50 protein-coding genes and 1 riboswitch (2 of these 51 only partly in view) are annotated in these 57,671 nt (G+C 59.1%); of the genes, 18 read left to right on the plus strand and 32 right to left on the minus strand.

Annotated features, from left to right (window positions below):
- Together AC2FF8_RS14250 and AC2FF8_RS14255 are read left to right on the plus strand one after the other, a co-directional pair.
- Positions 1-459, plus strand: partial view of a tyrosine recombinase XerC gene (locus tag AC2FF8_RS14250; protein ID WP_496879986.1) — the end only. The gene continues 462 nt to the left of window position 1, outside the view; 459 of the gene's 921 nt are visible here — the last part of the coding sequence; its start codon lies beyond the left edge, outside the window; it ends in the stop codon at positions 457-459.
- Between the two features lie 68 nt (positions 460-527).
- A complete protein-coding gene (locus AC2FF8_RS14255) occupies positions 528-1,223 on the plus strand; it encodes a CDP-alcohol phosphatidyltransferase family protein (protein ID WP_496879987.1) in 696 nt (231 codons plus the stop codon).
- Positions 1,224-1,244: 21 nt separating this feature from the next.
- Here the strand turns inward: AC2FF8_RS14255 and AC2FF8_RS14260 are convergent, their stop codons facing one another.
- Positions 1,245-1,712 (minus strand): hypothetical protein, encoded by a 468-nt coding sequence (locus AC2FF8_RS14260; protein WP_496879988.1) that lies wholly within the window; start codon positions 1,710-1,712, stop codon positions 1,245-1,247.
- Between the two features lie 76 nt (positions 1,713-1,788).
- Complete coding sequence (locus tag AC2FF8_RS14265; RefSeq protein WP_496879989.1) at positions 1,789-2,244, minus strand: methylated-DNA--[protein]-cysteine S-methyltransferase; 456 nt, start codon at positions 2,242-2,244, stop codon at positions 1,789-1,791.
- A 134-nt stretch (positions 2,245-2,378) separates the two neighbouring features.
- On the opposite strand from AC2FF8_RS14265, the gene AC2FF8_RS14270 reads away from it, so the two are divergent.
- Complete coding sequence (locus tag AC2FF8_RS14270; RefSeq protein WP_170344956.1) at positions 2,379-4,337, plus strand: lipase family protein; 1,959 nt, start codon at positions 2,379-2,381, stop codon at positions 4,335-4,337.
- A gap of 42 nt (positions 4,338-4,379) precedes the next feature.
- Here the strand turns inward: AC2FF8_RS14270 and ileS are convergent, their stop codons facing one another.
- The 6 genes from ileS to AC2FF8_RS14300 all read right to left on the minus strand — a co-directional run bounded on the left by ileS (position 4,380) and on the right by AC2FF8_RS14300 (position 13,965).
- Positions 4,380-7,292 carry an isoleucine--tRNA ligase gene (gene ileS / locus AC2FF8_RS14275; RefSeq protein ID WP_496879990.1) on the minus strand — a complete coding sequence of 971 codons (2,913 nt, stop codon included), beginning with the start codon at positions 7,290-7,292 and terminating at the stop codon, positions 4,380-4,382.
- A 165-nt stretch (positions 7,293-7,457) separates the two neighbouring features.
- Entirely contained in the window at positions 7,458-10,166 is a 2,709-nt protein-coding gene (locus AC2FF8_RS14280) for a DUF2339 domain-containing protein (protein WP_496879991.1), read from the minus strand.
- A 178-nt stretch (positions 10,167-10,344) separates the two neighbouring features.
- Positions 10,345-11,055: a VIT1/CCC1 transporter family protein gene (locus AC2FF8_RS14285; RefSeq protein WP_170344953.1), complete on the minus strand. Its 711-nt coding sequence runs from the start codon at positions 11,053-11,055 to the stop codon at positions 10,345-10,347.
- 60 nt (positions 11,056-11,115) lie between these two features.
- The gene (locus AC2FF8_RS14290; RefSeq protein WP_425079804.1) at positions 11,116-12,105 is read right to left on the minus strand and encodes a YcjF family protein; all 990 of its coding nucleotides are present in this window, start codon (positions 12,103-12,105) and stop codon (positions 11,116-11,118) included.
- A complete protein-coding gene (locus AC2FF8_RS14295; protein WP_496879992.1) occupies positions 12,098-12,553 on the minus strand; it encodes a GNAT family N-acetyltransferase in 456 nt (151 codons plus the stop codon). Before AC2FF8_RS14295 ends, AC2FF8_RS14290 begins: the two co-directional genes overlap by 8 nt.
- On the minus strand, positions 12,550-13,965 hold the full coding sequence (locus AC2FF8_RS14300) for a YcjX family GTP-binding protein (protein ID WP_496879993.1): 1,416 nt from the start codon (positions 13,963-13,965) through the stop codon (positions 12,550-12,552). The genes AC2FF8_RS14295 and AC2FF8_RS14300 overlap by 4 nt, the downstream gene beginning before the upstream one ends.
- 107 nt (positions 13,966-14,072) lie before the next feature.
- Between AC2FF8_RS14300 and truA the strand changes: the two genes are divergently transcribed.
- The gene (gene truA / locus AC2FF8_RS14305) at positions 14,073-14,840 is read left to right on the plus strand and encodes a tRNA pseudouridine(38-40) synthase TruA (RefSeq protein ID WP_496879994.1); all 768 of its coding nucleotides are present in this window, start codon (positions 14,073-14,075) and stop codon (positions 14,838-14,840) included.
- A 1-nt stretch (position 14,841) separates the two neighbouring features.
- Here the strand turns inward: truA and AC2FF8_RS14310 are convergent, their stop codons facing one another.
- The 4 genes from AC2FF8_RS14310 to AC2FF8_RS14325 form a co-directional block, all read right to left on the minus strand.
- Complete coding sequence (locus AC2FF8_RS14310; protein WP_496879995.1) at positions 14,842-15,777, minus strand: nickel/cobalt transporter; 936 nt, start codon at positions 15,775-15,777, stop codon at positions 14,842-14,844.
- On the minus strand, positions 15,762-16,409 hold the full coding sequence (locus AC2FF8_RS14315; protein WP_496879996.1) for a DUF1007 family protein: 648 nt from the start codon (positions 16,407-16,409) through the stop codon (positions 15,762-15,764). Before AC2FF8_RS14315 ends, AC2FF8_RS14310 begins: the two co-directional genes overlap by 16 nt.
- A gap of 72 nt (positions 16,410-16,481) precedes the next feature.
- Positions 16,482-17,288 carry a thioesterase family protein gene (locus AC2FF8_RS14320; RefSeq protein WP_496879997.1) on the minus strand — a complete coding sequence of 269 codons (807 nt, stop codon included), beginning with the start codon at positions 17,286-17,288 and terminating at the stop codon, positions 16,482-16,484.
- 56 nt (positions 17,289-17,344) lie between these two features.
- Positions 17,345-17,524 (minus strand): hypothetical protein, encoded by a 180-nt coding sequence (locus AC2FF8_RS14325; RefSeq protein WP_496879998.1) that lies wholly within the window; start codon positions 17,522-17,524, stop codon positions 17,345-17,347.
- Positions 17,525-17,654: 130 nt separating this feature from the next.
- Between AC2FF8_RS14325 and AC2FF8_RS14330 the strand changes: the two genes are divergently transcribed.
- The gene (locus tag AC2FF8_RS14330; protein WP_496879999.1) at positions 17,655-18,590 is read left to right on the plus strand and encodes a 2-hydroxyacid dehydrogenase; all 936 of its coding nucleotides are present in this window, start codon (positions 17,655-17,657) and stop codon (positions 18,588-18,590) included.
- A gap of 15 nt (positions 18,591-18,605) precedes the next feature.
- Here the strand turns inward: AC2FF8_RS14330 and AC2FF8_RS14335 are convergent, their stop codons facing one another.
- On the minus strand, positions 18,606-18,962 hold the full coding sequence (locus tag AC2FF8_RS14335) for a hypothetical protein (RefSeq protein ID WP_257600193.1): 357 nt from the start codon (positions 18,960-18,962) through the stop codon (positions 18,606-18,608).
- A 325-nt stretch (positions 18,963-19,287) separates the two neighbouring features.
- On the opposite strand from AC2FF8_RS14335, the gene AC2FF8_RS14340 reads away from it, so the two are divergent.
- The 4 genes from AC2FF8_RS14340 (at position 19,288) to AC2FF8_RS14355 (ending at position 26,694) form a co-directional block, all read left to right on the plus strand.
- Positions 19,288-19,611 (plus strand): hypothetical protein, encoded by a 324-nt coding sequence (locus tag AC2FF8_RS14340; protein WP_170344942.1) that lies wholly within the window; start codon positions 19,288-19,290, stop codon positions 19,609-19,611.
- 54 nt (positions 19,612-19,665) lie between these two features.
- Positions 19,666-20,652: a type I glyceraldehyde-3-phosphate dehydrogenase gene (locus AC2FF8_RS14345; RefSeq protein WP_496880000.1), complete on the plus strand. Its 987-nt coding sequence runs from the start codon at positions 19,666-19,668 to the stop codon at positions 20,650-20,652.
- A gap of 193 nt (positions 20,653-20,845) precedes the next feature.
- Positions 20,846-22,609, plus strand: coding sequence for an autotransporter assembly complex protein TamA (locus tag AC2FF8_RS14350; protein WP_496880056.1), 1,764 nt, complete (start codon positions 20,846-20,848; stop codon positions 22,607-22,609).
- Entirely contained in the window at positions 22,606-26,694 is a 4,089-nt protein-coding gene (locus AC2FF8_RS14355) for a translocation/assembly module TamB domain-containing protein (RefSeq protein ID WP_496880001.1), read from the plus strand. Before AC2FF8_RS14350 ends, AC2FF8_RS14355 begins: the two co-directional genes overlap by 4 nt.
- 269 nt (positions 26,695-26,963) lie before the next feature.
- Here the strand turns inward: AC2FF8_RS14355 and fdhF are convergent, their stop codons facing one another.
- The 3 genes from fdhF to AC2FF8_RS14370 all read right to left on the minus strand — a co-directional run bounded on the left by fdhF (position 26,964) and on the right by AC2FF8_RS14370 (position 32,431).
- Complete coding sequence (fdhF, locus tag AC2FF8_RS14360) at positions 26,964-29,747, minus strand: formate dehydrogenase subunit alpha (RefSeq protein WP_496880002.1); 2,784 nt, start codon at positions 29,745-29,747, stop codon at positions 26,964-26,966.
- A gap of 13 nt (positions 29,748-29,760) precedes the next feature.
- A complete protein-coding gene (locus AC2FF8_RS14365) occupies positions 29,761-31,464 on the minus strand; it encodes an NAD(P)H-dependent oxidoreductase subunit E (RefSeq protein ID WP_496880003.1) in 1,704 nt (567 codons plus the stop codon).
- A gap of 85 nt (positions 31,465-31,549) precedes the next feature.
- Positions 31,550-32,431: a LysR family transcriptional regulator gene (locus AC2FF8_RS14370; protein ID WP_170344938.1), complete on the minus strand. Its 882-nt coding sequence runs from the start codon at positions 32,429-32,431 to the stop codon at positions 31,550-31,552.
- 214 nt (positions 32,432-32,645) lie between these two features.
- Here AC2FF8_RS14370 and AC2FF8_RS14375 point away from each other — a divergent pair, with 214 nt between their 5' ends.
- A complete protein-coding gene (locus AC2FF8_RS14375) occupies positions 32,646-33,038 on the plus strand; it encodes a GFA family protein (protein ID WP_496880004.1) in 393 nt (130 codons plus the stop codon).
- 78 nt (positions 33,039-33,116) lie between these two features.
- Here the strand turns inward: AC2FF8_RS14375 and ychF are convergent, their stop codons facing one another.
- Positions 33,117-34,214 carry a redox-regulated ATPase YchF gene (gene ychF, locus AC2FF8_RS14380; RefSeq protein WP_170344936.1) on the minus strand — a complete coding sequence of 366 codons (1,098 nt, stop codon included), beginning with the start codon at positions 34,212-34,214 and terminating at the stop codon, positions 33,117-33,119.
- A gap of 202 nt (positions 34,215-34,416) precedes the next feature.
- Between ychF and AC2FF8_RS14385 the strand changes: the two genes are divergently transcribed.
- From AC2FF8_RS14385 to AC2FF8_RS14415, 7 genes are all read left to right on the plus strand, one after another.
- Entirely contained in the window at positions 34,417-34,905 is a 489-nt protein-coding gene (locus AC2FF8_RS14385) for an acyloxyacyl hydrolase (protein WP_496880005.1), read from the plus strand.
- A gap of 78 nt (positions 34,906-34,983) precedes the next feature.
- Positions 34,984-35,775: a tryptophan synthase subunit alpha gene (gene trpA, locus AC2FF8_RS14390; RefSeq protein WP_170344934.1), complete on the plus strand. Its 792-nt coding sequence runs from the start codon at positions 34,984-34,986 to the stop codon at positions 35,773-35,775.
- A gap of 147 nt (positions 35,776-35,922) precedes the next feature.
- A complete protein-coding gene (locus tag AC2FF8_RS14395) occupies positions 35,923-37,089 on the plus strand; it encodes an alpha-hydroxy acid oxidase (RefSeq protein ID WP_496880006.1) in 1,167 nt (388 codons plus the stop codon).
- 249 nt (positions 37,090-37,338) lie between these two features.
- The gene (locus tag AC2FF8_RS14400; RefSeq protein WP_170344932.1) at positions 37,339-37,992 is read left to right on the plus strand and encodes a 50S ribosomal protein L25/general stress protein Ctc; all 654 of its coding nucleotides are present in this window, start codon (positions 37,339-37,341) and stop codon (positions 37,990-37,992) included.
- Positions 37,993-38,133: 141 nt separating this feature from the next.
- A complete protein-coding gene (gene pth, locus AC2FF8_RS14405; protein ID WP_496880007.1) occupies positions 38,134-38,814 on the plus strand; it encodes an aminoacyl-tRNA hydrolase in 681 nt (226 codons plus the stop codon).
- An 83-nt stretch (positions 38,815-38,897) separates the two neighbouring features.
- A complete protein-coding gene (locus tag AC2FF8_RS14410) occupies positions 38,898-40,061 on the plus strand; it encodes a serine hydrolase domain-containing protein (protein WP_496880008.1) in 1,164 nt (387 codons plus the stop codon).
- 9 nt (positions 40,062-40,070) lie between these two features.
- The gene (locus tag AC2FF8_RS14415) at positions 40,071-40,445 is read left to right on the plus strand and encodes a DUF2237 family protein (RefSeq protein WP_496880009.1); all 375 of its coding nucleotides are present in this window, start codon (positions 40,071-40,073) and stop codon (positions 40,443-40,445) included.
- Between the two features lie 52 nt (positions 40,446-40,497).
- Here the strand turns inward: AC2FF8_RS14415 and AC2FF8_RS14420 are convergent, their stop codons facing one another.
- The 9 genes from AC2FF8_RS14420 to AC2FF8_RS14460 all read right to left on the minus strand — a co-directional run bounded on the left by AC2FF8_RS14420 (position 40,498) and on the right by AC2FF8_RS14460 (position 50,660).
- Positions 40,498-42,150 (minus strand): Ig-like domain-containing protein, encoded by a 1,653-nt coding sequence (locus tag AC2FF8_RS14420; protein WP_496880010.1) that lies wholly within the window; start codon positions 42,148-42,150, stop codon positions 40,498-40,500.
- A gap of 675 nt (positions 42,151-42,825) precedes the next feature.
- Positions 42,826-44,073: a tryptophan synthase subunit beta gene (trpB, locus tag AC2FF8_RS14425; RefSeq protein ID WP_170344927.1), complete on the minus strand. Its 1,248-nt coding sequence runs from the start codon at positions 44,071-44,073 to the stop codon at positions 42,826-42,828.
- A 235-nt stretch (positions 44,074-44,308) separates the two neighbouring features.
- Positions 44,309-44,950: a phosphoribosylanthranilate isomerase gene (locus AC2FF8_RS14430; protein WP_257600184.1), complete on the minus strand. Its 642-nt coding sequence runs from the start codon at positions 44,948-44,950 to the stop codon at positions 44,309-44,311.
- Between the two features lie 11 nt (positions 44,951-44,961).
- On the minus strand, positions 44,962-45,312 hold the full coding sequence (locus AC2FF8_RS14435; protein ID WP_170344925.1) for a lipopolysaccharide assembly protein LapA domain-containing protein: 351 nt from the start codon (positions 45,310-45,312) through the stop codon (positions 44,962-44,964).
- A gap of 7 nt (positions 45,313-45,319) precedes the next feature.
- The gene (ihfB, locus tag AC2FF8_RS14440; RefSeq protein WP_050603110.1) at positions 45,320-45,604 is read right to left on the minus strand and encodes an integration host factor subunit beta; all 285 of its coding nucleotides are present in this window, start codon (positions 45,602-45,604) and stop codon (positions 45,320-45,322) included.
- Between the two features lie 270 nt (positions 45,605-45,874).
- On the minus strand, positions 45,875-47,551 hold the full coding sequence (gene rpsA / locus AC2FF8_RS14445; protein WP_170344924.1) for a 30S ribosomal protein S1: 1,677 nt from the start codon (positions 47,549-47,551) through the stop codon (positions 45,875-45,877).
- Positions 47,552-47,783: 232 nt separating this feature from the next.
- Positions 47,784-48,101, minus strand: coding sequence for a DUF6525 family protein (locus AC2FF8_RS14450; RefSeq protein ID WP_496880011.1), 318 nt, complete (start codon positions 48,099-48,101; stop codon positions 47,784-47,786).
- Between the two features lie 128 nt (positions 48,102-48,229).
- Positions 48,230-49,915: a tryptophan halogenase family protein gene (locus tag AC2FF8_RS14455; RefSeq protein WP_170344922.1), complete on the minus strand. Its 1,686-nt coding sequence runs from the start codon at positions 49,913-49,915 to the stop codon at positions 48,230-48,232.
- A gap of 208 nt (positions 49,916-50,123) precedes the next feature.
- Positions 50,124-50,660 carry a hypothetical protein gene (locus AC2FF8_RS14460; protein WP_170344921.1) on the minus strand — a complete coding sequence of 179 codons (537 nt, stop codon included), beginning with the start codon at positions 50,658-50,660 and terminating at the stop codon, positions 50,124-50,126.
- Positions 50,661-50,877: 217 nt separating this feature from the next.
- Between AC2FF8_RS14460 and AC2FF8_RS14465 the strand changes: the two genes are divergently transcribed.
- Positions 50,878-51,354 carry a YHS domain-containing (seleno)protein gene (locus AC2FF8_RS14465; protein WP_171726659.1) on the plus strand — a complete coding sequence of 159 codons (477 nt, stop codon included), beginning with the start codon at positions 50,878-50,880 and terminating at the stop codon, positions 51,352-51,354.
- A gap of 23 nt (positions 51,355-51,377) precedes the next feature.
- On the opposite strand, the gene cmk is transcribed toward AC2FF8_RS14465, so the two are convergent.
- The 6 genes from cmk to AC2FF8_RS14495 all read right to left on the minus strand — a co-directional run.
- Positions 51,378-51,995 carry a (d)CMP kinase gene (cmk, locus tag AC2FF8_RS14470; protein WP_496880012.1) on the minus strand — a complete coding sequence of 206 codons (618 nt, stop codon included), beginning with the start codon at positions 51,993-51,995 and terminating at the stop codon, positions 51,378-51,380.
- The gene (gene aroA, locus AC2FF8_RS14475) at positions 51,992-53,338 is read right to left on the minus strand and encodes a 3-phosphoshikimate 1-carboxyvinyltransferase (RefSeq protein WP_496880013.1); all 1,347 of its coding nucleotides are present in this window, start codon (positions 53,336-53,338) and stop codon (positions 51,992-51,994) included. The genes cmk and aroA overlap by 4 nt, the downstream gene beginning before the upstream one ends.
- A gap of 68 nt (positions 53,339-53,406) precedes the next feature.
- Complete coding sequence (gene trmB / locus AC2FF8_RS14480; RefSeq protein ID WP_496880014.1) at positions 53,407-54,117, minus strand: tRNA (guanosine(46)-N7)-methyltransferase TrmB; 711 nt, start codon at positions 54,115-54,117, stop codon at positions 53,407-53,409.
- A gap of 97 nt (positions 54,118-54,214) precedes the next feature.
- Positions 54,215-55,396 (minus strand): methionine adenosyltransferase, encoded by a 1,182-nt coding sequence (gene metK, locus AC2FF8_RS14485; RefSeq protein WP_496880015.1) that lies wholly within the window; start codon positions 55,394-55,396, stop codon positions 54,215-54,217.
- A gap of 5 nt (positions 55,397-55,401) precedes the next feature.
- Positions 55,402-55,451: riboswitch (SAM-SAH riboswitch) on the minus strand.
- A 41-nt stretch (positions 55,452-55,492) separates the two neighbouring features.
- Entirely contained in the window at positions 55,493-56,998 is a 1,506-nt protein-coding gene (lnt, locus tag AC2FF8_RS14490) for an apolipoprotein N-acyltransferase (RefSeq protein WP_496880016.1), read from the minus strand.
- On the minus strand, positions 56,995-57,671 hold the 3' portion of the coding sequence (locus AC2FF8_RS14495) for a hemolysin family protein (protein ID WP_257600179.1). Its footprint extends 211 nt past the window's final position; only the last 677 of its 888 coding nucleotides appear in the window; its start codon lies off the right edge, out of view; the stop codon is at positions 56,995-56,997. The genes lnt and AC2FF8_RS14495 overlap by 4 nt, the downstream gene beginning before the upstream one ends.

Genomic DNA, 57,671 nt, shown 5'->3' on the forward strand with positions numbered 1-57,671 from the left:
CTTTATGGATGCGGACTGCGCATATCCGAGGCACTGTCCCTGACCGGTTCGGACGCACCTTTGCCCGCCACGCTGCGCATCGTCGGCAAAGGCGACAAAGAGCGGGTCGTACCGGTTCTTCCCGCGGCTCGGGAAGCGGTCGACAGATACCTGAAGCTATGTCCCCATCCACAAGCACAGGACAAAGCCCTGTTTCGCGGCGTCCGAGGAGGGGCACTGAACCCGCGCGCGATCCAAGGGGTCATGGCCAAGGCACGTATGCAATTGGGCCTGCCCTCTACTGCAACGCCCCACGCCATGCGGCACAGCTTTGCCACCCACCTGCTTACAGCCGGAGGCGACCTGCGTGCCATTCAGGAACTTCTGGGTCACGCCTCCTTGTCGACGACGCAGACCTATACGGCAGTGGACACAGCGCGGTTGATGGAGGTCTACAACCGCGCGCATCCCAAAGCCTGACTTACCCATCATTCGAAAACCCGGGCTTTTGGTTTGCATCTCGGACGCGCATCGGTCATGACGCTTGCATGACACTCAGATTTAAAGCTCTTTCCGTTCATCTCTTCACTGCAACAGGCGCTGTTTTTGCCATGCTGGCCATGCTGGCTGCCGTCGAAGAGAAATGGAGCCTTATGTATCTTTGGCTGGTCGTGTCTTTCATCGTGGACGGTATCGATGGCCCGCTGGCGCGACATTATCACGTCAAGCACAACGCGCCCGAGTTCGACGGCGTTCTGCTGGATCTGATCATCGATTACCTGACCTATGTGTTCATCCCGGCCTTTGCCCTGTTCAAGTCGGGGCTGATGGACGGCTGGACCGGATGGTTCGCGATCATCGTCATCATCTTTGCCAGTGCGATGTATTTCGCGGATACACGCATGAAGACCAAGGACAATTCCTTTTCCGGCTTTCCCGGGTGCTGGAACATGTTCGTCATCGTGATCTTCGCGCTGGAGCCGAATTTCTGGATCATCCTGCTGCTGGTCACGCTGCTGTCGCTGGCCATGTTTCTGCCACTGAAATTCGTTCATCCCGTCCGCACCGAGCGCTGGCGCAGCCTGACCTTGCCGATGGCGCTGGCATGGACGTTCTTCGCGGGTTGGGCCGCCTGGGTCGATTTTCACCCCGAAAGCTGGGCCCATTGGGGGCTGGTCATCACCAGCCTGTACCTGACCTTCGCAGGCATCGCCCAACAGGTTGTTCCGCAGCGCCACGCCTGACGCAGCGCTGCCCGTCCCGTTTTACAGAACGTCCTGCACCTCGAATTCGGTGCCGTTATGGGTAAAGACGTCGCCCTTTTGCAGACCTGCCATCGCCAGATAAATCGGGCTTTGGGTTGAAATGCCCATATAGGTCTTGCCGTCCACCTCGAACCGCGTCGTCGAGACACACACGACAAATCTGCGGTTGTTGAACTTGATCACGGCACCCGGATTGACCGTGTCGGTCAGACTGAAATCGGTATTTTCGATGACGTCAATCTTGGCATGATGCGCATGGACCGGGGCGTCAAAGGCAGCCGCCAGATCGGCGTTCTCACGCGATGCGGCAATGTCATCCTTGTCGTGACCTTCCCGGTCGTCCAATTGAGCATCTTTCAAAAACGCGTCGTAATGCGCCTGCGCTGTTGCAAGCTCTTGCGCTTCAAGCGACATCAACCGGTCGATAATGGCCTTCTTGCGGGCTGCACGGTCTTGTTCAGTGGTCATGCAATGCGGTCCTTCAAATTCAGCAACGGTTACAAGTTGTGTCTGCAAAAAGCGGATTGCAACCGAATTTCGACGCTCAGATCAAAAGACCTGCCGCCCGCTCATGCCGCAACAGGGCAACTTTCGTCTCAACACCACCGTCGCCCGAGAAACCACCCAGGCCATTTGCGGCCAGAACCCGGTGGCAGGGAATGATCACGGGAATGGGGTTTGCGCCGCAGGCCTGGCCAACCGGCTGGGCGGGCCGCCCCAGTTCTTTGGCGATATCGCCATAGGTGCGCGTTTCTCCTAGAGGGATGGCATACATCAGGTCACAGACCTGCTTTTGAAACTCTGATCCGTCAATGCGATACGGCAGATCGAAACGGTCAAGCCGCCCTTCATCATAGGCCGTCAACTGGGCGGCGGCTTCGCGCAGCAGCGCGGTCGGCTCTCCTTCGTCCCTGCCGTTCGAGACAAGCCGCGTAAGGGCCCCGTCTGTTTCTTCAACACCAAGTCGCCCGAACCGGGTTTCAACGGAAATCATCGCCATGGACCGACGGTTTCAGATCAAAGCGCCCAGCGCAAGCGCGGGAGCGTGCAAGGCTACGCAAAACGTCATTTTTGGTCATTGGTGCCATTCATGATATGCTTCTGTCGTTACTTAAAGAGATTTTGGAGAACGCAATGGGTCGGCATTTGATCCTCACGGTACATGGAATCGGTGAACAAAAACCCGGCGAAACCGTCGACCAGGTGGTCGGCGCGGCCACAACTTGGCTGGATGGAAACCCCAGACCACCGATCGAAGTCGAACGCGGCATGATCGAACTGGCCGAATCCACCTTCGACGGAAATCCAAGAAATGCAGAGCTGTTCGAAGTCAATCTGCGCACGGTGACCGACCCAGCCGTTCCTCAGGACAAGGCCCTGTTTGCCGAAGTTTATTGGGCTGATCGCTCTCCGGCCCCGAAAGGAGCGATCAAAACCGTGCTGGATCTGATCTGGGTCGTTCTGGCGTTGGGATATCTGGCGATGGACAATGTCGAGCAAACCCACAGCCGCAGGGGCGTTGCCTCGGACCAACCAAATGGCAGGAATACACTGGCGGCACAGTTGGTACATCTTTTCACATGGATCTTCTTCGGTGCGGTTGCGACGCTGAACGTCTTTTTGCTGATCGGTGCCGCAGCGGTCATGACCGACCGGATACCTGTCTCGGTTTTCCAGAACCCTACCCTGTTGTTCTGGCTGCTGTTCGGGCTGTACGCCGGCGGGGCCATCGTCGGGCTGGGGCAAGGCCGATCCGCGCCGACCTATCTCAGGCGGGTTTTCTGGCGCGGAATGCTCGGAATAGGAACAGCACTGACCCTGTGCCTGGTCATTGGACCGCTGGGCCTGAAATTGTGGGCCTGCGTCCCTTCCGACACGGAAAGCTGCCCACCGGCCCTGGAGCAATTCGTGGCTTTTCAGGTTTTTCTGCTGTCCATCTTCTGGGCTGTACTCATCTTCCTGACGATCATCCTTTACGCGCTGTCTCTGGCGAAACTTCAGATCAATGATACGCTAACAGAGCACAGGCGCCTGTACCCCAGCATATGCGCAGGCATGCTGGTTTTCTGGATGTTCTTCATTTCCGGTCTCTGGTTGACCATAGAGCAATTGCTGGAAACTGTTACGGGCCTGTCCGGCGGTCAACTGCAACGTCTTTTTGAAAGCAATTTGAACGAGTCCATCGAAACACTCAGCGTGGCCTTTGTGGCCATCGTTCTGTTGGGGTTTGTTGGCGTCGGGCTTTTTGCAGGCCGCAAGACATACAAGGCCAACCTTCACACCCGCAGCGGTCTGATCAGCCGGGCGATTGTGAACCGGCTGGCACAGTGGGTCTTTCTGTTTGGTACAATCGTGCTGGTTCTGGTCACGATCCGAGAGATCGCGGCCAACCAGAATTTTGAGGCCGCATGCAACTTGGGAATAGGTGAAACCAACCTGATCTCTTGGGCTTTGGACAGGTTGGCCTGTTCGCAGGGCGAAATCGGCCTGGTCGTTCTTGGTGCAACTGCATTGATGTACCGGTTTTCTGATTTTGTTTCCGCCGGGCTGGGCGTGGCACGGGATATCGTCACCTACGCCATTCGCGACAAGTGCTATCTGGGAAAAGACCTGGAAACGCGGCAACGCAACTATCCGGATCGCAAGGCGATAGACGAGCGTTTCTATCGCACCTTGTACTATGTTCTCGATATCTTTCCAGCGGATCATATCACGGTGATATCCCATTCGCAGGGCACCGTGATTGCCACACAGATGCTTACGGACCCACGTGTCCAAAAGCGTATTGGCAACCGACCTCTGACTCTCGTTACGATGGGTTCCCCGGTCACGCATATCTATCAGCGCTATTTTCCCGAAATGTTCACACTTGCGGCCAGTCATCTGAACGCCGCGTGGTTCAACATCTTCCGGCAGGACGATTTTGTTGGAACGGAAATCGAGGGGGGGCTGATTTTTGCGAACCGGAACATCCCGGTCGATCCCGGAGGGCATACCGGCTACTTCACGGATTACCAGGTTTGGAAAGCGCTGACGGACCCTGCCATTGGCTTTGATCTGTTCAATCCTGTCCCGCAGGCAGTGCAGACATAGGCAGGAAAGCCCCCCCGAGTGAACCCGAGGGGGCGAATTGACTTATCCAAGCGCTTCGTCACAGCGCCCGCAGACGCCCGCGTGGGTGTGACGGCCCACATCAGGCAGGATTTTCCAGCAGCGCTGACATTTCTCGCCTTCTGCTTTTTCGAATACGACGGCAACGCCTTCGATTTCCGGCATACGGAACGCCTCGGCCGGGGCGGGATCGCCGGTCACCGTCAGGCCCGAAGTGATGCACATGTCGTCCACGTCGAACGTGGCCAGCAGATCGCGGGTATCGCCATCCTCGACATGCACGATCGGTGCCGCTTCGAGGCTGGAACCGATCACCTTGTCCTGACGCTGAACCTCGAGCGCGGCGGTCACGGCCCGGCGCACACGGCGCACCTTGGCCATGTTGGCCTCAAGCTCGGCATCGCGCCAATCGGCCGGTGTGTCCGGGAAGTCCACCAGATGGACCGAACTGTCATCGCCCGGGAACCGTTCCAGCCAGACCTCTTCCATGGTGAAGACCAGTACAGGGGCCAGCCATGTGGTCAGGCGATGGAACAGAATGTCCAGAACAGTGCGCGCGGCGCGACGGCGTGTGCTGTCCCCGTCGCAGTACAAAACGTCCTTGCGAACGTCGAAATAGAAGGACGACAGGTCTACGGTGGCAAAGTTGAACACCGCGCTGAACACGCCCTGGAAGTCGAACGCGGCATAGCCCTTGCGGACCTGTTCGTCCAACTCGGCCAGACGGCTGAGTACCCAGCGTTCAAGGCGCGGCATGCCTGCGGGATCAACCCGATCTGCCTCGGTGAAGTCGGCCAATGATCCCAGCATGAACCGCATGGTATTGCGCAGGCGGCGATAGCTGTCGGCGGTGCCTTTCAGGATCTCCGGCCCGATCCGCTGGTCTGCGGTATAATCGGTCTGGGCCACCCACAGGCGCAGGATATCGGCGCCATATTGCTTGATGACCTCTTCCGGCACGATGGTGTTGCCCAGCGATTTGGACATCTTGTTGCCTTTGGCATCCAGTGTGAAACCGTGAGTCACCACGTTCCGGTACGGTGCGCGGCCCTTGGTGCCGCAGGCTTGCAGCATGGACGAATGGAACCAGCCGCGGTGCTGGTCGGTGCCCTCCATGTAGACATCGGCAATGCCATCCTCGGTCCCGTCCTCGCGATCCCGCAGAACGAACGCGTGGGTGGAACCCGAGTCAAACCACACATCCAGAACGTCAAAGACCTGATCGTAGTCGTCAGGATTGACGATTCCGTCGAGGATCTTTTCCTTGAAGCCGTCCGTGTACCAGACGTCTGCGCCGTCCTTTTCAAACGCCGCCTTGATGCGGGCGTTGAGTTCGGCGTTGCGCAGCAGGTAATCCGCGTCGGTGGGCAGAGCGCCCTTTTTGGTGAAGCAGGTCAGCGGCACACCCCATGCACGCTGGCGCGACAGAACCCAATCCGGGCGCGCTTCGATCATCGAATACAGGCGGTTGCGGCCGGACTGCGGCGTCCACTTCACCAGCTCGTCAATCGAGCGCAGGGCACGTTCGCGGATGGTGTCGCCCATCTCGCCCATACCGTCATCCAGCTTGCGGTCGACGGATGCGAACCACTGCGGCGTGTTGCGATAGATGATCGGCGCCTTGGAGCGCCACGAATGCGGATAGCTGTGCTTGATCTTGCCGCGCGCCAGCAGCCCGCCGACCTCGGCCAGCTTGTCGATGACCGCCTTGTTGGCGTCACCCTCGCCGCCCTTGCGTGACAGGATGTATTTGCCGCCGAAGAACGGCAGGTCAGCGCGGAACGAGCCGTCATCCATCACGTTATAGGTGATGACCTGCTCCAGCATGCCCAGATCACGGTACAGCTCGAATTCCTCCATCCCGTGGGACGGTGCACAATGGACGAATCCGGTGCCTTCGGTATCGGTCACGAAGTCAGCGGCGCGGAAATCGCGGATGTCGTCCCATTCACCGTTGCCGCCTTCGGCCCCGGCCAACGGGTGAAGCAGTTGAACGCTCTCCAATTCGTCAGCGGTCACGTCGCGCACACGGGTCCACTGATCGTCGTTCAGACGGGCACGGCCCAGTACATCGGCGGCCAGGTTGTCGGCCAACAGGAACCTGTCGCCTACCTTGGCCCAGCATTCCTCGGGCGTGTCAGTAACTTCGTAGAGACCGTAGGAAATGTCCTTGCCATAGACGACGGCCTTGTTCGACGGCATGGTCCATGGGGTCGTCGTCCAGATCACCACATAGGCATCATCAAGATCGCCCGCATTCACGACCTTGAACTTCACCCAGATTGTGAAGCTTTCCTTGTCGTGATACTCGACCTCGGCCTCGGCCAGCGCCGTCTTTTCGATCGGCGACCACATAACGGGTTTCGAGCCCTGATAAAGCGTGCCGTTCATCAGGAACTTCATGAACTCGTCCGCGATCACGGCTTCGGCGTGATAGTCCATTGTGATATAGGGATCGGCCCAGTTGCCGGTGATGCCCAGGCGCTTGAACTCTTCGCGCTGGATGTCGATCCAGCCTTCGGCGAACTTGCGGCATTCCTGACGGAAGTCGACGATGTTCACCTCGTCCTTGTTCTTGCCCTTCTTGCGGTACTGTTCCTCGATCTTCCATTCGATCGGCAGGCCGTGACAGTCCCAGCCGGGGACGTATCGCGCGTCAAAGCCCATCATCTGATGGGAGCGCACGATCATGTCCTTGATGGTCTTGTTCAGGGCGTGGCCGATATGCAGATGACCATTCGCGTAAGGGGGGCCATCGTGCAGGGTAAAGGGTGTGCGGCCCTTTTTCTCGCGCAGGCGGTCATAGACGCCGATGGTCTCCCACCGTTCCAGCCATGCGGGTTCGCGTTTCGGCAGGCCGGCGCGCATGGGGAAATCGGTTTTGGGCAGGTTCAGCGTGTCTTTGTAGTCAGGTGTCTGGATCGTGTCGGCGCACATTTGGGGCGTCCTTTGGATGATCTGGTCGTCTATTGGATCGAAGCGGTCGGTGCGAAGTCTCAAACACCTTTGCCCGGCGTCTCGCGATATCAGAGCGCCGGGGATATAATTCGAATAATGATGGCCATCCGGTCATGCATGGCCGCGCTTATATGACGCCTGCACCTAATGGTCCAGAGGTTCTGCCCGCTGCGGCGAATGGCGCAGTTTCGCCCACCGGTTCAGCCACGCAAGACCGGCCAGCGCAAGGCCCAGCGCCAACAGCGAAAACACCCGGATCAGGCCGCCCAGACCGGCGATGTCGATCAGGAAGACCTTGGCAACCGCCAACCCGATCACCGCCAGCCCGGCCTTGCGCATCAGGTCGGATCGGCGGGCCAGAGATTGATAGAACAGAGCGGCCCCGATCAGCAGTAGAACGATGGTATAGGTGTAGAGCTCGGGCTGCGTGACGCCGTTGCCTTCATACATACCCGCCGCGCCCTGCCAGACGTGACGGATCGCCAAACCCAACCAAACTGCGGCCAACACCCCTGCAACGGCAAAGCTTGCTTGCATGATCGGTTTCGGCATTTCCCGGATCCTCCAGGCCGAACCGCCGATGGCCAATGCGGGCAACAGATAGGCAACGGCCAGCGTATTCAAAACCGGCGCCCCCAGCACCGGATCTGCATTCGGATCAAACAAGGGGTTCTGGTCCGCCAATGCCAGCAACAGATAGAATAGGCCATGAGCCGCAAAGAACAGAGCAAGCAGGTATCGCAAATAGTTCAGCTTGCCACCCAGCCCGAACCTCTGCACCTGCGCGAACGCAAGCAAAAGCCAGATGACGGCCAGCAGACCCAGGCCCCAATGGCTGTTGTCAGCGCCGCCCTCTCCGAAGCCTTCGAGCCAACGCAGCAGCAGCAATGAAAGCAGGATACCCGCTGTCGCCCAGGCCGCGCTTTCCAGCAGCAGCGCCGCCAGAGGGCGCTTCAACGGACGCAAAAGCCACCAGCCCACGACAAATCCCAATGTGGCCGCGCCATAGACCATCGCCATCTCAGACACCGGAGCGGAATTGGCCCAGTCCAGCCCGGGATCAAGCACCAGACGCACCGTGACGGTAAAGACACCCGCCCAGATGAACCAGCTCATCGGCGGCAGGATGAACCTGCGGTCCAACGCTGCGGCAACCACGACACTGGCGACCAGAGCAACCGTGAGCGCCGATGAACTGAGCACGATGACGCAAGCGAACACCAGACACGACAGCGCGGACAGAGTGGCCAGAGCCGCTCGCATCCGGTCATCGCCGTCAACACGGGCAAAACGTTCTGCCAGAACCACCATCAGCACCGCCAGTGCGATCGCATGGAGCGCCCAGGGGTAGGCTCCGATCACCGAAGCCGGATGCCAACCTATTTCCAGCGCGATGGCCAGCACAGGGGCAAAAAGCGCGGCTCCTCCGGCCCAGACGGCGCGATACTGGCTTGTCGTGAATGATCGCCAGGCCATCAGGGCCGACATCAAACCTCCCAAGGCGACCAGAACAGTCACCACCATCGGATAGTCGGCCTCGGGTGTTTCCGCGTAAGTGCCCGCGAACCTGTCCAGAACCGCGCCGTTCTCAAGCCCGTGAGAGGCGACAAAGACCACCAGACCGGCCGCAGGCAGGACAGTCAGGTCCCGGAGGGCCGGTGCATCCTTGGCCCATAGGAGCAACGCCAGAACGAGGGTGGACAACAAGCTGACGCCCAACCAGAATTCGGGCTCCGTATCCGCCCAATGCCAGGACAGGATCACCGTACTTGCCGCGATGGCCCCGGCAGCCAGACGGGTTGGGAATTCGGGCCAGGGGCGGGCCTTTGGGCGGCGGATCATCTCAGACAGCATGGGGCCCGCGTGATTAGGCCAAATGCGCCGCACCGGGATGGCGGTTGCCAAAAGCGCCAGCACCGTTGCGGCGATCAGGTATCCCGATTCCGTACTCGGCGCCCCGGTCACCAGAAGCAGATTCGCCGCATAGGCCCCGAACAGCGTCAGGACCGAGATCCATGCCCAGCGCCGTACCGTGTCGATACCCAGCCCCAAGACGGCAACCAGCAGGAAATACGCATAAAGCCAAGAGGGATCATCAGACGCGCCCCCAACCAGGAAAGGAGCGGCAAAGGCTCCGATCAGACCGACCGCAGCCAGCAGAGGACCGTGGAACCACCCCAAAACAAGGCCCACCAGCGCGACAACGACCATCCCTGCCAGTGCCGTTTCGGCACCGATCAGGTTGTACAGCTGGCGCGCGGACAGGATCGCCCCGAACAAAGTGACAAGCCCGGCACCGGAAAAGACCGAGGGCAAATAGGCAGTGGCCGCCGCTTCGTCATCCCCGAATTTACGGCGCAACACCTCGCCTGCAAGGATCAAAACAGCGCCGAAACCCAGGGCCGCTAAAACACGGGCCGCCGGAGGCAGCAAACCGTTTTCGACGCCGTATTGCACAAGGAAAATACCGGCCAGCGCCAGAGACAGGGCCGAAACCACATAAAACCAGTTCTCGCGCAGCCACGCGCCCAAGGCCGCAAACCTGTCATGGCGAAACACGACAGCCGGAGAAGAAACCTCTGCATCCTGAGCGTCGGCACTGTTGTCTTCCTGCCGTTTCGGAACCGACCAGGGTGCCGGCCTGCGCGGCTTCTCTTCAGCAGCAGGTTGCGGTGCAGGCGTTTCCTGTTCCGGTTGCGGCAGGACGGTCGCATCACCTGAGGCCAAGGCGTCGATTTGCGCTTCCAGCTGCTCTACCCGGCGCCGCAAACGGGAATGCCCGACCAAAAGGGCAATCAATGTCACAGGGATGGCCAGAACAATCAGGCCAACAAGAACAAGCAGCGATTCCAACCGAGTCTCCGATCCTTTTGGAGGTCAGGCTATCTTGAGCCGTTCGAAAGTGACAGTCAGGAAAGCCGTGACCCGATCTGAATTACCGAAATCGTCTGGCGCGCGATCGTTGGCCTGAAAAGGTCCGGGGTCTGCGGTAACGCCTGCCGCAAGAACCGTCATCCCAGCGCTGCAAAACTCATGGGTGGAACAGGGACCCGACGAGATACGCGATCAGCGCGGCCAGCCCGCCGATCAAAAACGTCTCGATCCCCGACCGCCACCAGGGGGCCAGTGACCACCGGCTTTTGAGCGCGCCAATCGCAAAGAAGACAGCCATGGTCATCCAGGCCGAGATCGCAAATGCGTTCGGCACGGACGCCAGGAACGGCAGCAAAGGGATCATCCCCGCCACCAGAAACGCAAAGAAGGTAGCCAATGCGGCTTTCATTGGATGCGGGTCGACACTGCCCAGACCATATTCACCTTCGATCATCAGGTTGATCCAGTTTTCGGTGCTCGAGGTGATCTCTGCCGTGGCCTCATTCAGAATGCCGCCAGACAGCCCTTTTTGCGCAAGGATCTCTCGCACTTCTTCGCGCTCGCCATCCGGGTACAACGCAATGTGGCGTTCCTCGACCGCGCGGATGCGGCGAATGTTGTCCAGTTCGGCCTTGGTGCCCGAATAATTGCCCGCAGCCATCGAAAACCCGTCAGCCAGAACATTCGCCAGGCCAAGCGCCACGATAACGAACGGGGAAAGACCTGCCCCTGCAACGCCTGCCACAATGGCAAATGTGGTGACGGACCCGTCGATGCCGCCATAGACGACATCGCGCAACACACCTCGTCCAGGCGGTGCGTTGATCCGTTCGGCGATTTCCTGCGGGCTGTGACCGTGATCCGTCATGGCTGGCTCCTTTGACACTTTCAGTGTGTCGAAGCGCAGGCCGGGGCGCCTTGCTTTGGATCAACCCTTGGAAAACAGGCCCTGCAAGGCGCGTTTGATGATGCCCCGCGTCGAAGGTTTGTGCCTGTCCGAGAAGGGCAGCGGACGGCACACCTCCATCGCGGCCACACCCACACGGGCGCTGAGCGCCCCGTTGACCAGACCCTCTCCGAACCGGCGGGACAGTTTGCTTAAAACGGAACCGCCCAGGACAGGCTCCAGCAGATCATCGCCGACGGCCACGGCCCCTGTCGCCACCAGATGCACAAATACACTGCGGGTCAGACGCCAGCCGCCCAGTGCACCTGCACGCCCGCCATAGATTTCCGCAACCCGGCGGATCATCCGCAACGACGCGGCCAGCGCGGTTATCACATCCGCAAGCGCCAATGGCACCAATGCGGTCACGGTTGCAACTTGCCGGGCCGCGGCCTCGACCTCGCGGCTGGCGGCTTGATCCAGAGGGGCCAGCAGTTCATCTTCGGCAAGTTCCAGCAGAGCTGACGCATCGAACTGGTCCGCCATCCGCTCGGTCAATCGTTCGCGGCCCCAGCGCGTGTCTTCCCGGCCTTTGTAGAATGCGATGATACGGTTGGTGACCGCACGGGCCTGAGCCAGATCGTCCTCGGCCAATGCGGTGTCTGCGGCCCGACGCAGGCCATCTACGCGGGACAATCGCCCCAGTGCGGCCAGTTCACGGACAGCAATCATAAGCGCCACAAGAACCAGCGCGGCGATCAATCCGGTTACGATCCAACCCAATACAGGTGTCCGCGCCACCAGCGAAGTTGCAAAATCCCACGCGGCCACCGATACGGCCGCCCCGACCACTGCCAGGGCCAGCCCCCAGAACCAGCGTGCCAGAGCCGATGGTTTGCGCGCCGCCAGCCGTGCCGCGCTTTGCATCGCCTGCCCTTGCGGTTGTGCGATGTCCGGCACCGGCGGGGCCTTGGCGACATCGGCAGGGGGCTCATCCGTTTCAAGATCGATCAAAACCGGGCCTTTAGCCATGGATCACACCCTCACTGCGCCAGACAAACAATATGTCCGGCAGGTTTTCGTCATTATCCGCCCCATCGCTGCGGGCCACCTCGGCAAAGCCGTTACGTTCATAAAACCGGCACGCTCGGGCGTTGTCCTGAAACGCGTACAAGCTCAGCTCTGAGCGGGCCGATTTGGCATGATCCAGCAATTGCCGGCCAATCCCGCGGCCCCGAACCGAAACATCCAGATAAAGCGAATGGATTTCACGACCGTCGAGCGCCAAAAAACCTACAACGCCGGCCTCGGTTTCAGCCACGGTCACCCATTCCTGATCAATCATTCGACCGCAGAAGGCGATGGTCTCGGCGCAGCTGTGCAATTCAGGCATCCAGTCGTTTTCCAGGGCGAAGCCATGCAGGATTGCCCCGATGGTACCTGCATCCGTTGGGCGTGCGGGACGCAGAAGTACCGTCACAACCGATCTCCAATCAAAAACTGGGCGGCACGATCCAGTCGGATATGCGGCGGGCCGTCACCGGGTTTCATGGTCAGCCGGGCCGGGGCAAAGGCCATGAAGCCGTAGTCTTCGCCCAACCACCTATCAGCCCCATTTCGGGCCGGGCCCAGCAGATGCGCTGGATCCTCGGGTAATTCACCGGGGTAGAAGGCAGCCTGTTTGCCACTATCCAACAAGGTACCCCGAACGCATGGCAATTCTGTCCCGTTGTGATTGCGCAATTCTTCGGTCGTTGCGCGCAGCGATGCCAGAGACAGGGCCTCGGTCCGGGCCCCTGCGAAACTCGCCCGATCGCGCGCCTCGCGCGTCAATGCTTCGATGATCGCGGTCAGGCGGGGATGCTGGGTGTGGTGCAAATGGTCGGCTTTTGTCGCCGCAAACAAAATGCGTTCGACCCGCTTGCCCAACAGCAATTGGCTGAGCCATGCATTTCGGCCGGGGCGAAAGGCCGACAGGATATCAGCCATGGCGCGGCGCATATCCTCGACCGCCTGCGGTCCCTTGTGAATTGCGCCCAGCGCGTCAACCAGAACCACCTGCCGGTCGATCCGCGAGAAGTGATCCCGAAAAAACGGTTTCACGACCTGCGCTTTGTAAGCTTCAAATCGCCGTTCCATCTCGCGCTGAAGCGTTCTGCGCCGCGACGGGCCAGACACCACCAACGGCGCAAAGGTCAGAACCGGAGAGCCTGCCAGATCGCCCGGCAACAGGAAACGCCCGGGGGTACAGTCGTAGTACCCCGCTTCACGCGCCTGATTGAGATAGGTCGTGAAAGACGATGCCAGCGCTTGCGCGACAGGCTCGTCATGTGCGCCGGACGGGTCTGCGGCATTGACCTGGGCCAGATACCCGGCAGCCTCCGAGCGGGCCTCGATACGTGTCAGTGTTTCCCGAGACCAGTCTGCATACGACTTGTCCAGCAAGGCCAGATCCAAAAGCCATTCGCCGGGGTAATCGACAATGTCCAGATGAACGGTGCGCGGTCCCTGCAAGCCGGCAAGCAAGCCGGCTGGGCGGGCTTTGAAGGACAGGCGCAGTTCTGACACCGCGCGCGTGCTGTCCGGCCAGTGCGGTGTCGGACCGGTCAGGGCGGACAGGTGCGTTTCATAATCGAACCGGGGCACGGTGTCATCGGGCTGCGGTTGCAGATAGGCGGCGTTAATCCGTCCTTCCTGCTGCGCAACCAACCCGGTCATACGCCCCCGATCCAGCAGGTTCGCCACCAGCGAGGTGATGAAAACCGTCTTGCCCGACCGCGCCAACCCGGTGACACCCAGGCGGATGACAGGCTCAAAAAACGTCTCGGAGACGCTGTCGCCGATGGTTTCGACGCCGCGCACAAGACTGTCTGCCAGTGATGAGATGACCAATCCGTCGCCCCGCAATTATCGTTTCACCCAAGATAGGTAGAGGGTACCGCACATACCAGCGCTTTCGCCCCCTTGCCCGTTCCCGCGCCGCGCTGTACCAGCGGCACATGCCCAGATACGCGTTGAAAGTCGAATACCAGGGGGAGCCGTTTGCCGGATGGCAGCGGCAAAAGGATCAACCGTCCGTGCAGGGGGCAATCGAACAGGCCCTGTCCCGCATTCAACCGGGTGCGCATACGATTGCTGCCGCAGGGCGCACCGACGCCGGTGTTCATGCATTGGGACAGGTTGCTCATTGCGACATGGCCAAGGACTGGGATCCTTTCCGCCTGTCCGAAGCGCTGAACTATCACCTCAAACCGCAGCCGGTGGCGATTGTTAAGGCAGCACGGGTCGACGCGGATTGGCACGCCCGGTTTTCGGCGGTCGAACGGCAATACCTGTTCCGCATCCTGATGCGGCGCGCGCCTGCAACCCATGACAAAGGGCAGGTTTGGCAGATCAATCATCCGCTGGATGTCGAGGCCATGCAGGAAGGGGCGAACATGCTGCTGGGTCGCCATGATTTCACGACCTTCAGGTCGTCGATTTGTCAGGCGGCCAGCCCGGTCAAAACTCTGGATGAGTTGCGGGTTGAACAGGTTCAGGGATTCTCCGGCCCCGAGGTCCATTTCCACGTTAGGGCACGGTCATTCCTGCACAATCAGGTGCGCAGTTTCGTCGGAACCCTGGAACGTGTGGGCGCCGGCGCGTGGACCCCGGAAGATGTTCGCGAGGCGTTGGAAGCCGCCAACCGTGCGGCCTGCGGGCCAGTGTGCCCGCCGCAAGGGCTGTATCTGGCGCGGGTTGGTTACCCGGAACCGGTATTCGACTGACCTAAATCGCTCGCAGAAGCAATCCACTTGCGATCACGGCAATGATCAGCCCGGCGACCAGTTCGATGGTTGGGGCCAACACCGATGCGAACCGTGTGGCCGAGGCTGAGGCCAGCAGACCTCCGCGAAGGCCAAAGGACGTCCATCCCACCAAGGTCGTCACCAACGCCGTGCCCAATGCCATGGCAAAGGCCCCGGCGATACCGATCATCGCGATGCCCATCTGCCACGTCAGGATCAGCACGAACAAAGCCCCTGTGCACGGTCGCGCCGCGATGCCCGCAATCAGGATCAGGGCCTCGCGCAGTGAACCCACATTTGCAATTTCCTGCGCGGTGGGGCCATGGCGGTGGCCGCAATCTGAACAGACCTCTCCTTCGTGGTGGTGATGATGCGTGTGATCGTTTTCACGATGATGGTGATCATGGGACGACGCGGTTTTCCGTCTCCTTGCGAAACTGCGCAAGGACCGGACCACCAGCCAAAGACCGATAAGGGCAATTGCACCGTAGCTGATCGGAGCCATGACCTGTTCCGTCGTTCCAACAAGGCTTTCGCGGGACATCTGGAACACCAGCACCCCGGCATAGACCAGTACGACGGCCGTCACCGCCTGCCCGAGGCTGGACAATACACTGATCGCCGATAGCCTCCAGAAAGCAACACGCCGACCCAAACCGTAGCCCCCGATCAGGACCTTTCCGTGGCCGGGGCCGATGGCATGAAAGAACCCGTAGGCGAAACAGACCGTCAGCAGCGTTGCCACCGCCTCGGGCTGCTCGGCGCGCGCGGCACGCAAGGACCGGGCGATCTGGTTCTGGAATTCTCGTTGCTCCCCCGCGGCCCAGGCCGCAAGACTTTCAAAACCTCCGCTGCCCCAGAACCAGAGCAGCAGACCGCAGGCAAGAGCAACCGGAACAATCAGGTAGCGAGACATGAAACACGGATCTCGGTCGCGAAGCTTTCACCGACCAGAGGAATATCGTTTTCCTCGAGGTCATAATCTGCGTCCAGTGTCAGCAGGAACGCCTGCATCTGCGCAAGTTGCCCGTCGATGTCCGGGTCAAACCGATCCATCCGGCACGCAGAAGGGCCTGTGACGGTGACGGGCCGCGTCACCTCGTAGGCGGTGTAAAACGTCTCATCAAATGCCTTTGCGGACAATGCCGTGGCAGGCACGGCACCGGCTTCCACCGCCCTGAGATGCGTGGTGACAACGCGCCCGTCTTCAACTGTCGCGTGCGCCTCCATCGGACCGGAAAGTGCAACCGGGTTTCCGTCTGCGGTAACGACAAGATCGCCGTTGTATCCTTCCACCCACTGCGTATCGAACCCGGTCAGGAACCGTTCTTCGCTTTGTGTCAGAACGCCGTCGGCATCCTGATCCAGCTTCATGTCTTCCAGAACCAGCAACGAGTAGAATTCGTCATACGCCCAGGTCACGCGGACATGGGTCAGTTGACCAGCGTCATCCACGATGAATTCCAGCCCGGTATCAATGAAGACATGCGGGTGGGCGTTGGTCTGCATCGGCCAGCAAAGGATCAAAGTGGTTATAAGGTAACGCATGAGATCAAGATAAGTCTCCCTCCGTTTGGCGGCAACGACATTTTCAATCCCGATGCGAAATCCGGCCCGACATCAGGTCGGCGGAAACAGAACCAGTGTTTGCAGCGCAGTACCCACTGGACCTTGCGTATCAAAGAGCACGGACTGAGACATGCCGATGCCGGAAGGCTGCCAATGCGAAACCGACTCGGATGCCAGCCAGTCCGAAACCGGTTCACGGTGGATATGCACGGTCAGGTCGGTGTTCATGAACCCCATTTCCGAGGTTGGCGCGTTCCACGAGATACCGTTGCCACAATCCGCCAACGGGCACAGGGCCTGTATGGGCGACTGATCCTCGCCCTGCAAAAGCTGCGGAGAGCGCATCCAAATTGTTTTGGGCCCGGCACCCTGTTTTCCCCCTGTCGGATAGCGAATATCGCTGTAATGGGCGAAACCGGGCAATTCGTGGCGAATTTCACCTATCGGAAAAGGGCCCTCGACAACGTCCTCTATCCTCGGCGCATCTATCTCGACATTCGGCACCTGCCCCAGATCGCGCCGCAAAAGATGCATCGTGGTGGCCGTGGCGCAGAGCGTGTCATCAAGATCGTGTACCGTGACCCGCGTGGTGCCCAGCGTCTTGGTATGGCGCGTGGTCTCTGCCGCGACACGGAGCCCGGCCAATGGAAGTGGCCGCAACAAATCGACAGTCAGTCTGGTCAGCATCTTTTCGGGGCCGATTTCGGTTTCTGCGGCCCGTACGATCAAGCCGCTGACCGGCCCCGCGTGGCAATGAGCGGCAGACCACGGCCCGCGCGCGGCATCGTTGCCAATAAAGGCCCCGTCATCGCGCTGATGAAAATAGGTCTTGTCCGTAAAATCGAGCGCTTCCGCCATGTGTTCCTCGGGTCTATTCTTGTGCAAATCGTTTCAATTCATCTGGGCCCGGGTGTTTAACCACTTTCGCCATTCCGACGGCGGGGGGCGGACATGTTGGACACACCGGCCTTGCGATCAGTTTCGCTTTCACCTCCCGGGAAACATGTGTCCTCCAGCCGCATGATCTCGAACCCGGTCATATCGGCAACGTCTTGCAGATGATCATGAATTTGCGCGGCCAGGCTGAATGTCATGTTTTCGGAATTGTCCCTGTCAAGCACCGGGTCCGGGCTATACTTTTACCGCAAGGATGGCTTAACTGCCCGGGCCCTGTCCACCGTAGTGACGGGACGTCACCGCATCAAACCTAAGCAGGAGCCGTACATGGCGTTGTTGATCGAAACCGGGCTGTCCAACTGGATAAGTGATGACGAAATTGCCCGCAGTTTACGGGCGGTGTTGCCGGATGCGGATATTCGCACCGCGGAAACGTTGGGAAACCCGGATGACATAACGATGCTGGCCGTGGTTGATATGCAACGTGACCACCCGACGCGACTGACCAACCTGAAACTGGTTCAAAAGCTGGGCGCAGGGGTTGAAACCATTGTCAGCCATCCCGGTCTGCCCGGTCATGTTCGCATCGCCCGCCTGAAGCCCGACGCGCCGGCGCAAGGCATTGCCGAGTGGTTTCTGGCCTATATCCTGCGCGCTCAGCGACACATGGCATTTCACGAAGCGGCCCAATCCCGCGCCGAGTGGTCCCCGCGCGCACCGGTTTTTACCCCAGACACCGTGGTCGGCGTTCTGGGTCTTGGCCACATCGGTGCCCGCACCGCGCGGATGCTGCGCGCCGTGGGCTTTCAGGTGATGGGCTGGAGCCGTACGCCCAAGGTCATTGACGGCGTAACTTGTTTGCATGGGCAGGACGCGTTGCCCGCGCTTCTAGGACAATGTGACCACGTTTGCGCAATCCTGCCCTCGACCCCTCAAACCGCTGGCCTGTTTGATGCCCGGATGCTGGCGGCGATGAAACCCGGCAGTCAGTTGCTGAACGCGGGGCGCGGAAATCTGATTGATGAGGTCGCCCTGATCGCGGCACTGGACGCAGGTATTCCGGGGCATGCCGTGTTGGACGTCACCTCGCGGGAACCCCTGCCACAAGACAGCCCGCTGTGGCGCCACCCCGGCGTGACGATCACGCCTCATGTTTCAGGCTGGCATCTGGGCGATGCGTTGTCGGATGTGGCTGAAAACTTCCAACGCCTCTGTTCTGGCGCGCCCTTGCTGCATGAAGTCAATCGCGATCAGGGCTACTGAAATCTGACCTGATGATCAGGGCGTAAGGATCCAGTTGCCATTGCCATCGTTGCATCGGCGGGTTCGGATTTCCCTGCTTTGATCACCACCGTCCGGCTGAATCACATGCTGAAGGCCAACGCAATTTCCCTGTACCGATTGCACCCGGATTGTACCCTTGGAACCCGTGTCGTCATTCTTCCATGACCGTTCCTGACCCACGGATGGTGTGCCACTGGTCAAAAGCGCGTTTGAGGCCGCGTTGACCACTTCGAAATCTGCCGGAGACAACCCCATCTCGGCTATGATTCGGGACAGAGGCTTGGCCTCGACCACGGTGTTCATCAATAGAATGCCGCATGCGGCGACGGCGGTAAAAAATGTGGCATTCATGGCGGCCTCGCAGAGCTGAAATCATTTGTGGTCAAGGTTATACCCCTAACCCGGCAGGGCCAAGCCCCTGTGGCGAACCTTCAAAACCTCGCGACCAAACCCGTCTGCGAGACTTCTGTTCGCAAGCCCGCAACGCGGGGATTCGGGGTGGTTCAGGCATTGGCGGCACAACGGCTGCAACCGGTATTTGCCATTGCCCACAGCTTGGCGGGAACACCTGGCCGACGGGGTGGCGCCGCATATTTCTGACCTTGGGGCTTCACAGGCGGGCTGGAATTTGCTGAAATCCAAGTAAATTCTGATTTTGAGCACTGGAGATTGTTCCATGAAACTACGCCCTGCCCTGCTGGCCGTCGCAGCACTCGCTTCATCCGCGGCCCTTTTTGCATCACCCATCTCGGCCAAAGAAGAAACCAAATCCGTGTTCGTCATGAGCCGCACCTGGGCGGTGACACAGGTTTCCGATGCGCCGGTCGTCTATCGCGCCACGCGTGACAACAACAACCTCAACCCCTTCGGCCCGCCGCCGCGCCTGCGCACCGTTCAGGCCATTGCCGCGATTCAGCAGGCAACCGGGTGCAAACCGATCGTGGCCAGCATGTATCAGAACATCTCGGGCCAGTTTTTCTCGCAGGTCAGCTGCAACTGACACGGCGTCAGATCAGGCATTGAGGTCGCTCGACCGGCCTGCCATAGCTTGCGCATGAAACTCGCGATTAACGGATTCGGCCGCATTGGCCGCACGATCCTGCGGCAGGTTCTGGCCCTGCCGGCAGGGGCAGATATCGAGTTGGTGCTGATCAATGACATCGCGCCGCTGGAAACCTGCGCATACCTGTTCAAATACGACAGCACATTCGGCCCCTATCCCGGCGATGTGTCCGGGGGGGACGCTGCGCTGATCGTGGATGGGCACTCAATTCCCATGACCCACAGCGCCGATCTGTCCCGCGTTGATCTGTCGGGCGTTGACGTCATGCTGGATTGTACCGGTATCGCCCGCAGTTCGGACGTTGCGCGTCGCGGGTTGACCGCGGGCGCAGGCAAAGTGCTGATCTCGGGCCCCTCCCCCGCTGCTGATGTCACCATCGTTCTGGGTGCGAACGAAGACCAGCTGGGCAGCGCCCGGATTGTGTCAAACGCATCCTGCACCACCAACGGATTGGTGCCACTGGTCAAGGTCATAGACGAGATCGGCGGTGTTGCATCGGGGCACATGACCACCATCCACTGCTATACCAACAGCCAGCCAATGGTAGATGCCCCGCGCGGCGACCTGGCCCGTTCTCGGGCGGGGGCACTGTCGATGGTGCCTACAACATCGAGCGCGATGCACCTGATCGATGTCGTCCTGCCTCATCTGGCCGGGCGCATTTCGGGCGCGGCTGTCCGCGTTCCCACGGCAAGTGTGTCAGCCGTGGACCTTGTGGTCACATTGCAGCGCGGCATGAGTGCCGAAACCTTCGATCACGCCCTGAAGCAGGCCGTTGCTGCATCGCCTGTGCTTGGCTGGACTGACTTGCCGCTGGTCTCGTCCGACCTGCGGGCCCGCCCTGAATCGCTGGTCATTGCCGGGCCCGAGACCCGTATGGTGGGTGAAAATCAGGTCAGGGTCTTTGGCTGGTACGACAACGAATGGGGGTTTTCGGCGCGAATGCTGGACGTGGCCCGCCTTATGGCAGCCGAATAGCCGGGCGGTGACGTCAACACAATTTGGCCCAAAAAAACGCGTCTCATGCATAATTCCTTTCCCCATCCGCATTCAGATGCTCTAACCTGAATTCAAACGACCGTGCATGACGCGGGCAAGAGAACTGGAATTGGGACAGTTGGGGCAATTCATGCAAAGGAGCAAGCGGCAATGCCGTCTGGGGCGCTGGCTGATGGCCGCAGTTGTGACTTTGGCCCCAACCACATTGGCGGCGCTGGAAACCTCACTTTCCGCCCCCGGCGCATCGAAAGAACTGGTTGAACGCCTCGAAAAGACATCCTCGGTAACCACGGCTGAAGAACGCGGCCTCGACACCCCGCTTGAAATCCTCTCGGGAGCCTTGTCGGATTACCGAACGATTGTGCAAATCCTGTACGACGAAGGGTATTTCAGCCCGGTCGTCAGCATCAAGCTTGATGGACAGGAAGCGGCCGAGCTGAGCTCTCTCACGGTGCCTGCACAAATCAACCGTGCTGCGATTACCGTCGAAACCGGGCCACGCTTCAAATTCGGCACCGCCACAGTTCAGCCCCTGGCCCCTGAAACGGAACTGCCCGAGGACTTTGCCCCAGGGAAACTGGCGACGACCGGTGCCATTCAACAGGCCTCCTCGGCCGGTGTTCAGGGATGGAGGGACGCGGGTCACGCAAAAGCCGGAATTGCGGGTCAGACAATCATCGCGCGCCACGCCCAGGCCCGCCTGGATGCTCAGATCGACCTTGACCCCGGGCGCAGGCTGACATTTGGCAAAATGTTCATCAAGGGCAATTCAGACGTGCGCCACAGATCCATCGAAAAGATCGCCGGCTTCCCCAGTGGCGAGGTCTATTCGCCCGAGAAAATTCAGAAGGTGGGAACACGGTTGCGCCGGACCGGCACGTTCAACGTGGTCTCGTTGCAGGAACGAGAGACGCCGAATCCGGATGGCACACTGGATTTCGATGCCACGTTCGAAGACCTGCCCAAACGTCGGTTGACCTTTGGTGTCGAACTGGCCTCTCGTGATGGTGTGGATGTGACCGCGACGTGGACCCATCGCAACATGTTCAGGCGCGCAGAACGTCTGCGCTTCGAAGCGGCGGTCCGAAATATTGGCGGTGCAGAGGATATTGATGGCCGGATCGGATTGCGTCTGGATCAACCCGACCGGCTTGGCCCTGATGACAACACCTTCTGGAGCGCCCTGCTGGAACGCCGCAACACGGAAAACTACAATGTGACGGTGGCGTCGCTGGCCTATGGTGCGCGCCGAACGTTCTCGGACAGTCTTTACGCCGAGGCATCGGCCGGATTTCAGTGGTCGGATGCAGATGACGCATATGGCAGCGGGCGCAAGTTCAGGTATTTCATCGTGCCGTTCCGATCCGAATGGGATGAGCGTGACAGCAAAGTCAGTGCCACGCGCGGTTTCTATCTGGATTCCCAGATCATGCCTTTTGTCGGCTTTTCCGGCAGCGACACTGGAATTCGTCTGTTTTTCGATGGCCGCGCCTATACCAGCCTTGGCACCGGAGGAAGGATTGTACTGGCGGGGCGGGCGCAATTGGGATCCGTGATTGGCCCACCCGCAGACGGTGTCACACCTGACTTTCTGTTCTTTTCCGGTGGCGCGGGAACCGTGCGCGGGCAGCCGTATGAAAGCCTCGGCATTCCGGTCGGGACCGGCGTCGCAGGCGGCAAGTCATTTATTGGCTTGTCCGGTGAGATCCGAGGCAAGGTTACCGACAGCCTGTCGCTGGTCGGGTTTTATGACTACGGTGTCGTCGATACGTCTTCCTTTGTCGGCAGCGGCGCGGAAGACCACTCGGGCGCCGGTATCGGCGTAAGATATGATCTGGGCGGGTTTGGCCCCCTGCGTCTTGATCTGGCCTATCCTGTCAGCGGCCCCACCGGGGACGGGCTACAGTTCTACATCGGGATCGGACAGGCATTTTGAGACGGTACCTTTCATACCCTCTGCTGATCGGCGCGCTGGCGGTCGTGCCTGTGGCCGGACATCCGCAGGAGGACCAAGGCGGTAGCATGATCGAGCGGTTCCTACAGGATACACTGTCGGGCGACGATCAGAACGTCACCGTCAAAGGCCTGAAAGGTGCGCTGAGTTCACGTGCCACGATTGCCGAGATCACGGTTGCCGATGACGAAGGGGTCTGGCTGACCATAAAGGATGCCGAACTTGACTGGAACCGGCTGGCTTTGATCCGTGGGCGGTTCTCGGTCAATGCCTTGACTGCACAAGAGATCGACGTCGCCCGCGCGCCGGGCACCACCACCAAAGATACGCCGCCGCCAACCGCAGAGGCAAAAGGTTTCCAACTGCCTGAACTGCCCGTTGCCATCGAAATCGGTGAAATTCGTGTCGACGAGCTGGCTTTGGGCGAGCCTCTGATCGGAGTAGCCGCAGAACTGGCGGTCAATGGCAACCTGTCACTTGCCGACGGGACGCTGGACACCGATCTGGATATCACCCGGCTGGACCGGGCGGGCGATGAGATCAAGCTGGCAGCGGGCTTCCAGAATTCAACCAGCCAGATCGATCTTGACCTTCAGGTGACAGAGGCAGCGGGCGGCCTGATCTCGGCCGCTCTGAAAATTCCGGACAGTCCACCGATTGGGTTGACCGCGAAAGGGTCCGGACCGGTGACCGACTTCACCGCAGATATCGGCCTCAGCAGCGATGGTCAACCTCGGGTGACAGGGCAGGTTCGGTTACGCTCGGCCCCGACTGCCGCGGCCAGCGCAGAAGATGGCATTGCGTTTACTGCCGATCTCGGTGGTGATTTGACGCCTTTTGTCGCCGAAGAAATGGATACGTTTTTCGGTGCCAAAACACGGCTCTATGTGGATGGGCGAACCCAGCCTGAAGGTGCGCTGGAAATTGACGAGCTTGAGTTCTCGTCACAAGCACTGAACCTGAAAGGCCAGCTACAATTGGCGGCAGGTGGGCGATTGCAACTCGCGGCCCTGCAAGGACGCATAACGCCACCGGAGGGTGAAAGGGTAACTCTTCCAGCCTCGGGCGGTGACACGTCCGTTGGAGCAGCACAGATTTCGGCGCTGTACGACGAAAAAAACGGCAATCATTGGGACTTGAGTCTGACAGCAGATGCCGTGCAGGCCGAGCAGGTTGATTTGGAGCGCGCGCAAATTACTGCTCACGGGACCCTGGAACAGGGCGCAGCGCTAAAAATCAATGGCAACCTGCAGGCCGCGTTGGACGGTATTAGTCTGGCGGACGAGGCCCTGAATGCAGCAATAGGCGACCTCGTCACTCTGGATGGCACTTTCGAATATGGCAGTGACCAATCCCTGAACCTGACAGGTCTCGAACTGGTCGGTTCGGATTACGAATTGGGCGTCGACGCATTGGTCAGCGGCCTGTCCTCCGGTTTGGCCGTCGACGGCACCGCCACTTTGAAAGCCACGGATCTGTCCCGGTTTTCGGAACTGGCGCAACTGGAGTTGGGAGGCGAGGTCTCGGCCAAGGTGACCGGTCGGGGCTCGCCACTGAAAGGCAGTTTCGACGGCAAGCTGGAGGTCGAAGGAACCGACCTTTCGACCGGGCGTGATGACATCGATCCGGTGATCAAGGGCAATACAACGATAACGCTCGACGCCAGGCGCGGCGCAGATGGCGTAACCATCCGAGATTTCACCCTGATCGGAGATACCATGCGCGCCCAGGCCGACGGCACGGTAACGACCCCTGATGGCAACGTGACGATCGATGGTCAGGCGACGGTCAATTCCCGGGACCTGTCCGTGTTTTCCGGCCTTGCCCAACGCGAACTCGGAGGCGCAGTGCAAGCGAAACTGAACGGAAAAGGAACCGTTCAGACGCTGGAGTTTGACGGCGCGGCCAGCGTATCGGGCCGGGATATCAAAACCGGTCTGACCGAGATCGACCCGCTGTTGGCCGGTCGCAACGAGATTACGTTCGACGGTGCGCTGAACCAGGAACAGATTGTGATCCGCGACGCGACGGTGAACGGTTCTGCCCTGACCGCCAAGGTCTCTGCCACCATAGACGATCCAAAGAATGCTTTGGCTATTGACGGGCAGGCCAATCTGAACATCCCGGACCTTTCACCGTTTTCAAACCTTGCCAAACGCGATCTGGCTGGGGCGATCCGTGCGGATGTTGCCGGCAAGGGCGCGGTCGGCAGCAAGGCGTTCGACGTAAAAGGCAATTTGGCTGCGGACGATATCAAAACCGGGATCGACGCCGTTGACGACCTGATCCAGGGGCGAACGAACCTGACCGTGGACGCGGTGAACAACGACGAAGGCCTGAACATCCGCACGTTCCAACTGATTGGAACCGCCCTGTCGGCAAATGCATCAGGCAAGTTGGACCGAAACGCTGGCGGCTTGGACTTTTCCGCCAAACTGGATGACCTTGCTCGTCTGTCGCAAACCTTGTCCGGCCCGCTTAACCTGAGCGGGAACGTCGCTCCGACCAGTTCTGGGCTGGAAGGCACTGCCCGCCTGGACGGACCTGACAGCTCATACGCCAGCCTTCAGGGAACGGTTGAGCGGGATGGGTCTGCCGACGTCGACTTTGACGCCAATCTGAACCGGATCGAGCGGTTTGTTCCAGAGTTTCCCGGCACCGTTGCAGCAACAGGGACGGCCCAGCGCGACAATGGAGTCTGGACGATCGACGCCAAGGCGCAAGGGCCCGCCGACATAGACACCACCTTGGCCGGCACCTTTGATGAAACCCGCAGTCAGGCGGATCTGACGGCTCAGGGCGGCATAAACCTTGGAATCGCGAATGTCTTCATCACACCAAACAAGATCGACGGGTCGGCGCGCTTCGATCTGGCACTCAAAGGTGCTCCGGCGCTGGCGTCGCTGAGCGGATCGATCACCACTTCGGGCACATCTCTTGCCGTTCCGGGTGCTGGCCAGACCATTACCGGGATCAGTGGTCAGGTGGATCTGGCGCAAAGCCGCGCAACCATCACACTGAATGGCGGGGTTCGGGCGGGCGGCAACTTTACCGTCGACGGACCTGTTGACCTGACCCCTCCGTTCAACGCCCAGATCACCACCACCCTGAACAACCTCGTGCTGACGGATCGGTTGCTGTATGAAACCACCCTGAACGGTCAGATTGCCATGACCGGGGCGTTGGCCGGAGACAGTTCTTTGGCCGGTCAGATCACGTTTGACGAAACCAACATCAACCTTGCAGCCGCGTCCGGCGCCGTGGGCGCGGCACCTATCCCGGACATCCAGCACATCAACGAAAGCCGTGCCGGTTTCATCACGCGAGAGCGTGCCGGATTGGTCGTGACCGAAGGATCCGAGAAAAGCGCGTCCCGTATTGCGCTGGATATCAGCCTGCTTGCACCCAAGGCGGTTTTCGTCAGAGGGCGAGGCGTAAACGCTGAACTGGGCGGTCGGATTCTCATCGGCGGCACCACAGCATCTGTTGTTCCGTCCGGTCAGATCGAACTGATCCGGGGGAATTTCGACATTCTGGGCCGCAGATTGGCACTGACCAAGGGTATCGTCACGTTGCAGGGCGACCTGACCCCGTATATCGAGTTCGAGTCTTCAGCCAGCACGTCTGACGGCACGGCGACAATCGAAATTGCGGGTCCGCTGGATTCACCTGAGGTCAATGTGTTTTCCGACCCCGAACGCCCGGCTGAAGAAGCGCTGGCGATGTTGCTGTTCGGGAATCGGTTTTCAGAAATCTCGCCGTTCCTGATCGCGCAGATGGCGGCATCGCTGGCGCAGCTCAGCGGTGCGGGAGGTGATGCAACCAAAGGCCTGCGGGACTCCACCGGAGTGGATACGGTTGACATAGGTGCTACGGAAAGCGGCGCGGGCCGTTTGGGCGCAGGCGCGTATCTGGGTGAAAACCTTTATACAGACTTCACCGTGAACACCGAAGGTGACACCGAAGTGAACCTGAACCTTGATGTCACGGACAATTTCACGGTGCGCGGTACGGTCGATGGCCGAGGAGAAACCGGCGTGGGTGTGTTCTTCGAGCGTGACTATTGACCAACCGTCAAAAAAGCCGAGGTGAGCCATCCGTTTGTTTCGCACGATCCGGTGACGGGTGTTCAAATTGCCAAATGGACGCCTGGTTCCGATTTCGTTGGTGGTCGCGATGCCATCGCCAGTGCTGAAACTTGCGTGGTGCTGCGGCCAATTGATGACCCAACGAATTGCCGGGGCAAGTCAGATGGGGCAATCGTTTGAACGACGGCGCGGCAAAGAAAAAAGCGGCCCCCTGCCAGAGGCCGCCTTCATTCAGTCTGGCCGCGATCTTATTCCGCTGCCATCGCATCCTCGATCTTTTCGACACGAATGGCCGAGAATTTGAACTCGGGGATCTTGCCGTAAGGGTCGATGGCCGAGTTCGTCAGGATGTTCGCCGCTGCTTCGACATAGGCAAACGGAATGAACACCATGTCTTCGGCAATGGCCCGGTCAGCGCGCACCATGATTTCAATCGAACCGCGACGCGTGGTCAGGCGGATCATTTCGCCCGGATCAATTCCCATCAGCTTCAGAGTGCGCGGGTTCATCGAGCAGTTGGCCTCGGGCTCGACCGCGTCAAGAACCGTTGCCCGGCGGGTCATTGAACCGGTATGCCAATGTTCCAGCTGACGGCCGGTGGTGGCGATCATCGGGTATTCGTCATCGGGCGCCTCATCGGGCGGGATGACGCTGGCCGGTGTGAACCTTGCTTTGCCGCCCGCGCGGGGGAAACCATCACCGAACACGATGGACTGGCCGGGATCGGTTTCGCTGAGCGACGGATAGGTGATCGTCTCGGTTTCCAGTCGTTCCCAGGTGATATTGTCCAGCGACTCCATGGTCAGTTTCATCTCGGCAAAGACCTCAGACACATCGGAATAATCCCAGTTCAGACCGATCCGTTGAGCCAGTTCAACTGTGATCTTCCAATCCTCGCGTGCCTCACCCGGAGGTGCCACGGCCGGACGGACACGCTGAACCTGACGGTTGGTGTTCGACACCGTGCCGTTCTTTTCATACAGCGCCGAGGCCGGCAGGATGATGTCCGCATAGTTCGCGGTTTCGGTCAGGAAGATGTCCTGCACGATCATCAGGTCCAGCTTGGCCAGCGCCTCACGTGCGTGGCCGACATCCGGATCGGACATGGCCGGGTTTTCACCCTGAATGTACATGCCCTTGATGTTGCCCGCATAGGCTTGGTCGATGATCTCGGTGACGGTCAGGCCCTTCTCGTTCGAGAAGTCGTCCGAGTTCCAGACACTGGTGAACTGCGCGCGAATGCTGTCATCGGTAACAGTCTTGTAGTCCGGCAGGAACATCGGGATCAGACCTGCGTCCGACGCGCCCTGCACGTTGTTCTGCCCCCGCAGCGGGTGCAGACCCGCGCCGGGCTTGCCCACATTGCCCGTCATCAGGGCAAGGCTGATCAGGCAGCGCGAATTGTCGGTGCCGTGGATATGCTGGCTGACGCCCATGCCCCAGAAGATCAGACCGGCCTTGGCCTGCGCAAAGGTGCGCGCAACGCGGCGCAGCTGATCCGGTTCGATGCCGCAGATCGGTGCCATCGCCTCGGGCGTGAACTGGCGCAGGTGCTCTTTCTCGGCCTCCCAGTTCTCGGTCCAGCGGTGGATGTACTGGCTGTCATACAGCTCTTCCTCGACGATCACGTTCATGATCGCGTTCAGCATCGAGACATCGGCACCGGGCCGGAATTGCAGCATTTCGTCGGCAAACTTGCGCATACCAACGCCGCGCGGGTCCATCACGATCAACTTGCCGCCGCGCTTGGCGAACTGTTTGAAATAGGTCGCCGCGACGGGATGGTTTTCAATCGGGTTGGCGCCGATGATGATAACCACGTCCGAATTTTCGACCTCATTGAACGTCGCGGTCACAGCACCCGAGCCGACATTCTCGATCAGAGCGGCAACAGACGACGCGTGGCACAGACGGGTGCAGTGGTCGACATTGTTGTGCTTGAAACCCTGACGGATGAACTTCTGGAACAGATAGGCCTCTTCGTTGGTGCATTTGGCTGAACCAAAGCCCGCAACGCTGCGCGGGTCTTCGTCGCGCAGGGCTTTCAGCCTGGTTGCGGCCAGATCCATCGCCTCGTCCCAAGTTGCTTCGCGGAAATGGGTCGACAGGTTGCCGGGATCGACGTTCAGCCCCTTCTCGGGCGCGTCCTCGCGCCGGATCAACGGCTTGGTCAGACGATGCGGGTGGTGGATATAGTCGAACCCGAACCGGCCCTTGACGCACAGACGGCCTTCGTTTGCCGGGCCGTTGATACCCTCGACATACTTGACCTTGCCGTCCTTGACCTTCAGCGAAACCTTGCAGCCCACCCCGCAGAACGGGCAGACGCTTTCGGTCTCAGAGTCGTAATCTTTGCTGTCGCCCTGCTGTTGGTCGTCCAGCACGGTTGCAGGCATCAGGGCGCCGGTCGGGCAGGCCTGAACACATTCACCACAAGCGACACAGGTTGAATCGCCCATCGGGTCGTTCTGGTCGAACACCACCTGAGCGGTGTGCCCGCGACCAGCCATGCCGATCACGTCATTCACCTGCACGTCGCGACAGGCGCGGACACAGAGGTTGCAGTTGATGCAGGCATCCAGATTGACCCGCATTGCCACATGGCTGTCATCCAGCAGCGGAATCTTCTCGGGCTTTTTCGCCGGAAAACGGCTGTCGCTGACATCGTTCAGCTTGGCCATGTCCCAGAAGTGGCTCGATTTGTCATGCGCCACCTCGGGCTGGTCGGCCACCAACAGTTCCATGACCATGGCGCGCGATTTCTCGGCGCGGTCACTGTCGGTCTTGACCACCATCCCGTCAGCAGCCGGGCGGATGCACGAGGCGACCAGCGTGCGCTCGCCTTCCACCTCGACCATACAGGCGCGGCAGTTGCCATCGGGTTTGTAACCCGGCGCCGGTTTGTGACACAGATGCGGTATCACCAGCCCACGGCCATTGGCCGCTTCCCAGATGGTGGTCCCTTCGGGCACGGTGACGTCATCGCCGTTCAGGTTGAAGGTGACGGTTTTGTTTGGGCTTGCATCAAGCATGGCTCTGTCTCCCTCAGATCTCATTGGCGAAATGTTTCATGACCAGGCGGATCGGGTTCGGGGCCGCCTGCCCCAGCCCGCAGATCGAGGCATCGCCCATCACCTGGCACAGATCTTCCAGCAGGTCTGTGTCCCACGTGTCGGCCTGCATCAGCTTCACCGCCTTTTCGCAGCCCGCCCGGCAGGGGGTGCATTGGCCACAGCTTTCGTCCTCGAAGAACCGCAGCATGTTCAGCGCCGCATCGCGGGCGGTGTCCTGATCGGACAGAACCACAACCGCAGCAGACCCGATAAACGTGCCCAGCGGCTGTAGAGTGTCAAAATCGAGCGGGACGTCGTCGATGCTGGAGGGGAGAAGACCTGACGACGGCCCGCCCGGTTGATACGCCTTGAACACATGACCTTCGGCCATGCCTCCGGCTGCATCAATCACGTCAAGAATGGTCGACCCTGCCGGCAGCAGGTAGACGCCGGGCTTCGCCACCCGGCCCGAGACCGAATAGCTGCGCAGCCCCTTGCGGCCATTCTTTTCAACCGAATTGAGGATCTCCGGGCCTTCCCGGCAGATCTTGGATACCCAGTAGAGCGTCTCGACATTGTGCACCAGCGTCGGCCGGCCGAATACACCGACCTGTGCCACGAAAGGCGGGCGGTGACGCGGCAGGCCCTTCTTGCCCTCGATCGACTCGATCATCGCGGATTCTTCACCGCAGATATAGGCGCCTGCACCACGGTGCAGGTCGATATAGCCAGGCTCAACAATTCCGGCATCTTCCAGCGCGGCGATCTCGCGGCGCAGAATTTCCAGAACCGCAGGGTATTCGTCACGCATGTAGATAAAGCAGGTCTCGGCCTCGACCGCCCAGGCGGCGATCAACATGCCTTCAAGGAAGACATGCGGGGTGCGTTCCAGGTAATAGCGGTCCTTGAACGTGCCGGGTTCGCCCTCGTCCCCGTTCACGGCCAGGTAACGCGGGCCGTCATTCATGCGGACAAAGCCCCATTTCTTGCCCGACGGGAAACCTGCGCCACCCAAACCGCGCAGGCCCGAGGCCAGAACCTGTTCCTGAACCTCTTCCCAATCGCCGCCCTCGCGCAATTCATTCAGCTTGGCGTAACCGCCATTCTCGACATAGGCCGAGAAGGTCTCGTAATCAGGCAAATGGGCATGGGTGTCATCCGCAGCAATCGCGGCCTGCACCTTTTCGAGGGTCGCGTGGTCGATATGGTTGTGACCGATTTCCAGCACCGGCGCGGTGTCGCAGCGCCCCATGCAGGGCGCGCGCAGAACGCGCACTTCGGACGGGTCCAGCCCATCCTCCAGCGCTTTTTTCAGCTGTTGCGCGCCGGCCATTTCGCAGGACAGGGAATCACAGACTCGAATGGTCAGCGCGGGCGGCGGTGTTTCACCTTCTTTCACCACGTCGAAATGGGCATAGAAAGTCGCGGTCTCGTAGATCTCGGCCTGCCCGATCCGCATCTCGACGGCCAGCGCTGCGATATGGTCGGCGCTGATATGACCGTGCGTGTCCTGAATCAGGTGCAAATACTCGATCAGCAGGTCGCGGCGGCGTGGGCGGTCGCCCAGCAAGCGTGCAATTTCAGCCTGCGCCTCATCCGTGAACTGACGACCTTTGGGCGTATGCCGCCCCTTGCCTTTACCTGACTTCCAGACGCCCTTGGGTGCGCCTGATGGCTTGGTGTCTAATGGTGCCATGATGCCCTCCGATTCAGGCCCCGTGTCTCATCAGGCTAGCATATCGTCAAATCGCTTTTTGCAATCACACGATAACGACATCTTATCACCGTAAAGACGTCACCACAGCGCGCAGCGCCTGCACCGTTGGCAGTTCTGGATCGCGGCTTCGTGTCGCCAGACAAATCGGTTTGCTGACAATGGGCTCGATCAGCGGCAGCACCTTTGTCCCTTTCAACTCGCCCAATGCCCGCACAAGGACACGGGGCACAACCGTGGCGGCCAGCCCCTCGCGTGCCATCACCATCGAAGCGGTAAATCCGCTGGTTTCGGCAACCACGTCCGGGTACAAACCCTGATCTTCGAATACATGATCCAGAATACGCCGGTTCTGCATCTGGGGCTCGAGCAGACTTAGCGGGAATTCGGCCACGCGCGCCCAAGGTATCGGACCGGTTTCGTCCGTCATGTGCGACGGGACCAGCAAGACATAGGTTTCCTCGTACAAAGGTTGCACCTGTCGCAGGTCGGTCCCGATGCTGTCGCCATATGTTATCCCGGCATCCAGGCTACCTTCATCCAGCCGGTGTTGAATGGCGGTGGCAGACATGGTTTCGATGCGCGTAACGATGCGCGGATGCGCTTGCCGAAAGCGTTTGGTGAGGCGCCCGGTAAAGGCGATGGCCGTCGGAATCACGCCAAGGATCAGCGTACCGGTGATCTCGCCCCTGGTGGCCAGCACCTGCTGCTCGAGTGCCTTGGTGTCGTCGAGGATGCGCCGCGCCCGCTGGACGATCATCTCGCCCTCTTCTGTCAGGCCCTGAAACCGGTTGGCGCGGCGGACGATGGACACGCCCAGCCGATCCTCGAGGTTGCGTATGCGCATGGAAAAGGCGGGCTGCGAAATCCCGCATTCCTCTGCCGCCTTGGCAAAATGCCGATGCCGTGCCAAGGCACTGAGCAATTGCAGGTCGCGAATTTCGATCATCTCAGGGCGTTCCTGTTGGCAGGTCGTTCGTCAGAGTATCGGATATTCGACGGAGGAGAAAAGAGCACAAATTTTGCACCGGCTGCGACTTGTGATTCCCGAACTCAAATCATTTGCCATGCAGGAACAGTTAAACGCATGATGGCCTCAACCAAGCGAAACAAAGCTGACAAAACCCGGAAATTGTCTTAGCTTCCAGAGGCGGAGGTTCAGGATGACGGAACGAATAACAGGTGGGTGCAAATGTGGTCTGGTTCGCTATGCAGGCACCCGACTGAATGTGCCAATGTTTCGTTGTCACTGTCGCGACTGCCAGCAACTCACAGGTTCGGGGCATTCAGAGATGATGCCACTGGTCCTTGGCTCTTTTGAAGTAAGCAATGCTTGCAAAACGTACGAAATGCTGGGCGGGTCGGGCAAACCAACGTTCAGCGGCTTCTGCCCGAACTGTGGAGCGCAGCTTACAAGGCGCAGCAGTCTTATGAATGATCGTATCTATGTTCACGCATCGTCGTTGGATGATCCGCGAAAATACAATCCAGAAAAATCAATCTATCAGGACTCTGCGCAATCCTGGGATGCAACCTCAGTCGTCGGACAGACGTAAAAGCACAGGACAGTTCAATTCCTGATTTGAGTTGGCGGGCCTCGATACACCAATGCGATTGCGGGTTGTGACGCAATCTCAGGTATTGAACAGGAAATGCATCACATCGCCATCCTTGACGATGTAGCTTTTTCCTTCGGCCCGCATTTTTCCTGCCTCTTTCGCCCCTTGCTCGCCGTTGCAGGCGATGAAGTCGTCATAGGCGATGGTCTCGGCGCGGATGAAACCCTTTTCGAAATCACCATGAATGACACCAGCCGCCTGCGGTGCGGCAGTGCCGGTGCGGATGGTCCAGGCGCGGGCTTCTTTCGGACCGACCGTGAAATAGGTTTCCAGCTTGAGCAGGTCGTAACCGGCACGGATCAGACGGTCGAGGCCAGGCTCTTCCAGACCCATTTCCTCAAGGAACATCTGCGCCTCGTCCGCTTCAAGCAGGCTGATCTCTTCTTCGATCTTGGCGCTGATGATGACATGAGAGTTGCCTTGGGCGGCAGCCATCTCGGCGACCTTCGCCGAATATTCGTTGCCTTCAGCGGCTTCTTCCTCGGACACGTTGCAGACATAAAGAACCGGCTTGGTGGTCAGCAGCTGCAACATCTTCCAGGCCTTGGTGTCCTCGTCCGAAACCTCGACCAGACGCGCAGGTTTGCCGCTCTCCAGCATCTTTTGCGCTTCGGCAAGCAGGCGGTCCTGCTGTTGTGCCTCTTTGTCGTTGCCTTTCAGCTTGCGCACCAGGTTGGCACGGCGCTTTTCGATGCTTTCCAGATCGGCCAGCATCAGCTCGGTCTCGATGGTCTCGGCGTCGGCCACTGGATCGATGCGGCCTTCTACATGGGTCACGTCGCCATCTTCGAAACAGCGCAACACATGGGCGATGGCATCGACCTCGCGAATATTTGCCAGAAACTGGTTCCCCAGCCCCTCGCCTTTCGAGGCCCCTTTCACCAGACCGGCGATATCCACGAATGTCATGCGCGTCGGGATGATCTGTTTTGACGATGCGATTGCGGCCAACTTGTCGAGCCGCTCATCCGGCACGGCCACATCGCCTACATTGGGCTCGATCGTGCAGAACGGGAAGTTCGCGGCTTGCGCGGCAGCGGTTTTGGTCAACGCATTGAACAGGGTCGACTTGCCCACGTTCGGCAGACCCACGATTCCCATCTTAAAGCCCATAACGGCCTCCTGCATAGAATACGAACGCAGCTTCTATGCAGGTCCGCATCAATGCGCAAGTGATTGCCGGACTACTTTGTTCGAGTCCCTTCGGCCACATCACGAAATTGTTCTCAAATCGTGTTCTTGTCGGTGCTCAAAAACGAAGGGTAGGATAAACAATTAACATAGCGCGACCAAATAAAATGGCAGAAAGACAATAATGGAAAAGCTCCTTCTTGGGGCCGTATTGACGGTCTCCACATTTGCTGCGGCCCAGGCTCAAACGGTTGTTTTTGGTGCTGGATATGCTGATTATTCCGAAGACACATCCGAGGATCAGGGCCTGATTTCACTTGAATATCAGCACAGCCCGTTTCACCAGGCAGCCCGGTTCAGCGCGGGTTGGGGGGCCGCATTGTCGGTTGATGAAAGCGGGAATACGCATGTCGGCGCAGGCCTGGTCGGCCTGTATTCGCTGAACGAGCGGTGGTTTGTCGAAGGCAGCGTCATGCCAGGCTATTATCACGCCAGCGATGACAAGAACGACCTGGGCGGAGACTTTCAGATCCGCAGCCTTCTGGGCCTTGGATACAGCCTGAACAACGGCAACAGAATGTCGGTTGCGATCACGCATAAATCCAACGCCAGCACCAATGATGAGAACCCCGGTGTAAACGCGGTTCTGCTGCGGTATCATCTGGGCTTCTGACCTATTCCTGCGTTGGCGGGATTGATTTTCGGTCAAAGTTTCTGCACACGGGTCCAAACCCGAGTGCAAGGACATCCGATGACCCGTATCGACGCTAAGTTTGCCGCCCTGAAAGCCGAAGGAAAGAAGGCTTTTGTTGCCTATGTGATGGCAGGGGACCCAGACTATGACACCTCGCTCGACGTGGTCAAAGGCCTGCCCGGTGCCGGTGTGGACATTATCGAACTGGGTTTGCCCTTCACTGATCCGATGGCGGATGGCCCCACCATTCAGGCGGCGGGCCAACGCGCGCTGGATGGCGGGATGACGTTGCAGCGCACATTGGATCTGGCCCGCGCGTTCAGGGAAACAGACGACACAACGCCAATTGTCCTGATGGGGTACTACAACCCGATTTACAGCCGGGGTGTTGAGGCCTTTCTGGCCGATGCCAAAGATGCCGGTATTGACGGGCTGATCATCGTCGATCTGCCGCCCGAGGAAGACGAAGAGCTTTGCCTGCCTGCTCAGGCGGCCGGGCTGAACTTCATTCGTCTTGCAACACCTACCACGGATGACCAGCGCCTGCCGCGCGTTCTGCAAAACACCTCGGGCTTCGTGTACTACGTCTCGATCACCGGCATCACCGGTGCGGCCGAGGCGCAGGCAACGGATGTGGCCCCCGAGGTTGCCCGCATCAAGGCCGCGACCGAACTGCCGGTGATCGTGGGCTTTGGCATCAACACGCCCGAGAAATCCCGCAATATCGCGTCTGTGGCAGATGGTGCCGTAGTCGGATCGGCAATCGTCAGCCAGATCGGTGCAGGCAAACCGGTCGACGAAGTGCTGGGTTTTGTAAAGTCCCTGTCGGATGGCGCCCACAGCGCCTGATCCGGCGGTTAAAACAACACGCTCGAAAGCCTGCCGCAGAGTGCTCTGCGGCAGGCTTTTTTGACCGCCCGACACAAGGCCAGATCATTGCAGCCTTTGACATGCATTGGTAAGGGAAACGAACCAGTAAGTTCGGAGGTCTGAGTCATGCCTGTGATAACCAATATTGAAGACCTCAGGCGCATTTACGAGCGTCGCGTGCCGCGGATGTTCTACGATTACGCTGAAAGCGGCAGCTGGACGGAACAGACATTCCGCGAAAACAGTTCCGACTTTGAAAAGATCCGCCTGCGCCAGCGCGTTGCCGTTGACATGTCCGGACGTTCGACTGCCTCGGAAATGATTGGGCAGCAGGTCTCGATGCCGGTTGCGCTGGCCCCGGTTGGTTTGACGGGGATGCAGCATGCGGACGGAGAGATGAAGGCTGCAAAAGCTGCCGAAGAGTTTGGAGTACCCTTCACCCTTTCAACCATGTCGATCAACTCGATCGAAGACGTGGCCGAGCACACCGAAAAACCATTCTGGTTCCAGCTCTATACGATGAAAGACGCTGACTATGTCAGCCGTCTGATCCAGCGGGCCAAAGACGCCAAGTGTTCGGCGCTGGTGATCACTCTGGATCTGCAGATTCTGGGCCAACGGCACAAAGACCTGAAGAACGGCCTGTCCGCACCACCCAAGCTGACCGCAAAGACCATCGCGAACCTGATGACCAAATGGGCCTGGGGCATTGAAATGCTGGGGGCCAAGCGGCGCGAGTTCGGCAACATCGTGGGACATGTGCAAGGTATCTCGGACGCGTCTTCACTGGGGGCCTGGACCGCTGAACAGTTCGATCCCACCCTCGACTGGAGCAAAGTCGAAAAACTGATGGAACAGTGGGGCGGAAAGGTGATCCTGAAGGGGATACTCGACGCGGAAGATGCCAAAATGGCGGCCAAGCTTGGGGCCGATGCCATTGTCGTGTCGAACCATGGCGGACGTCAGCTGGACGGCACGCTCAGCTCGATCAGGGTATTGCCCGAGATCATGGACGCTGTTGGCGATGATGTCGAAGTGCATCTGGACAGTGGTATCCGCTCGGGTCAGGACGTGCTCAAAGCGTTGGCGCTGGGGGCCAGGGGGACGTATATCGGCCGCGCATTTGTTTATGGGCTGGGCGCCATGGGCCAGAAAGGCGTCACCACCGCGCTGGAAGTGATCCAGAAGGAACTCGACACAACAATGGCGCTGTGCGGTGAAAAAACCGTCGGCGCGCTGGGGGCGCACAATCTTCTGGTACCTGAAGATTTCGGCGGTCGTTGGCAAGGTTGATTCCGCGGGAGTTTTGGGGCTCTGCCCCCGCCGCCCGTTCCGGGCGCCTCCCCCGGGATATTTGTGGCCAGATGAAGCAGCGGACCCTTCACTGATCTGGCAAAGAACACTTCGGAACGCGCGGCTGAGCCCCACAAAACGACAAGCCATGAATTACCCCTTTCCAAACCGGATGAATCGAGATAAGGACGCGGCTTCACGCGGGTATACAGCCTTGGAGGATACCCGCCCTAACATTGGAGAATTATCATGGCTGGAGAGATTCCTGATCTCGTAGCTCTGGAACGGACGGGGACAGGCAAGGGCGCCGCTCGCAAAACACGCCGCGAAGGCATGGTTCCGGGCGTTGTGTTTGGCGGCGACAAAGATCCGCTGCCGATTCAGATTCCGTTCAACGAACTGTTCAAGCGCCTGAAGGCCGGTCGCTTCAAGTCGACCCTGTGGAACCTGAAGGTCGAAGGCCATGAAGACGTTCGCGTCATCTGCCGCGACGTTCAGCGCGATGTCGTCAAAGACCTGCCGACCCACCTGGACCTGATGCGCCTGCGCCGGACCACCAAGATCGCACTGTATATTCCGGTTGAATTCATCAACGAAGATGAAGCCCCCGGCATCAAGAAGGGCGGCGTGCTGACCGTTGTCCGCCCGGAAGTCGAGCTGTTGTGCACCGCAGGTGACATTCCTGAGAAGATCACCGTTGATGTGGCCGGAATGAACATCAACGACGTCGTCACCATTTCGTCGGTTGACCTGCCCGAAGGCACCAAGCCGACCATCGACCGCGACTTCGTAATCGCAAACGTCTCGGCACCGACCGGTCTGTCCACGAGCGACGACGAAGAAGGTGAAGAAGCGGAAGTTGCAGCCGATGAAGTCGAAGTCGTCGGCAAAGAAGAAGAATAAACCCGGATCAAACGTCTGGATTTTGAAACGGGGTTCTGACGAGCCCCGTTTTTTTATGGTCAACACACGCAGCGCTGGCTGGATTTCCATGGCAATTCCGGGCATCACATAGCCTCGAGGCTACAGAGGCGGAGCATGGTCATGAAACTCTTTGTCGGATTGGGAAACCCGGGACAGAAATACGCCCGGAACCGGCACAACATCGGGTTTATGGCCGTGGACCGGATTGCGGAAAACCATGGGTTTGGCCCATGGAAATCCAAGTTTCAGGGCGAAATCTCGGAAGGGCGGTTGGGCTCTGAAAAAATCCTGTTGCTGAAACCGCAGACCTTCATGAACCGGTCCGGTCAATCCGTGGGTGAAGCGATGCGGTTCTACAAGCTCGAGTCCACTGATGTTGTCGTGTTCCACGACGAGTTGGACCTCGCCCCGGGCAAAGTGCGGGTAAAGGCGGGCGGTGGACATGCGGGGCATAATGGCCTGCGTTCGATTCACGACCATATTGGTGCCGCCTATGATCGTGTCCGGCTTGGGATCGGACATCCGGGGCGCAAGGAGATGGTCTCGGCTTATGTCCTGAGCGACTTTGCGAAATCCGAGGCGGACTGGCTGGATGACGTCCTTCGGGGTGTTTCAGACGGAGCGCCCCATCTGGCGCGGGACGATGGTGGAAAATTCATGAACGCGGTGGCCTTGCGCACTGCGCCGCCCCGGTCGTCCAAGACGGCTGCCCCGAAAGCCGAAACCGCGCCTAAGGCACCTCCTGAACCACCGGCCGACGAACGGTCCGCCATGCAAAAGCTGTTGGACAGGTTCAAATAGCGCGTCGCCCTCTTTCCGTTACGTCGGCGTTGCGAAAGCGGGACGTCCACGTTCCAATACCCGCAAACAAGGGAGGCTATGCGATGCGGTCCGTATTGAAGTGGGTTCTGCGCATTGTGCTGGCGTTGGCTCTGGCCGCCGCTGCCGTTGGGCTTTGGAAACGCGAAGAGTTACAGCGCCTGATGGCGGTGAACTCTCTGTTTGCCGAGGACAGGATCGTTCACAACTTTTCCCACATGGATGAAGCATTTCTGACCGTGGATCTGCCACGCGGAAACGCCCCAACATGGGAACTGCCCTACGGCGAAGGTTTCGATCTTCCTGAAGGCACCGACACTTGGATCAATGAACGCTCTGTCACTTCTTTGCTCATCATGCACAACGGCAAGATCCGGTTCGAGGAATACTATCTGGGCACCGGCCCCGATGACCGCCGGATTTCCTGGTCAGTGGCAAAAAGCTATCTGTCGGCGCTTTTCGGCATTCTCCTGCAAGAGGGCGCAATCGAGTCGTTGGATGATCCCGTCGTCAAATACGCCCCCAAACTTGCAGACAGCGCATATGACGCGGCGACAATTCGGAACGTTCTGAACATGGCCAGCGGCGTCACGTTCGACGAGGATTATCTGGACCCGAAGTCTGACATCAACAGGATGGGCCGTGTGATTGCCCTGGGCGGTGAACTGGACGATTTCGCAGCCTCATTGCAGGACAGTTTCGCACCGCCCGGTGAAACCTGGCAATACGTTTCCATAGACACTCATGTTTTGGGCATGGTGATACGCGGGGCGACCGGTCGCAGTGTTGCGGATCTTTTGACGGAAAAAATCCTTCAGCCCCTGGGCCTTGAGCGCGACGGATACTATGTCACCGACGGCGCTGGTGTCGCCTTCGTTCTGGGTGGTTTGAACTTCACGACACGTGACTTTGCGCGGTTTGGACAAATGATCCTGCAAGATGGGGTACTGAACGGTCGGCAAGTGGTGCCCGCCGACTGGATATTCGAGGCAACTCAACCCAGCGCCCCGACCGCTCAGGGGAAGATTGGGTATGGGTATCAGTGGTGGATTCCACGCGGCGCGCACGAGGGAGAGTTTCTGGCCCGGGGCGTGTATGGGCAATACATCTATTTCAATCAACCTCGCGGCGTTCTGATTGTGTCTACCGGCGCTGATCGGAAATTCCGCGACACTGGCGTAAATGACCAGAATATCGAAATGTTCCGCAAGATCGCAGAAAGCCTGTAAGGTGCCTTCATGCAAAAGCAAGACAGTATCAATGTACTTGGCGGTGTTCTGGCGCCCTGCTCACGCGACCCTCTGACCGGGTTCTTTCGGGATGGTGCATGCAATACCTGCCCCGAGGATCAGGGCAGCCATACCGTTTGTGCCGTGATGACGGCCGAGTTTCTGGCATTCTCGAAATACGTCGGCAATGATCTGAGCACGGCTCGGCCCGATTTCGATTTCCCGGGCCTCAAGCCCGGTGACAGCTGGTGTCTGTGTGCCAGCCGGTTCCTACAGGCCCATGACGAAGGATGTGCCCCAAAGGTTCACCTGGAAGCAACACACCAACGCGCGCTTGAGATTGTGCCGCTTGAGATCTTGCTTCAGAACAAGGCGAATGCCTGACAGCCATTGCGCCCGGGCGAGACCTGATCCGCGATCCAGTCTCGCCCCAAGGTCAGAATGCCATTTGCCAGATCAGGCTGATGCTGTAGTTTTCGAAACCGCTTTCACCGATGCCATCGTAGAACACGTTTGCTGCAAGCAAGCTGTTGTTTTCCAGCCGATAGTCCAGGCCCAGATCCGCGCGGGCGCGGGCGGTGTCGCCAATCGGTGTCACGCCCGGAGCGGTGCCGGTACCGGAAGTCGTGCTCCAAATCCCTGAAAGCCCGCCCGTCAGCATCATCTCTCCGCGTGACACTTGCAGCGTGTGGCTGAAATCCATACCCAGCCGTGCCGTCGTCAAACTGAAATCCTGCTGTGGGATCAGATTGCCCAGGCTGTCAGTATAAGCATTCTGGTCGTCACTGGCATAGCTTACATCCAGCAATGGCATCAATGTCAGGGCACCACGCTTTATCTCACCGGTCACGCGCGACTGGACCAGCCAGCGATCACTGTCGAAACTGTCCTCGTAGGTGCCAAACGGTGAGATGTTGTTGTCGGCTTGTCCATAAAGAACACGCCCCTCGAAAAACACCGCATGATTGGGCATTTTTGCCACCACATAGGGACCAACCAGCCAGCCCGTACCATCCACGCTGGCCGGGCCGTTTTCCGTTTCGGCATAGTCGAACTGAAGCATGGCTCCGATCAACAGGTTCGAACTGACCTGACGATGCGCCCCGACAACAGCCAGTGCATAGGAGCTATCAAAATCATCCTGCGAGCTCCAGTTGCCGGTCACACTGAACCAGACGGGACGCGACGGATCACTGGCGAAATTCAGATACCCTGAGCCCTGCGTGACAGACGTGTCCAGAACACCCGACCCGGAACGTTGCAGAAACTGGGTCAGTTTCGGCTGGTTCGTCACAAGGCTGTTGGCCCGGGCGTTCTGAAACGCCTGAATCTGACGTTGAGCATTTGTCACGGCCTGAAGCGTGCTGACCCTGTTTGATTCCAGGTTCAGGTTTCCAGCCGCGTCCGAGAACACCCCTGCGGGAATGAAAAGCTCGATGGTGCCGTTGTTCTGGGGCGTCAAAGTGGCGACATAGCTGGTGCCGGACCCGGTCAGAGTGGCCGTTGCATTGGTGACGGACAGGTCGCCCACGGTGAAATCGGTGCTTGGTTCGCTCAGCGTAATGGTTGCTTGAAACGTTCCGCTGCCGGTCGGCGTCAAGGCTCCGATCGCTGCGGTCGGCTGCGTGGTATCCACCAGAACGCGCGTGTTGACGATTTGGGTGTTTGTTACACCGGACAACGCGATCTCATAGCGATAAAGCGGCCCGCCGACGGATTCGCGTGCGGTGAATGTAATTCCCAGATACCCGTCAGCCGCATAGGTGGAATCCGCGCCATCCTGGCTGAGAATGGTCGCGCCGATATAGCCCAGAGAAGCAAGGCCGGCAGGCGTGATTGCAGTCAGGTTCAGAATGCTGTTGTTGAAATAGAAACTGCCGCCGGGAACCTGCCCCGATCCCCCCAGGGACACAAAGGCAGTGCCTGAAGGCGGGATATTGTTGAAAAAGATACTTCCGCCGTTCGGTGTCGGAATCGAGGTTATGATGAAGCCGCCCCCAAGGGCCGCGCCCTGTTTCGCACTTCCGATCATGAGTGCTGAAATCAGAAAACAGAGGCACAACAGCCTCGAAATAACGGACCTAACCATTTTACCTCCTACAACACCGCGAGGGTGCTAAACACCAGGGTGTCCGGGCAGTTTTACTGCGCCCCGAACCGCGTCATCCCTTGTCCCATCCATTGCAGAGACGCCCCTGAACCGGCCGCAACACCGCCAGTTACCCAATAGTTAATTCAATTTGGAGACGCTGTATAGAATTGGAAACGACTCAACTTTGGCGTGCGGGCCACATGGCCGTGCACAAACCGCAAGGCAAAGGTGAAAAATGCCGTAAAACACTTCGGACCCCGGTGTTTTCAGGGTGTCTTCATCGCGAAAGGCCACGACAAGCCGTGACTGTGCAAGTCACAAGCTCAAAATGTGCCGGTGACAAATTCTCGGCTTCTGCCGGAGTATTCGCAACAATCTCAGGTAGAGATAGCAACTGGCAGCCGTCGGGAAACAAAATGCGCGCACAATGAATGATCCAGGTTTCACGGCAGGCGGCGATTCCTCCGGCTTCTGACTTGTCTTCACATGCATCTTGGCGGCGATCTTTGTTGCAGGGCAACCTGCTTTCGGCGGACATGTCACATGTTTGACTACCCTGCACGTCCTGCTTTGGACATTCAGGACGTTTCGCCTTGAAAAAAATGTTTTCAAGGCTGCTTGAGCCATCAATCCCAAGACAGAGCAACCGGGACACGCCGCCCCGGTTTCCAATCAATCTGCCGAACGGCCTTCGGTATCGGACATGTCGAAGTTCAGATATTTGGCCACGGTCTGAACGTCCTTGTCTCCGCGACCACACATGTTCATGCAGATCAGATGATCTTTGGGCAATTCCGGTGCGATCTTCATCACATGGGCCAATGCGTGGCTTGGCTCGAGCGCCGGGATGATCCCCTCGGTTGCGCAGCACAGCTGGAACGCCTCGAGCGCTTCCTTGTCGGTGATCGAGACGTAATTCGCACGGCCAATTTCGTGCAGCCAGGAATGCTCGGGCCCGATGCCCGGATAGTCCAGCCCGGCCGAGATCGAATAACCTTCGAGAATCTGGCCATCGTCATCCTGCAACAGATAGGTCCGATTGCCATGCAGCACGCCCGGCCGACCGCCGGTCAGGGAAGCGCAGTGTTCCATTTTCTCGTTCACACCTTTTCCGCCCGCCTCGACGCCTATGATATTGACGTCCTTGTCGTCGAGGAACGGGTAGAACAGGCCCATCGCGTTCGAACCGCCGCCGATGGCCGCAATGATCGTATCGGGCAACCGGCCTTCGGCCTTCATCATCTGCTCTTTCGCTTCCTTGCCGATGATTGACTGGAAATCGCGGACCATTGCCGGATAGGGGTGCGGGCCAGCCACGGTGCCGATGCAGTAGAACGTGTCACGCACATTTGTCACCCAATCGCGCAATGCATCGTTCATCGCGTCCTTGAGCGTGCCACGACCCGAGGTCACAGGGATCACCTCGGCCCCCAGAAGACGCATGCGGAATACGTTCGGGGCCTGACGCTGTACGTCATGTGCGCCCATGTAGACGATGCATTTCAAGCCAAACTTGGCACACACGGTAGCGGTGGCCACGCCGTGTTGCCCTGCCCCGGTTTCAGCAATGATCCGGGTCTTGCCCATGCGCCGCGCCAGAATGATCTGGCCCAGCACGTTGTTGATCTTGTGTGCGCCGGTGTGGTTCAACTCGTCGCGTTTCAGATAGATCTTGGCGCCGCCCAGATGCTCGGTCAGGCGCTCGGCATGATACAGGGGCGACGGACGGCCCACATAGTTTGCCCACAAGTCATCCATCTCTGCCCAGAAGGTCGGATCATCCTTGGCCTTGTTGTATTCCTCTTCCAGCGACAGGATCAGCGGCATCAGTGTTTCACTGACAAAACGCCCGCCGAAGATGCCGAAACGTCCCTGTTCGTCAGGGCCGGACATGAAGGAATTGAAAAGATCGTTGGCCATGGGTGTCTCCCTCGTCGTATCTGTTGTTCATAGGTGGTGGCAGCGGGATTTGCCATGGGCAAAACGCATCATTCTGCCGCCTGCGTGGATTGACGCCAGACCTGTATCGCCTGCTCAGAGCTGGCGATATCGTTCCATGGGTAGTAGTGAAAACTGTGCATATCGGCCAAGCGGTCTGTTGCCAGCATACGCCATCCCTCCGTTTCGAGAGATACGCAGCAAGTTGTGTATCAGATCACCCAAGAGCGGTTGCAAAGTTGCGGATCAAGTCCGCATCTTTCACACCCGGCGCACTTTCAACACCGGACGAGACATCCACCTGACGGGCACCTGTCATCCGGACAGCTTCGGCAACATTCAGGGGTGTCAGGCCACCGGCCAGCATCCAAGGGCGCCGCCAGTATTTCCGCCCGGCCAGCAGCCGCCAATCAAAGGCCAACCCATTGCCGCCCGGCAATTCGGATTCTCTGGGCGGTTTTGCATCGATCAGCAGTTGATCGGCCACTTCCGAGTAAAGATCTATGGCCGCCAGATCCTCGGCCTCGGCCACACCGATGGCTTTCATCACCGGCAAACCAAATCGCTCGCGAATTTCGGAAACCCGTTCGGGCGATTCCCTGCCATGCAGTTGAAGCATATCAAGCGGTACAGTCGAAACGATCCCGTCCAATTCTTCGTCAGTGGCATTCACGACCAAAGCCACCTTGGCAACGCCAACTGGGACCAGATGCGCCAGCTCTACGGCACGGGAAACATCCAGATTGCGCGGCGATTTCGGGAAGAAAACAAACCCGACATAGCCTGCCCCGGCTTCCGCCGCTGCGCGCACGTGATCAGGTGCGGTCAGGCCGCAGATTTTGAACCGAACATCAGGCATAGCGATCAGGCTCAGCTCGCCTCATCCAGAAGGGCAAGAACGTCGTCCTTGCCTTCGTTTTGCTTTTTCTTGAGTTTCTTGACTTCGCGCTCAAGCTTGCGCACTTCGGTCTTCTTCACGGTCGCATCGCGGCGGTGCTTGTGTTCCCGCAGCCATTCCCACAGGAAGCCAATAACCAATCCTGCTGCCACACCGCCCAAAACCACCAGAAACAGCGGCAGTGACGCGCTGAGGTTAAAACCCAGAAGCTCGGCCAGAGCATCCGGCATCAGTTTCAGTTCAACAGACTGAACATTGGCAAGAGACACGGAAATCAGAACGATCCCGAGGGCCGCCAGAAAAGCATATCGAAGGTAACGCATCATGGTGTCAGGCTTTACCGTTCAATCGATCCCTGAGCAACTTCCCAGTTTTGAAAAACGGTACACATTTTTCTTCGACCTGCACCGTTTCGCCCGTGCGCGGGTTGCGCCCAACGCGTGCGTCGCGTTTTTTCACGGAAAAGGCACCAAAGCCCCGCAGTTCGACACGGTCACCGCGCGCCATGGCGTCCGTGACTTCTTCGAATACGGTGTTCACGATCCGCTCCACATCACGCTGATAGAGATGCGGGTTTTCGTCAGCGATTTTCTGAATCAATTCTGAACGGATCATGCGTGATACCCTCCCAGGCAGCCGGTGTGACAGGTCTACTGTTTTGACAGTATAGGAAAAAACCCGGAAGGGGGGAACGGATACTCTGAGTTTTGAGGCTTTATTTTGCCACATTCTCGCGCGAAATTTTACCTGTCAGGCCAATTTCCACACTTAATGCGCGAGCAATACCACGAACAAGCCGATGAATCGGAACATATTGATTCGCAACAAAAACGGCCCCGCGCGGGTGCGCGAGGCCGTAATTCTTGTTCGGGATTGCACCCGAGCTTAGTCGCCGGATTTCAGCGCTGCACCCAGGATATCGCCCAGCGATGCGCCCGAATCGGAGGAACCGTACTGCTCCACGGCCTCTTTCTCTTCGGCGATCTCGCGCGCCTTGATCGACAGGCCCAGACGACGGGTCTTGCTGTCGACGTTGGTGACGCGGACGTCGACCTTGTCACCGACCGAGAAACGCTCGGGGCGCTGTTCGGCACGGTCACGCGACAGGTCCGAACGACGGATGAACGACTTCATGCCTTCGTATTCGACCTCGATGCCGCCATCTTCGATCGCGGTGACTTCGACGGTGATGACCGAGCCACGCTTCACGCCGCCCACGGCTTCGGCGAACTTGTCACCGCCCAGGGCTTTGATCGACAGCGAGATACGCTCTTTTTCAACGTCAACTTCCGAGACGACCGCCTGAACGACGTCGCCCTTGCGGTAGTTCTGGATGGCATCCTCGCCACGCTCGTCCCAGGACAGGTCGGACAGGTGAACCATGCCGTCGATGTCGCCTTCGAGGCCGATGAACAGACCGAATTCGGTGATGTTCTTGACTTCGCCTTCGACCTCGGTGCCCTCGGGGTGTGTTTCTGCAAACACTTCCCATGGGTTGCGCTGAGTCTGCTTCAGGCCCAGAGACACACGACGCTTGGCGCCGTCGATTTCCAGAACCATGACGTCGACTTCCTGGCTGGTCGAAACGATCTTGCCGGGGTGGACGTTTTTCTTGGTCCAGGACATCTCGGACACGTGCACCAGACCTTCGACACCGGCTTCCAGCTCGACGAACGCGCCGTAGTCGGTGATGTTGGTGACGCGACCCTGATGGACCGAGCCCAGCGGGTACTTGGCCGCAACCAGATCCCACGGATCTTCCTGCAACTGCTTCATGCCCAGGCTGATGCGGTGGGTCTCTTTGTTGATCTTGATGACCTGAACCTTGATGGTTTCGCCGATCGACAGGATCTCGGATGGGTGGTTCACACGGCGCCATGCCATGTCGGTGACGTGCAGCAGGCCGTCAACGCCGCCCAGGTCAACAAATGCGCCGTATTCGGTGATGTTCTTGACGACACCCTCGACGGTCTGACCTTCGGACAGGTTGCCGATGACTTCCGCACGCTGTTCGGCACGCGATTCTTCCAGGATTGCGCGACGCGACACAACGATGTTGCCACGGCGACGGTCCATTTTCAGAATCTGGAACGGCTGCTTCAGACCCATCAGCGGGCCGGCGTCGCGCACGGGGCGCACGTCAACCTGGCTGCCGGGCAGGAATGCAACTGCGCCACCCAGATCAACGGTGAAACCACCTTTGACGCGACCAAAGATTGCACCTTCGACGCGCTGGTCGTCGGCATATGCTTTTTCCAGACGGTCCCATGCCTCTTCACGGCGGGCCATCTCGCGCGAGATGACGGCTTCGCCACGGGCGTTTTCTGCGGCGCGCAGGTATACTTCGACCTCGTCGCCAACAGCGATTTCAGGGGCTTCGCCGGGATTTGCGAATTCTTTCAGATCAACGCGGCCTTCCATTTTGTAGCCGACGTCGATGATGGCCTGGCCGGCTTCGATCGCCAGAACCTTGCCTTTGACAACAGAACCCTCTTCGGGCGTGTCCATTTCGAAGCTTTCATTCAGGAGGGCTTCGAATTCCTCCATGGATGCGTTAGCCATGTGGCGTTGTTTTCCTTTACAATACGTTTTTGCTGGCCGAGCGGTTGTCTCCGCCGGTCTTGTTTCATGATGTCTTCAGGCGTGATCCGGTGCGCCCCTGAGCAAACAAACACAAAGGGCCGAGGTAACCCGGCCCTGCTCAGAAACGTCATCCGGACGTTGACCGCCCGTGTATCGACAGCGCGTCGTATAGGCGGATTTCCCGGTATGTGCAAGGGCAAAGCCCATATTTTCAAGGTTTGGCGGCCCTGCGCCCAGGCGCGTTGCCGGTTTTGAAACTCCAAACCCCGGCATCGCGCCGCAGCATGGCCTGTTCGATTGCGTCCAATCGCATCAACGCTGCGGAAGGGTTGCGCGCGCACCCAGCCCGGTTCCAGATTTTCTGCGCAGAAACGGGGCTCCACGGCAAGCTTGCCGAGGCCAACCACTGGCGCAGCCCTGACGGCAGAGAGTCGTAAGCCTGCATAGGCGATGCCTTTCGTCTCCGACGTTTGAGGGTGCTCCGCAAGTTCCGCCCCCTTGTTTGCCCTTGTTTCTTCTGTTGTCGCAATACGGCCGCCTTTCGCAGTTTATATGTAATTACATTACACATCGACAAAGCAGGCGGAAGCAAAAAAGACGGGGAGTTTACGCCCCGCCTTTCCTGCAAACACTCTCTGCGCAACGGGCAGGAAGCATTCAGAACAGTTGCAGATCCTTTTTGCCGCTTTGAATTTCAGCAAAGTTCGGCATGTTCTCGATGACAACAGGGGCTGGCGCCGTGCCCGGCATCGCCACTGTCGGTTTCATTGCCGCGGCCATTCCAAAAGCAGGTTGCTCAAGCTCCCCCCGGATATCGCGCAACAGTGTTTTGTGATCCGGCATCGACTTGATGATTTTCGCCAGATCCATTTTCGCGTTCTTCATGCCCTGGAACCAGATCGGTTTCTTCAACGGTCGAAGTCGATCACGGATGCCTGAACCATAGCCGGTATCATAGACCTGTTTGCCCAACAGAACGGTTTGATAAACGCGGCTGTCAAACAATGTGGCGAACTCGATATCGTGGTCCATCGGCAGGCGATACTGCCACAATTCAAGATTTTCGGCCAACCGATCCGGTATCTTCATCTCGGTGCGCGCATCGATCCAGTATTGGTCATCGGTACGGTTGCCCAACCGATAGTGCAAACAGATGAATTCCAGAACCTCGTTATAGAGCTTGTCCATCTGCCGATTGTATCTGTCCCTCAGCGAAGGCTCGATGTCTCGCGTAGGCAAATGCTCGGCGAACCAGCGTATCGCATGGTCAATCATATGGATCGCCGTGCTTTCCAGCGGTTCAATGAACCCGCCGGACAGGCCTATGGCCACGCAATTCTTGACCCAGGCATTGCGCACGCGACCGACCCGCATCGGGATCACGCGCGGTGTCAAACCTTTGCCGCTGTCACCCAGCCATTCAAGGTATTCGTCCGCGGCCTGATCATCCGTGCGGTGTGCCGACGAATAGACATATCCTGTGCCCACGCGGTTAAAAAGCGGTACGCGCCATGTCCAACCTGCGCCCAAAGCAGTGGATCTTGTGGCGCTTTCGATCTTGTCAGGATCCGGATGTTCGATCTGCAACGCCATGGCTCGATCATTGGGCAAGTAGTCAGAGTAATCCAAAAATGGCTCACCGAGTGCCTTGTTGATGATCAGCCCGCGAAACCCGGTGCAATCCACGACCATCTCAATGTCATGGCGGCCTTTTGCCTCGAGCATGAGATGACTGACATTGCCCTGTTCATCCAACTCAACCGTTTGCACCTCATCCCGGATATGCTCCACTCCGCGCTTCGTGCAGACCCTGGTCAGCATGCCTGCAAACTTTACGGCATCCAGGTGATAGGCATACCCAAACCGTTGCTCGAATTCCGGCTGGCCCAACGGACGCGCGCCTTTGCACAAACGGGCCAGATCATCATGCGGTGATATGGACTGCGTGAAATCCCTGTCGCCATTGCCGAAGCGCAGGTAATACTCGGCGGCCTCCAGCCCCTCAAGCATCTGGCCGTGCGCAAAGGGATTCATGTAATCGATGCGATTGCCCTTGGCGTCATTGTTCCAGTTGCAGAATTTCACGCCCAGCTTGAAGGACGCGTTGGTCTCGCGGAAGAAACTCCGCTCTGAAATGCCCGCCTGACGCAGCGTGACAGGCATGCGCGGAACCGTAGCTTCACCCACCCCCACGGTCGAGATGTTCGGGCTTTCGATCAGGCATATTTTCGGTCGATCCTTGGGCGCTGACGTGCGGGAAAATACCATGTCCAGGATCAGCGCGGTCATCCATCCAGCCGTACCGCCACCCACGATGGTGATTTTGTTCAAACGATTGTTCATGTAGTTTTGTCCCTGTTGGCTTGGGAGTTTTTTGCTGCGCCCCCGTTTTATGTGCGGGTTGTGTCGCAGCTTTCCCTTTTCGCTGGGAAGAAACTATAACAGCTTTCCCGAATCCATCTAGGGCCTATGACGAACCGGACTGAAGACCCGGCCGTGCAACGACGGCCAGTCCGCTGGCGTCACGCCAATCCCAGATTCACGGTGCCGCTCAGATCTCTTCGCCTTTCTTCAGCAGCTCTTCAATCAGCTCTCGTTGCAGATCGGTGCTGTCGCCGCCTCCGAACTCTGCCGCGCCGCCGGAATACAGGGTGCCATATGTCCTGGCGATGTTCACAGTCTGGGCCAGCCCCGAGATCAACTGGTCTTTTTCCAACAGGGACAACGGGTGGATAAACGCAGCCCACAAGGTGCCATTGGCGATCGCGTATCGGGCATCCAGCGTGCTGTCGAAATTGGCCTGCATCATTCGGATCAAGTCTTCCTCCGACAGCGCCTCGGCGCTGCGGATCGGGACCATGGCCCGCATCCGATCCGCATTGGTGTCGGTGATGACCAAGACCTGCACCCCTGCAATCGTCAATTGAAACCCGGGGCCGCTCGGCTCTGCTTCGGGGTCAAGCGCAAAAAGAATGTTGCCCAGCCGTTCGTAGGTCATCGGCGGCTCAGCTTCGGGTGGGCTTTGCACGGGCTCTTGCGCGGCAAGGCTTCGGGCAATGAAAACAAGAATGAGGGCTAATCGGATCATGATGACACTCCTGCGGGCATTCTTTCAGCATAGGTGTGAAAACCCGCACTGACCAAACAAAGCTTGGTGAATGCGCCTTCCCTCAATTCAGATACTTGTACGATCTGCAATATCTGATGGCCTATCTGCGATTACACGTCCAACTTTCATCCCCTAACTATGTTTCACCGGTCGACGATCCGATCGACCCGAACCCAGAACCAAAAGGAAACGTGTAATGAAAACCATCGTCTTCACCGCCCTGGCAGCTGCTATCGCCCTGTCCACTCCGGCTTTTGCCGCCGACGAAATCAACGTGTCGAACGGCATCTCGGCCGCAGGCGCCCCGCTTGCCGCACATGGGGTCGATCTGGTTGCATTGGTCAATGATGGCAACCCGGTCGAAGGCTTCGCCACCCACTCGGCGACCTATGATGGCGCATCCTATTACTTCACCACCGCCGCCAACCTCGAAGCGTTCGAGGCGAACCCGGCGGCCTACCTGCCGCAGCATGGTGGGTTCTGCTCGTTCGGGGTGTCAGTCGGCAAGAAGTTCGACGGAGACCCGGATCAGTACCTGGTAGCAGATGGAAAACTGTACCTGTTCCTGAACGCCGAAACCCGCGCGGCCTTCCTGAAGGACGTTCCCGCCACCGCAAAAACGGCGGATGAACAGTGGGCAAACATCAAAAGCATCGCCGTAGGCGAGCTGTAAACTCCGCCCCCCTGCCTGCGACGTCAGCGCGTCGCGGGCAGTTTCGCGCTTATGATTTCAAGCGCTTTGGCCAATGCAGCCTCGATGCTGAGGTCTGTTGTATCCAGTTGCACTGCATCCTCAGCTGGCTTCATCGGCGCAGCGCTGCGCTCTGCGTCCCGCGCATCCCGCTCTTTGACATCTGCCAGAACCTGTTCGCGCGTCACGTCAGCCCCTTTTGCGCTAAGCTCCAGAAACCGGCGTTCGGCTCTTACCTCCGGGCTGGCCGTTACAAACAGCTTCACCTCGGCATTGGGACAAATCACCGTCCCGATGTCGCGCCCATCCAAGACCGCCCCGCCTGACCTTCGGGCAAAGGCGCGCTGAAAATCCACCAAGGCAGCGCGAACCTCGGGGATCACCGCCACTTTGGAGGCGGCCTGCGCGATTTCAGCCGTGCGCAAATCACCCTGCTCAAGCTCTTCGGCGGTCAGGGCCTGCGCAGCTTCAAGCGCACCAAACCCTTCGAGGGTACGCCGCCCGACGGCGCGATACAGCAAGCCGGTGTCCAGATGCGCAAACCCGAAATACGCCGCCACGGCTTTGGAGATCGTGCCCTTGCCCGCAGCCGCAGGTCCGTCAATCGCGACAGTGAAGCTCACCTGCGCTCTACCTTTGCGCCCAGCGACGCCATCAACGGCTCAAAAATCGGGAAGGAGGTCGCGATCGGGCCACCATCATCCACGCTTACCGGGTTCATCGCGCCCATGCCCATCACCATGAAGGACATGGCAATGCGGTGATCCAGGAAGCTTTCGCACGTTCCGCCGCCCGGAACCTTGCCGATGCCCAACCCTTCGACCGACCACCAGTCGTCACCCTCGTTGACCGTGACGCCGTTGGCGCGCAGACCGCGTGCCATGGCGTCGATGCGGTCGCTTTCCTTCACTCGGAGTTCCTTCACTCCGCCCATCATCGTCGTGCCCATGGCGTTTGCGGCAACCACTGACAAAACGGGATATTCGTCGATCATCGAGGCCGCGCGTTCAGGCGGCACGTCAATGCCCTTCATGTTTGGCGAGTACTTCGCGCGCAGATCGGCAACCGGCTCGCCGCCCTCTTCGCGTTCGTTTTCATAGGTCAGGTCGGCACCCATCTCGCGCAGCGTCGTGAACAGGCCCGCGCGCGTGGGGTTCAGGCCGATACCCGGCACCAGAACGTCCGAACCGGGCGTGATCAGCGCCGCACAAACCGGGAAGGCCGCGCTGGACGGGTCGCGTGGAACGGCGATGACCTGCGGCTTCAATTCGGGGCGCCCCGTCAAAGTGATGACCCGGCCTTCATCGGTGTCTTCCACCGTGATTTCGGCACCGAACCCGGACAACATCCGCTCGGAATGATCGCGGGTCGCCTCTTTCTCGATAACCACGGTTTTACCGGGGGCATTCAGCCCCGCCAGCAGGACGGCGGATTTCACCTGGGCCGAGGGCACCGGAACTTCGTACCGGACCGGAGTCGGGTCTGCCGCACCGACGATCGTCATGGGCAAACGCCCCCCCGAGCGGCCCACGGCCCGCGCACCAAACAACGCAAGCGGATCCGTTACCCGCGCCATGGGACGCTTGTTCAGGCTGGCATCCCCAGTAAACGTTGCCACAATCGGCGAGGTCGCCATGGCACCCATGATCAGTCGCACCCCGGTGCCGGAATTGCCGCAGTCAATCACCTGATCCGGTTCGGCGAACCCGCCGACACCCACGCCGTGCACGGTCCATTCGCCGCCGCCATGATCTGTGACTTCTGCCCCGAATGCCCGCATTGCCTTTGCGGTGTCCAAGACGTCCTCACCTTCGAGCAATCCCGAGATCCTGGTCTCGCCCACGGCCATCGCACCAAGGATCAACGACCGGTGCGAAATCGACTTGTCGCCCGGCACCTCTGCCGTGCCGGTCAGCGGGCCGCAGGGATGCGAGGTCATCGGGATGGGCGTTCCGTGTCCGGACATGGGGGCTCCTTTTGCGCTATCAGTGCTCAAGCCGATTAGCGAATTGGCACCGGTTGGTCCAGCGGCAATCAGTCTTTGCGGCGGAAGGTCAGGTAATGGGGCGTGCGCCCTTCACGCAAGGCCTTCTGCTCGTAGCGTGTGGAAATCCAGTCTTCCCACGGCTCGCGCCAATCTGCGGGGCGTTCGGCCAGCCACTCGAACCCGGCGCGGGGGACTTCCTCCAGCGTCTGCCGCACATAGTCGGGGATGTCCGTGGCGACCCGGAAGATCGATCCGGGCTTCAGGACCTTCGCCAACGGTTCAAGATGTTCCGGTGTCACGAAACGGCGACGGTGATGCCGGGTTTTGGGCCACGGGTCAGGATACAGAAGGAAGGCGCGCGATATACTGGCCTCTGGCAGCACGTCGAACAGGTCACGGGCATCGCCGGGATGTACAGCAAGATTCTCAACCCCCGCCTGCCGGATTTTGCCCAGCAGCATGGCAACGCCGTTGATATAGGGCTCGGCCCCGATGATGCCGATGTCGGGGTTGCTTTGCGCCTGATGAACCAGATGTTCGCCACCGCCAAAGCCGACTTCCAGCCAGACCGGCTTGCTGCCGAACAACTTGTTCAGGTCCAACGGTCTGCGTTCAGGGTTTGTTTCCCAATCCACCGCGCCGGGCGACAAAGCCGCCAGATCTTCGTTCAGATAGGTCTTTTGGCTGGGCTTCAGGGTCTTGCCCTTAAAGCGGCCATAGAAGTTTCTGCGCGGGCGTTGTGGGGTCTCGGTGCTCATGGCGGTCGCCATACTGCGGGCCAGAGAACGTTGCAAGGGCGCGTGGTACACACGAGGAAAAAGCGCGCCCTGAAAGGCGCGCTTTGTGTTGTTCAGATCAGACTGCGGATTTCAACGCATCGACCAGATCGGTGCGTTCCCAGCTGAACCCACCATCATCGCTCGGCTGGCGACCAAAGTGGCCGTAAGCAGCAGTGCGCTGATAGATTGGCTTGTTCAGTTGCAGATGCTGGCGAATGCCGCGCGGCGTCAGATCCATGACCTCACCCACGGCTTTCTCGATAGCCGCATCCGCCAGTTGGCCGGTACCATGCGTGTCGGCATAGATCGACAGCGGCTTGGACACACCAATCGCATAGCTCAGCTGAATCGTGCAGCGCTCGGCCATGCCGGCCGCCACGACGTTTTTGGCCAGGTATCGTGCTGCGTAAGCTGCCGAACGGTCAACCTTGGTCGGGTCTTTGCCCGAGAACGCGCCGCCGCCATGCGGGGCCGCGCCGCCATAGGTGTCCACGATGATCTTGCGCCCGGTCAGGCCCGCGTCACCATCCGGTCCGCCAATAACGAACTTGCCGGTCGGGTTGACGTGCCATTCGGTTTCTGCCGACAGCCAGCCGTCGGGCAGGGTTTCACGGATGTAAGGTTCTACGATGGCGCGGATATCATCAGAAGACAGCGCTTCATCCAGATGCTGCGTAGACAGAACGATCGAGCTGACACCAACCGGTTTGCCATCCTGATAAACAACCGACAACTGCGACTTTGCATCGGGGCCCAAAGCAGGTTCGGTGCCGTTCTTGCGTACTTCCGCCAGACGCCGCAGGATCGCGTGCGAATACTGGATCGGTGCAGGCATCAGCGCCGGAGTTTCAGTCGTGGCATAACCAAACATGATGCCTTGGTCGCCGGCGCCTTCGTCCTTGTCATCCGCCGCATCAACGCCCTGGGCGATATGGGCGGATTGTTCGTGCAGCAGGTTGGTTACTTCGACGGTTTCGTGGTGAAACTTGTCCTGCTCGTAACCGATGTCTTTCACACAATCACGAGCGATCTGTTCGATGCGCCCCATGTAATCGTGCAGCTTGTCTTGATCAGACAGGCCTACTTCGCCACCGATCACAATCCGGTTGGTTGTTGCAAAGGTTTCGCAGGCCACACGGGCTTCTGGTTCTTCGTTGAGAAATGCATCAAGGACAGCATCCGAGATACGGTCGCAGACCTTGTCAGGATGCCCTTCGGAAACGGATTCCGAAGTAAATGTATAGTTCTGTCGGGACATAAATGCGCTCCATTAGGGGTTTCTCCGCCACGCCAGGAAGCCGTTGTGACAGGTCACAGACGCATACGCGCGCTTCAAGATGGGGTCAATCTCTAATTATTTGGTCAGGCGGCGGATGTTGAACCACGCCAGTGCAGCAAGAAACAATAGCGCAGCAAGAACGGGGCTGTCCCCGATGCGGGAATAAACTGTTGGCCGTTGTGGCTGCGGCAGGATCGCATCCACGTATCCCGCCTTGCCCAAAGCCAATGAGGCCGTGATCTGACCCAGCGGGTCAATCATGGCCGATATGCCGGTATTGGCCGAACGGATCATCGGCAGACCCTGCTCAATCGCCCTCATCCGGGCCTGCGCCAGATGCTGAAACGGTCCGGAACGCGTTCCGAACCATGCGTCATTGGTGATCTGCAGCAGAAAGTCTGCCCGGCCCGGCGCACCGTTCACATCCTGCGGGAACACGGCTTCGTAACAGATCAGAGGCAACGCCTTTCCCAATTCGCCAAGGTCCAAAAGATCAGGCCCCGGCCCCGCGCTGAATCCATGCCCCGTCGTGGCCGCCATCCCATAAATCCCAAAACGGCCCATCAACTCGCCAAAAGGCACGTATTCCCCAAAAGGGGCCAGATGGTGTTTGTCATACAGACCGCCCTGCTGCCCGGCTTCATCCAGATAGACCATCGAGTTGAAGATCCTCGGGCCGTCTCCGCGCTGGATCCCCAAAACCACGGGCGTCCCCTGAGCGGCATCCGCGATGGCCGTCAAATACGGTTGTGCGCTGCCCAGCCAGGCTGGAACTGAGGTCTCGGGCCAGACGATCAGGTCCGGTCCGGGCAAAGCGGCTGAATACTCAATCTGGCGGGCGAAAAACAAGGGCGCAAAAGCCGGGTCCCACTTTTGATGCTGCGGCGCGTTGGGCTGAACAACACGAACTGTGTGCGGGCTGTCCTGAACCGTTGGCCGCATCGACCCATAGCCAATCGCCAGCACCGCCGCCGCAACCGCAAATCCCAGCGGCCGGACCAATGCACGCACGCGTCTTTCCTGAACCAGTGCCGCCCCTATCGGAAACGCCACGGCAAATGTCAGCGCATTCAAGCCATATGGCCCCACCAGAGACAGCACTTGCGCCACGGGCGTATTCACCCAGATTTGCGCCACTCCGCCCCAGGGGAATCCGGTCAGCACATATCCCCGTGCCAGTTCGGCCAGCGACAGCGTTGCGATCAGCAAAACGCCTTGCTGCATGGCGGTCGCGCCAACATGCCGCGCCAGTCGAAACGCAACCGCCCAGAACAGGGCGAGCCCGCCGGCCATGAACACCAGCGCGAACGGTGCCATCCAGGCGTGGCGCTCTGCGTCCACCTGAAAGGGCTCGATGATCCAGCTGAGTGCATGTGCAAAATAGCCGGTGGCGAAGAACCAGCCGATCAACCCCGCGCGAGCGCGGGTTTCACTGGCAAGGAAAACCGGAACGATCAAAATCAGCGCAAGAACCGTAGCGCCCCAATACCCATGCGGCGCCTGGCCAAAAGCGCCGACGGCGCCCAGTGCGGTGGCGGCAAAAAATCTCAACGATGACGGCCAGCCCCGGACAGGCGTCATGCAGCCACGTCCGGCAGCATGACGCGCAACCGTTTGATGCGCCGCGGGTCGGCTTCGATCACTTCGAATTCCGGTCCTTCCGGATGGATCACGACCTCACCCCGCGCCGGAACACGCCCGGACAGCATGAACACAAGCCCCCCCAGCGTGTCGATGTCTTCTTCATCCACATCCTCGTGGCTGGTCAGGGATCTGCCGATCTCGGCCTCGAAGTCCTCAAGCGGCACACGTGCCTGCACAACGTAACAGCCCGGCTTTTCCTGCACCCAGAGCTGATCTTCGTCTGCATCGTGTTCGTCCGCGATTTCACCCACGACCTGTTCTATCAGGTCTTCGATCGTCAGCAGCCCGTCGACTCCGCCATACTCATCAATCACCAACGCCATATGGCGACGTTCGGTCTGCATCTTGGTCAGCAGGACCCCGATCGGCATTGAAGGCGGCACGAACAAAAGCGTGCGCAACATGGATTTCAGGTCAAACTTGTCCGCACCGCCATTGAAACCATGGGTCAGTGCGAAATCCTTGAGGTGAACGAAGCCCAACGGCGTATCCAGCGTTCCTTCATAGACCGGGATTCTGGACAACCCACTGTCCCGGAACACGTCGGCCAGTTCATCCTTGGTGATGGTAGAAGGAACCGCGATGATCTCGGCCGTGGGAATGGCCACGT

It is taken from the genome of Ruegeria sp. YTSA144, assembly GCF_059610125.1.

What these genes read in the sequence shown, in the direction of transcription:
- AC2FF8_RS14255 (WP_496879987.1), top strand. Translation starts at nt 528, where the DNA reads ATGACACTCAGATTTAAAGCTCTTTCCGTTCATCTCTTCACTGCAACA.
- AC2FF8_RS14260 (WP_496879988.1), bottom strand. Translation starts at nt 1,712, where the DNA reads ATGACCACTGAACAAGACCGTGCAGCCCGCAAGAAGGCCATTATCGAC.
- AC2FF8_RS14265 (WP_496879989.1), bottom strand. Translation starts at nt 2,244, where the DNA reads ATGGCGATGATTTCCGTTGAAACCCGGTTCGGGCGACTTGGTGTTGAA.
- AC2FF8_RS14270 (WP_170344956.1), top strand. Translation starts at nt 2,379, where the DNA reads ATGGGTCGGCATTTGATCCTCACGGTACATGGAATCGGTGAACAAAAA.
- ileS (WP_496879990.1), bottom strand. Translation starts at nt 7,292, where the DNA reads ATGTGCGCCGACACGATCCAGACACCTGACTACAAAGACACGCTGAAC.
- AC2FF8_RS14285 (WP_170344953.1), bottom strand. Translation starts at nt 11,055, where the DNA reads ATGACGGATCACGGTCACAGCCCGCAGGAAATCGCCGAACGGATCAAC.
- AC2FF8_RS14290 (WP_425079804.1), bottom strand. Translation starts at nt 12,105, where the DNA reads ATGGCTAAAGGCCCGGTTTTGATCGATCTTGAAACGGATGAGCCCCCT.
- truA (WP_496879994.1), top strand. Translation starts at nt 14,073, where the DNA reads ATGCCCAGATACGCGTTGAAAGTCGAATACCAGGGGGAGCCGTTTGCC.
- AC2FF8_RS14310 (WP_496879995.1), bottom strand. Translation starts at nt 15,777, where the DNA reads ATGTCTCGCTACCTGATTGTTCCGGTTGCTCTTGCCTGCGGTCTGCTG.
- AC2FF8_RS14315 (WP_496879996.1), bottom strand. Translation starts at nt 16,409, where the DNA reads ATGCGTTACCTTATAACCACTTTGATCCTTTGCTGGCCGATGCAGACC.
- AC2FF8_RS14320 (WP_496879997.1), bottom strand. Translation starts at nt 17,288, where the DNA reads ATGGCGGAAGCGCTCGATTTTACGGACAAGACCTATTTTCATCAGCGC.
- AC2FF8_RS14325 (WP_496879998.1), bottom strand. Translation starts at nt 17,524, where the DNA reads ATGACATTCAGCCTGGCCGCGCAAATTCATGATCATCTGCAAGACGTT.
- AC2FF8_RS14330 (WP_496879999.1), top strand. Translation starts at nt 17,655, where the DNA reads ATGGCGTTGTTGATCGAAACCGGGCTGTCCAACTGGATAAGTGATGAC.
- AC2FF8_RS14335 (WP_257600193.1), bottom strand. Translation starts at nt 18,962, where the DNA reads ATGAATGCCACATTTTTTACCGCCGTCGCCGCATGCGGCATTCTATTG.
- AC2FF8_RS14340 (WP_170344942.1), top strand. Translation starts at nt 19,288, where the DNA reads ATGAAACTACGCCCTGCCCTGCTGGCCGTCGCAGCACTCGCTTCATCC.
- AC2FF8_RS14345 (WP_496880000.1), top strand. Translation starts at nt 19,666, where the DNA reads ATGAAACTCGCGATTAACGGATTCGGCCGCATTGGCCGCACGATCCTG.
- AC2FF8_RS14350 (WP_496880056.1), top strand. Translation starts at nt 20,846, where the DNA reads ATGGCCGCAGTTGTGACTTTGGCCCCAACCACATTGGCGGCGCTGGAA.
- fdhF (WP_496880002.1), bottom strand. Translation starts at nt 29,747, where the DNA reads ATGCTTGATGCAAGCCCAAACAAAACCGTCACCTTCAACCTGAACGGC.
- AC2FF8_RS14365 (WP_496880003.1), bottom strand. Translation starts at nt 31,464, where the DNA reads ATGGCACCATTAGACACCAAGCCATCAGGCGCACCCAAGGGCGTCTGG.
- AC2FF8_RS14370 (WP_170344938.1), bottom strand. Translation starts at nt 32,431, where the DNA reads ATGATCGAAATTCGCGACCTGCAATTGCTCAGTGCCTTGGCACGGCAT.
- AC2FF8_RS14375 (WP_496880004.1), top strand. Translation starts at nt 32,646, where the DNA reads ATGACGGAACGAATAACAGGTGGGTGCAAATGTGGTCTGGTTCGCTAT.
- ychF (WP_170344936.1), bottom strand. Translation starts at nt 34,214, where the DNA reads ATGGGCTTTAAGATGGGAATCGTGGGTCTGCCGAACGTGGGCAAGTCG.
- AC2FF8_RS14385 (WP_496880005.1), top strand. Translation starts at nt 34,417, where the DNA reads ATGGAAAAGCTCCTTCTTGGGGCCGTATTGACGGTCTCCACATTTGCT.
- trpA (WP_170344934.1), top strand. Translation starts at nt 34,984, where the DNA reads ATGACCCGTATCGACGCTAAGTTTGCCGCCCTGAAAGCCGAAGGAAAG.
- AC2FF8_RS14395 (WP_496880006.1), top strand. Translation starts at nt 35,923, where the DNA reads ATGCCTGTGATAACCAATATTGAAGACCTCAGGCGCATTTACGAGCGT.
- AC2FF8_RS14400 (WP_170344932.1), top strand. Translation starts at nt 37,339, where the DNA reads ATGGCTGGAGAGATTCCTGATCTCGTAGCTCTGGAACGGACGGGGACA.
- pth (WP_496880007.1), top strand. Translation starts at nt 38,134, where the DNA reads ATGAAACTCTTTGTCGGATTGGGAAACCCGGGACAGAAATACGCCCGG.
- AC2FF8_RS14410 (WP_496880008.1), top strand. Translation starts at nt 38,898, where the DNA reads ATGCGGTCCGTATTGAAGTGGGTTCTGCGCATTGTGCTGGCGTTGGCT.
- AC2FF8_RS14415 (WP_496880009.1), top strand. Translation starts at nt 40,071, where the DNA reads ATGCAAAAGCAAGACAGTATCAATGTACTTGGCGGTGTTCTGGCGCCC.
- AC2FF8_RS14420 (WP_496880010.1), bottom strand. Translation starts at nt 42,150, where the DNA reads ATGGTTAGGTCCGTTATTTCGAGGCTGTTGTGCCTCTGTTTTCTGATT.
- trpB (WP_170344927.1), bottom strand. Translation starts at nt 44,073, where the DNA reads ATGGCCAACGATCTTTTCAATTCCTTCATGTCCGGCCCTGACGAACAG.
- AC2FF8_RS14430 (WP_257600184.1), bottom strand. Translation starts at nt 44,950, where the DNA reads ATGCCTGATGTTCGGTTCAAAATCTGCGGCCTGACCGCACCTGATCAC.
- AC2FF8_RS14435 (WP_170344925.1), bottom strand. Translation starts at nt 45,312, where the DNA reads ATGCGTTACCTTCGATATGCTTTTCTGGCGGCCCTCGGGATCGTTCTG.
- ihfB (WP_050603110.1), bottom strand. Translation starts at nt 45,604, where the DNA reads ATGATCCGTTCAGAATTGATTCAGAAAATCGCTGACGAAAACCCGCAT.
- rpsA (WP_170344924.1), bottom strand. Translation starts at nt 47,551, where the DNA reads ATGGCTAACGCATCCATGGAGGAATTCGAAGCCCTCCTGAATGAAAGC.
- AC2FF8_RS14455 (WP_170344922.1), bottom strand. Translation starts at nt 49,915, where the DNA reads ATGAACAATCGTTTGAACAAAATCACCATCGTGGGTGGCGGTACGGCT.
- AC2FF8_RS14460 (WP_170344921.1), bottom strand. Translation starts at nt 50,660, where the DNA reads ATGATCCGATTAGCCCTCATTCTTGTTTTCATTGCCCGAAGCCTTGCC.
- AC2FF8_RS14465 (WP_171726659.1), top strand. Translation starts at nt 50,878, where the DNA reads ATGAAAACCATCGTCTTCACCGCCCTGGCAGCTGCTATCGCCCTGTCC.
- aroA (WP_496880013.1), bottom strand. Translation starts at nt 53,338, where the DNA reads ATGTCCGGACACGGAACGCCCATCCCGATGACCTCGCATCCCTGCGGC.
- trmB (WP_496880014.1), bottom strand. Translation starts at nt 54,117, where the DNA reads ATGAGCACCGAGACCCCACAACGCCCGCGCAGAAACTTCTATGGCCGC.
- metK (WP_496880015.1), bottom strand. Translation starts at nt 55,396, where the DNA reads ATGTCCCGACAGAACTATACATTTACTTCGGAATCCGTTTCCGAAGGG.
- lnt (WP_496880016.1), bottom strand. Translation starts at nt 56,998, where the DNA reads ATGACGCCTGTCCGGGGCTGGCCGTCATCGTTGAGATTTTTTGCCGCC.